Below are 54,052 nucleotides of genomic sequence, written 5' to 3' on the forward strand. Positions count from 1 at the left end.
AGATCGACGCCCTGGACCCCGAACAGTGCTCACGGCTGGCCGCGCCGCCCGGTGGCGGGGACCCCGGTCGGGGCAGCGGCAGCGAGGAGATCTCCTCGCACGACCGCACGCTGCTGAGCCTGCTGTACCACGACGGCCGGGCGTCCTTCCAGGCCCTGGCGGAGGCGCTCGGCACGACCGCCTTCACGGTCAGGCGTCGTCTGCGGCGGCTCACCGGGCTCGGCCTGGTCCGCTTCCGCTGCGACTTCGCCCGCCCGCTCGGCGGGTGGCCCGTCGCGGTCACGTTCTGGGCCACGGCCCCGGTCAAGGACCTGTCCGTCATCGGGCACGCCCTCGTCCGTCTTCCCGAAGTCCGCAACTGCGCCGCCGTCACGGGCGAGCACAATCTCGTCGTCCAGGCCGCTCTGCACTCCGTGAGCGACGTGCTGCGGCTGGAGACCCGTCTCTGCGACGTCCATCCGGGCCTCGTCGTCACGGATCGCACGATGACCCTGCGCCACGACAAGCTCCTCGGGCGGCTCCTCGACCCGCGCGGCCGGTCGCTCGGCGTCGTCCCGCCCGACGTGTGGTCCGAGCCCGGCAAGAGCAGGTCATCCGTCCGGGTCGATTGACCTACTCAGTGGGATGAGCGACCCTGAGCGAACCCGCACCGCGGTGAGGGCCCGCGAGCTCCGCGCCCCTCGTTCCCGAGCGAAGGAACGCCATGGCGCGCATCACCGACCGGACGATCCTGATCGTCGGCGCCTCGTCGGGCATCGGCGCCGAGGTGGCACGCCAACTCGCCCACAACGGGAACCGCTTCGTCCTCACGGCGCGGCGCGCCCCGGAGCTGGCCTCCGTGGCGCGGGAGGTCCGGGCCGCGGGCAGCGCCTGCCTGGACATACCCGCCGACGCCCTCGACGCGCAGGCCGCCGCAGGCGTGGTGACGGCCGCCGCGGCGCAGTACGGCGGCGTCGACATCGCACTGCTCAACGCCGGCCAGGGACCCGACATGGCCATGGACGAGGTGAGCGTGGCCGACGTCGCACGGATCATGGCGCTCAACTACGACGTCGTCGTCAACTACCTCATCCCGCTGATCGGGCAGATGGGCGGCCAGCGGGACGGTGGACTCATCGCCCACACCAACTCGCTGGCCGGGCTGATGGGCATCCCCCGCCAGGGCCCCTACTCCGCGGCGAAGGCGGCGGCGCGCACGCTCATCGACGCCGCGCGCACCGAACTGGCGCCCAGAGGAATCCGGTTCACCTCGATCCACCCGGGCTTCGTCGACACCGAGCGGATCAGCGCGGACGGGCTGCCCAAGCCCTTCCAGATCAGCCCGCGGACCGCGGGCCGCCTCGTCGTACGGGCCCTGGAAAGGGAACCGGCGCAGGCGTATTTCCCCCGGCCCACAGCCGCGTTGGTCCGTACCCTGCGCGCCCTGCCCACGCCGCTCTCCTCGTTGATCCTGCGGAAGCTGGCCCGCCGGTAGCGTCCGCCGGGCACCGGCCGCTCCGCGCGTGATTCACGCAGGCGAGTCGGCCCGCCTCTCCCGCTCAGCCGAACACGCGGCGCTGGATCTCCTGTCGGTAGTCCTCGAGCGTCCTGTCGAGGTGCAGGGCGGTGGCCTGGGCCGCGGCTTCCGGCCGGCCGTCGCGCACGGCTTCGTAGATGGCGGCGTGCTCCTCGACGGCGGCCTCGGAGTGGGGGCTGAGCGTGTTGTGGATCCCGATGGCGCTGGACTGCCGCTGCAGGCGGCGGGCGTCGCCTATGGCGTCGACCAGGAAGCTGTTGTGGGAGGCAGCCGCGATCGCGGCATGGAAGTCGTCGTCGGCCTGGTTGAACACCTCGACCTGTCCGTGGACGAACCCGTGACGGCACGTCTGCACGGCCACCTCCATCGCCCGGAGTTCGGCCGGGGTGGCGCGGGTCGCCGCGAAGCTGGCCGCGGCCATCTCCTGGACTCTGCGGAACTCGAACAGCATGAAGATGTGGTCCAGGTCGGTGGGCCGGAAGAAGCCGCCCCAGCGGCTGGCGGTGAGCATGCCCTCGTCGTCCGCGACGAACAGACCACGGCCCTTGTGCGCCCGGACCCGCCCGAGCGCGGAGAGGATCTTGACGGCTTCGCGCACGACCGCCCTGCTGGTGCCCAGCTGCCCGGCCAGATCGTTCTCCGTCGGCAGCCGGTCGCCGGGGACCAGACGTGACTCGGTGATGAACTCCAGGATGCGCTCCGCGACGAGTTCATAGCCCGGACGGTAGTCGCGCCCCGCTTCCGCCCCGCGGCCCGAAGGCGTCGCCCTGTCGGACGGCGACGCCGCCGAGGTCCCGGTCGCGGACGTGTCGTTCATCTGCCCTACCCCCATCACTGGTCTCACGGAGCGCACCCACCCTTCGAAGTCACTCTACTGAACCCCCTGCCCTGCCAAAATGAATCGTACTTATTCTGCTGGACCTTTGGCAACCATACCGTAATCGCGCCATGCAAATCAGCACATAGCGGTCATTTAGAAACAGATTCCGAGGTCAAGCGGCAAGAGAATCCAATTTTGTGACTGCACATCCTCTTGACCGACACCCATATAAGGCGGCCTAATTTTCGGTGCGACGGCGCGGACGCAACGTCCACGAAACCTTTTCGTGCGATGTCGTCGGTCGTGGCGACGCCACGTTCACCCGTCCCGTTCCCCACGGACGCCAGCCACGTAATGGAGTCACTCATGACCGCGATGAAGCAGTCCGTTGTCCGCAGAACAGCGTTGGCCACAAGGCGACCGATGCTCCTCGCCGGATGCGTGGCCACCGTGGTCGCGACCGCCGCAGCCTGCGGTTCCGGCGCCACGGGAACGACGAGCAAGGACGGCTTCAACCAGGTACCGCAGAAGAGCGGGGCCCTGACCGTGTGGGTGGACTCGACCCGGCTGGCCGCCGCGAAGCTCTACCAGCAGCAGCACCCGGACGTGAAGCTGAACATCGTCACCTACGACGGCGACGCCAACGGGTCGAACTACCTGCAGACGAAGGTGCAGCTCTTCAACCGCACCGGCAAGGGCTGGCCGGACGTCGTCTTCAGCTCGCAGAACAACGAGGTGAGCTGGGCGGCCGACGCCGACTTCGCGGCCCCCCTGAACAAGGGGCTCATCCCCGCCGAGACGCTCGGGAAGTTCACCAAGGGCGCCAACGACGTCTGCACGGTGGACGGCACGGTCTACTGCCTGCGCAACGACCTCTCCCAAGCCGTGCTCTGGTACAACGCGCCGCTGATGAAGAAGTTCGGCTACGCGGTCCCCACCACCTGGGAGGAGTACCAGAAGGTCGGCGAGAAGGTGGCCGCCGAACACCCCGGCTACCTCGTGGGCGACGCCGGCGACTCCTACACTCCGGAGATCTACCTGTGGGCCGGCAAGTGCGGCGCCAACCACATCACCGGCGCCAAGTCCGTCTCCGTGAACACCACGAGCGCCGCCTGCACGAAGATGGCCAAGCTCATGGACGGGCTCATCGAGAACAAGTCCATGTCCATCAGCGGGGTCTTCAGCACCGACTTCGGCAAGAACAAGGCCGACAAGGTGCTGATGATGCCCGGCCCGTCCTGGTACGGCGGCGCACTGTTCAAGGACACCTTCAAGACCCCGGCCGCACAGATCGCGGCGGCGCCCATACCCCAGTGGAGCGGTGAGACCTCACCGTCCACCGGCAACGTCGGCGGCGGCACCTGGCTGCTCTCCCAGCACTCCGAGCACATCAAGGCGGCCACCGACTTCCTCACCTGGGTCACGACGGACGAGGCCTACCAGGGCAAGGTCGCCCCCGGCTTCCCGGCCTACGCACCGGCGGCGGAGACCTGGCTGGCGCAGCAGAACGCCTCCGGCTACTACGCGGGCGGCATCGACGTGCTGAAGGACGCCTCGGCGCAGGTCTGGCCGGGCTGGGGCTCGGGCCAGTTCAGCCAGGAGGCGATCTGGGCCGCGACGGTCAAGCCCGGTCTGACGCAGGGCAAGACCATCGTCTCGCTGCTGCCGGCCTGGCAGGACTCCATCGTCAAGTACGCCCAGTCCAACGGATACAAGGTCTCGCAGTGACCATGACCCACTCCCGCGTCGGCTCCGTACGCCGGCGTCCCCAGGGCGCCCAGCGGCAGAGCCGGGCGGGCGCCGCCTTCGTCGCCGCCTACCTCGTCCTGCTGATCGCGTTCGGCGTCGTCCCGACCGTCTACGCCGTCTACTTCGCCTTCAGCAACGCCCAGGGCGCGTTCACCGGCCTCGACAACTTCGTCACCACGATGCAGGACTTCCGGTTCATGCCGGCCCTCGGACACGTCGCGCTCTACCTGCTCTTCTGGCTCGTGTCCCTGGTGGTGATCGTGGTCGGCCTGGCCCTGCTGCTGCACCGGCTGTCCTCCAGCGGCGCCGGAAAAGCCCTGAGGTTCCTCTACTACATCCCCGGCGCCCTCGCCGGCGCCGCGAGCGTGCTGGTGTGGCTGTTCATGCTCGATCCCACGGTGAGCCCGGTCAACTCCCTCCTCGGCGCCCTTGGATACGACACGTTCGGCGAGGTCATCGCACCCGGCCACCTGCCCCTGCTGTTCACGATCATCGCGTTCTGGACCGGCGCGGGCGGCTGGATCGTCGTCATCTACGGGGCGCTCAACAACATCCCCAAGGACGTGATGGAGGCCGCCCGCATCGACGGCGCGGGCGCCTGGCAGACCGCCTGGCGGGTGCAGATCCCCATGCTGCGCAAATGGATCGTCTACATGGTGATCCTCGCCTTCGCGGGCGGCGCCCAGCTCTTCGTCGAGCCACAGCTGCTGTCCATGGCCAGCGTCGGCGTCGCCGGACGCGACTACTCGCTCAACCAGCTCTCGTACGACTTCGCCTTCCAGATGAACAACATCAACGGCGCCGCCGCCGTCTCCGTCGAACTCCTGGTCGTCAGTCTGTCGGCCGCCGCCCTCTTCGTCGCACGGTCGGGATTCTTCGATGCCGAGTGAAGCCTCCACGCACCCCGGTGTGCGTCCACGTCCCGGAGGGATCAGCGTGAGCCCGAGCCCCACGCCGCGCCGGCCGTCCCGCACCCGCCGCACTCCTCCCCGACGCTACGCGTCCCGGGCGCTCGTCGCCGCCGTCCTGGCCGCGTTCGTGGTGTTCTTCGTGCTGCCCGTGCTCTGGCTCGTCCTGGCCGCCACCAAGACGGACCACCAGCTCGTGTACGGCAACCCGCTGTCCTTCGGCTCCTGGCACGCGCTCAAGGCGAACTGGGACGCGCTGACCGCCTTCCAGGACAACGCGATCCTGCTGTGGCTGCGCAACTCCGCGATATACGCCGGGATCTCCCTGGTCATCACCCTGTGCGTCGCCGTGCCGGCCGGCTACGCGCTGGCGATGACGGAGTTCCGCGGGCGTCGCGCCCTGCTCATCGCCACGCTGATCGTGATGCTGATGCCGAACGCGACGCTGGTGGTCCCGCTGTTCCTGGAGATCAACGCCCTGCATCTGATCGGCACGATGTGGTCGATCGTCCTGCCGTACTCGTTCTACCCGTTCGGCGTGTATCTGACCTACATCTACTTCACCACCGCCGTGCCCCGGGATCTGCTGGCGGCCGCCCGGATGGACGGGTGCACGGAGTTCGGGACGTTCCGCCACATCGCCCTTCCCCTCGCCACGCCCGTCATCGCGCTCGTCGGCTTCTTCAGCTTCGTGGCCAACTGGACCAACTATTTCCTGCCGTACGTGATGCTCCCCGAGAGCGACCAGATGCCGGTGCAGGTGGGTGTCGGCACTTTGCTCAGCAACGTGCCGTCGTTCAACCCGACCGTCGGGTCCCTCGCGATCGAGCGGCCCCAACTGGCGCTGGCCACGCTGGTGGCGATCACCCCGGTCCTGGTCGTCTTCCTCTTCTCCCAGCGCTTCCTGGTCGCGGGAATGCTCGCCGGCGCCACCAAGGAATGAAGCCGCGGCCCACCCTGCGGGCCTCTGCGTGTGCCTGCGCCGCTCCCCTCACCCGAACGGAGACCGTTCCCATGCCCTTCAGTCCTGCCGACCGCGCCAGAGGCGAGGAAGCCGCCTCCACCGGCGGTCCGGTGCCGTCTCCCGAGGTGCGGGCCAGTGTGCCGTTGCTCGAACCCCCCGGCTGGGCGGTGGCCCAGCGGGCGCTGTTCGACCTGCTCGACCATGCCTGGCGCCGTTTCGAGCGGGACTTCACCGGCCCGGACGGGCGCCTGAACTACCACGCACGGCTCACCACCCGTGACGGCGTCGACGACTTCTACGAGGTGTTCTTCAACTGGCCTCAGCTGTATCTGCTCGGCGGCGCGGACGACCTGCTGCCCGCCAGTGAGAAGCACTGGGAGGGCGTCACCCGGCAGCTCACCGAACTGGGCATGCTCAAGGACGAGTACGAGCGCGGTTACGACTGGTTCCACCAGGGCGAGAGTCTCCTGCTGCTCTACTTCCTGTGCATGGCGGCTCCCGAGCGCTGGTCGCAGCGTGCCCTGCGGTTCGCCCAGCTGTACGTGGACCCCGCGAAGGGCAACTACGACCCCGTCCACCGCATCATCACGCGCCCGCACAACGGCAGCGACCCCGAACGCGGTGGCCTGTCCGACGGGGACGCCTACCCCTGGCTGCCCAAGGAAGCCGAGCTGTACGGCTTTCCCCTCGACTGGCTCCAGCCCGCCGACGCGCCCGCGCCCCCGCTGTCCGCGGACCCGCGCCTCGGCAGCCAGATGCGCGACCGCATGGGCAGGGGCGACACCGCGGTCAACCTCGCCGCGGCCGGCCTGGTCCTCAACGCCTGGATCCTGTCCGGGGAGCAACGGTACCGCGACTGGATCGTCGAGTACGTCGGTGCGTGGCGCGAGCGCGCGAAGGCCAACGGCGAGGTGATGCCCGACAACGTCGGTCCGGACGGCGTCGTCGGCGGCCTCCTCGAAGGGCGCTGGTACGGCGGGCACTACGGCTGGTCCTGGCCGCACGGCTGGCACAGCGTGGGCCACGCGGCATGCGTGGCGGCACTGGCCGCGGCGACCGTCACCGGTGACGACGACTACCTCTCCATGGTCACGACCACCCTCGACACCCTCGTCGGCCACGGCAAGGTGATGGCCTTCACCGAAGCCGATTCCAGCCTCCCCTCCAAGTGGCTCGCCCAGCTCGGCCCGGACGTCCGCACTCCCACCCTGCACATTCCCTTCCGCCACAGCGACTCGGGCTGGTTCGACTACAACCCGGTCACTCCGGCGGTGCCGGTGGCGCTGTGGCACCACACGGCCGCCGCGGCCGACCGGGACCGGCTGGAGCGCATGCGAGAGGCCAGCGGATTCGACTGGCGTGACGTGCGGGCCTTCCGGGCCAAGGAGGAGTCCGGGCACGAGGAGGCGTGGTTCGCCTTCCTCGCCGGCGACGATCCCGACTACCCGGAGCGGATCCTCGCCGCGGCCCAGGCACAGGTCCGCCACCGTCTCGCCCGCATGGACCGCTACCGCGACCTGGACGTGCCCGAGGAGGACATCCATGTGTGGCAGCAGTCGAACCCCGTGGTCACCGAGGCGCTCGTGCAGCTGACCTGGGGCGGTCCCCAGGTCCTCTACAACGGCGGCCTGCAGCAGGCGCGGGTGCGCTACCACGACGCCGAGGCGCGCCGCGCGGGCCTGCCGCCCGAGGTGGCGGCCCTGGTGACGTCGATCGACCCGGAGGCGACCACCGTCGAACTGGTCAACCTCTCCCCCGACCGCGCCCGGACCGTCGTCGTGCAGGCCGGCGCCTTCGCCGAACACTCCATCGCCTCGGTGCGCTACACGGCGTGCGAGGACGACGCATGGGTCGGGGACATGTACGACTACGGCCACGGGGAGCCGGCCGTCGCCGAGGCCGAGGCGGCCGTCGACAGCAGCCTGCTCACCGTCGTGCTGCCCGCCTCCACCCGCATCCGGCTCACGCTGCGGCTGGGCCTGCGCACGCGGACACCGAGCTACCGGACGCCGTTCCCGGCGGACGCCCCCGCGGGCTCCGGCACCGGCCCGCGCGGCGGCGAGGCGGAGCGGTGAGGCGGATCGCCCAGACCATCAGGCTGCGTCCGGAGCGCCGCGAGGAGTACCTCACCCTCCACGCCACCGTCTGGCCCGGCGTCGAAGCCGCGCTGCACCGCGCACACGTGCGCAACTACAGCATCTTCCGCCACCACGACGTCCTCTTCGCCTACTTCGAGTACCACGGCGAGGACTTCGACGCCGACATGGCCGCGATCGCGGCCGACCCGGTGACGCAGCAGTGGTGGACGCTCACCGATCCATGCCAGGAACCGTGGCCGGACCGGGGCACCGGGGGCCAGTGGACGGACCTCCCCGAGATCTGGCATCTCGGCGAGCCGGGACCCGCCGACCCCTCCTAGGACGCAGGCGGCGTGGGGACCTTCCCGGCGACGCGCTGCGCAACAAGGTAAGGAGAACAACAGCATGAGACCCGCACGGCTCTTCGTGGGACTGCTGCAGACCCTGCTGGTGGCAACAGCCGTCATCCTGCCCGCGCAAGCGGCGCACGCGGCCGACACCAACTTCTACGTGGACCCCGCCAACGGCAGTGACAGCAACTCGGGAACCAGTACGTCAGCGGCCTTCAAGACGATCGCGAAGGCTCGCGACGCGGTCCGCGCGGTGAACTCGGCCATGTCCGGGGACATCGTCGTGAACCTGCGCGGCGGCACGTACTCCCTCACCGGCCCGGTCGACTTCACCACCGCCGACTCCGGCTCCAACGGCCACAACGTCATCTACAGGGCGTACGGTTCCGAGACCCCGGTCGTTTCCAGCGCCAAGGCCGTCACCGGCTGGACGTCGGCCGGCAACGGCCAGTACAAGGCGTCGGTCGGCAGCCTCGACTTCCGGCAGCTGTACGTCAACGGCGTGCGGGCCACGCGCGCCCGCTACCCCGACGTCGGCTCGCACTTCCAACTGCAGGCCAGCGACAAGACGGCCCGGATACTGAAGGTTCTCAGCTCCCAGGTCGCGAGCTGGGACCACTTCGACCGGGTCGAGATGGTGCTGCAACTGCAGTGGGCCGAGAACTACCTGCGGCTGAAGTCGTACACCAACAGCGGTGGCATGGCGAGTGTCTCGATCCAGGACCACGAGGCCGGCATCCTCTTCCAGAGGCCGTATCCGCTGCTGTCCAACGGCTCTCCCCTGCACTTCGAGAACGCCCATGAATTCCTGAACGAGCCGGGCGAGTTCTACCTCGACAAGGACGCGCAGACGCTCTACTACCTGCCCCGGCCGGGGGAGACCATGACGTCGGCCACCGTGCAGGTCCCGACACTGAAGACCCTCTTCAACGTCAAGGGCGACAGCCTCGCCTCTCCTGTTCACAACCTGCAGTTCTCCGGTATCAACTTCACCCAGACCAACTGGACCGAGGCCGGCGACAACGGCCTGCTGAACGGCCAGGGCGGCAACTACAACATCTCCGCCGACCCCACCAACAAGCAGTACGTCAACCGCCCGCCGGCCGGTGTCTACGCCGCGAACGCCGACAACCTGTCCTTCACCGGCAACACCTTCACCCAGATGGGCTCGACCGCCCTGGACCTGCACCACGGCGTCCACAACTCGGCCGTCACCGGCAACGTCGTCCAGGACATCGCGGGCAACGGGATCATGGTGGGCAAGTTCTCGGATCCCGACGTCGAGTACCACACCGTGTACAACCCGCCCACCTCACCCGCGGGCGAGGACGCACGCGAGGTCGTCAGCGGTGTCACCGTCACCAACAACCTGATCACCCGCACCGGTCAGGACTACTACGGCACCGCCGGCATCAACGCGGGCTTCGTGCACGGCACCACCATCGACCACAACGACATCTCCGACTCCCCGTGGGCCGCGATCTCCCTGGGCTGGGGCTGGCAGGCGGCCGCCAACGCGGAGGGCGACAACTCCGTCAGCTACAACCGCATCGGCAACGTCGAGACCATGCTCTGCGACACGTCAGGCATCTACCACCTCTCCAACGACCCCGGCACGGTGATCAACAACAACTACATCCACGATGTGGTCCGCACCCCCACCGCGTGCTCCTCGGGCGTGGGCGGCATCTATCTCGACGAGGGCTCGAGCAACATGACTGTTGCGAACAACGTCCTGTCGCGCAACACCGACTTCATCATCCGGAACGCCAACGGCCCCAATGTCACCCTCTCCAACAACACGACCACCGGAACCGCGGTGATGCAGGCCTCGGGTCTGCAGTCGGCCTACCGAGGACTGCTGGCGAAGATGAATCTCGCCTACGGCAAGACGGCCACCGCGTCCTCCGTCTTCAACTCCGGCTGGGCGCCGCCCAAGGCCAATGACAACGACCCGGCGACCGGCTGGTCCCCCACGGGAAGCGACACCTCGGCCTGGTGGCAGGTCGACCTCGGCAGTGCCTACGAACTCGGCCAGTTCTCCTTCACCACCCGCCAGGACATCGACCAGCCCGAAACGCGCAGCAACTTCGAGATTCGCGGCTCCAACGACCCCGCCTTCGCCGACTACACGGTGCTGGGACGCCAGGACGGCGCGACACTCCCGTACACCTCCACGCTGACGGCCAAGATCGACGCACGGCAGAAGTTCCGGTACGTGCGGGTCGCCAAGACCGACGGCGCCTACTTCTACATCGACGACTTCAGCGTGCAGCAGGTCGGCACCGCACTGGAGAACCCGGGCACCGCACCGTCCTTCAACCCGTCGGCCTACTACACGATCAAGAACGTCAACAGCGGCCTGCTGGCCGACGTCAACCAGGCCTCGACCGCGGACAACGCCACTGTGATCCAGTGGCAGAGCACCTCGGGCGCCAACCAGCAGTGGAACATCGTGCGGGTCAGCGGCAACCTGTACAAGATCGTCAACCGTAACAGCGGCAAGGTCCTCGTCATCCCCAACAGCTCCCGCTCCAAGGGCGCGGCGGCCGTCCAGTCGACCTACAACGGAGGCAACAACCAGCTCTGGTACTTCGAGCCGACCAGCAGCGGATACGTCATCCGCAACGTCGAGAGCCGGCAGGCCCTGGAGGTCGGCGGCAACTCGACCGCCGCCGGCGCGGCCATCGACCAGTGGACACCGCTGAACCAGACCAACCAGCTCTGGACCATCCAGTGACGCACCTCGCGTGACGACATCGGGACCGCTGCGATCGGCACACACCAGCCGCCGGTCGCAGCGGTTCCCGGCGCCACGAACGCGTCGCCCGCACGCTCCGTCCACCGGGTGCCGAAGCGGCGCCCCACGGTCCGTCACTCCCCCTCTGGAGCTCCCTTGCCCGAACTCGAACCCTCGCTCCTCGTCGATGCCCATCACCACCTCTGGGACCTCGACCGGCGCCCGCAACCGTGGCTGGAGGAGGCCGCGCTCGCCCCGATCCGCCGCAGTTTCACCCTCGACGATCTGCGCGGGCAGGCGACCCGGCCCATCGCGGGGCGCGGTCTGGGAGCCACCGTCCTGGTCCAGTGCGTCGCCTCCGTGCCGGAGACGGAGGACATGCTCGCGCTCGCCGACGGGGATCCGCTCGTCCAGGCCGTCGTCGGCTGGGCGGACCTCACCTCTGCGGCGATCGGCGACACGCTCGACGCACTGCTCGCCGGACCGGGCGGCACGTATCTGCGCTCGCTGCGGCACCTCGTACAGGCGGAGAGCGATCCGGGCTGGCTGCAGCGTTCCGACGTGGCCCGGGGCCTGCGCGCGGTGCGCGAGCGCGGCCTCGTCTACGACGTGCTGGTGCGGGCCCACCAGCTGCCGTCCGCGGTCCGTCTCGCCGAGCGGCATCCGGAACTGCGGCTGGTCCTGGACCACGCCGGCAAACCGTCCCTCGCGGACGGCGATCTCGCCGACTGGGAGAAGTGGGTGCTGCGGCTCGCGGCCCACCCTCAGGTGACCTGCAAGGTGTCCGGGCTCGTCACCGAGGCCGACCACGCCACCTGGACGATCGACGACATCCGGCCCGTGTGGGAGGTCCTGCTGACCGCCTTCGGCCCCGAGCGGCTGATGTTCGGCTCGGACTGGCCGCTGTGCGTCCTGGCAGGGGGCTGGAACCGCTGGGCCGGCGTGGTCGACGAACTCCTCTCGGGCTGCTCGCTCGCGGAGACCGAGGCGGTCCTCTCAGGAACGGCCACGGACTTCTACCAGCTGCGATCCGCCATGAAGGAGTCACTGTCGTGACCGAAGCACTAACCTCCACGATCCGGACGAGCACTGGCGCCAGGCCGCCGAGGAGGCCATGCCCACCCTCGCGAGCCTGCGCGACCAGGGCGTCGTCGGGGCCATCGGCGCCGGCATGAACCAGTCCGCCATGCTCGCCAGGTTCCTCCGCGAGACAGCCGCGGACGTGGTGATGCTGGCCGGTCGCTTCACCCTCCTCGACCAGTCGGCCCTGGCCGACGTGCTGCCCGCCGCGATGGAGACCGGCAAGAGCGTCGTGGCCGTCGGCGTGTTCAACTCCGGCCTGCTGGCCCACGAGCGGCCGGACGAGGGGATGCCGTACGACTACCGCGACGCTCCGTCGGAGCTGGTCGCCAGGGCCAGGGCCATCGCCGAGATCTGCCAGGAGCACGGAACGACTCTCCCCGCGGCGGCGATCGCCTTCCCTTTCACGCACCCGGCGGTTGTCAACGTCACCCTCGGCATGGCGGATTCCGCACAGGTCACGAGGAACGTGCGGCCCCACCGTGAGCCCGTCCCCGGCGAGCTCTGGAGCGATCTGCACACCCGCGGATTGATCGAACACGACGTCGCGGGCTCCGGACCGGCACGTCACGGGACACCCGGCCATGTGCGGTACCGGGGCGCCGCCGTACGACGGCCGCCAACTTGATCGTCTGATGCTCCTGGTGCGCTGTGTGAGGGGTGTCGCTGAGGCGCTTCGGTGTGGGCCCGGTCAGGGGGCGAGGGTTCCCTTGAGGGCGTCCGCGAGGAGGTGGCGGAGGGCTTCTTCGGTGACCGGTCGTGGATTGGCATAGGGCTCGTCCTGTGCCTGGGCGGTGATCTCGTCGAAGTCGCTCTCGGTCAGGCCCAGTTCGGCCAGTGAGCGCGGGGCGCCGAGTGCGACGGACGCTCGCGCGAGGCGCCCGGGTACGTCGTCCGTGGCCAGGGCGCGGCGCAGAGCCTCGTCGGCGGTCGGCGCCGCTGGAAGGTTGAAGGCGGCGACGTACGGGAGCACGACCGTGTGCACGGCGGCGTGGGGCAGGTCGAAGGCGCCGCCCAGGATGTGGCACAGCTTGTGGTGCAGCGACATGGTCGTGGCTCCCAGGCACGCCCCGCACAGCCAGGCCCCGCGCAGTGCGTTTGCCCGGGCCTCGACGTCCCGTGGGTCGGCGGCGACGGCGGGCAGCGCGGCGGCCAGCGAGCGCACCCCTTCCTCGGCCATCAGGGCCACGATGGGCGAGGAGTCGGGCGCGTACAGGGCCTCGACGGCGTGCGCGATGGCGTTGAAGCCGCTGGTCACCGACACCTGCACGGGGAGTCCGAGGGTGAGTTCGGGGTCGTAGACCACACTGCGGGGCAGGACGGCCCGGTTGCGGCCGGTGCGTTTGCGTCCGTTCTCGGTGAGTCCCCACACGGTGGTCATCTCCGAGCCGGCGTAGGTCGTCGGCACGCTGATCACGGGCAGGCCCGAGCTCAGGGCGACGGCCTTGCCCAGACCGATCGTCGAGCCTCCCCCGATGGCCAGGCAACCGTCCGCGCCGGCGCGGTGCGCGGCCGCTCGGGCCGCTTCGGCGACCTGGACCGGCACGTGCATCCGGGCCTCGGTGAAGAGACCGACGCAGGTGTCGCCGAGCAGGGCCGCCGCGTGCTCGGCGAGAGCGCGCTGCTCGGCGGTGGACAGCACCAGCAACCGCCGCAGGCCCAACCGTTCGGCTTCGCGGGGCAGTTCGCGCAGGGTTCCGGCGCCGAAGACCACCCGCATCGGAAGGGCTTCGTAGGTGAAGGTCATCGCGTCGGCTCCGCTTCCGGGGCCAGCACGATGTCGAACCTGGCGTGGGTGAACGGCACGGTCACTCCGAAGCGCTCGGCCTCGTGTTCTTCGTGGGACTCGGTGAAGTCGGTGATCAGGCCCCGCTTGACCGCGAAGACCGCGTCGGAGTCTATGTACGGGCTGCCCGCGACGAACGCGTGCGTGGTGACCGGCCGGTGGTGCTCGGCGCCCGCGATGAAGTGGATGTGGGCGGGCCGGTAGGGGTGCCTGCCGGTGGCTGCCAGCAGGCGGCCGACGGGGCCGTCGGTGGGGATCGGGTAGTGGGAGGGGACGACGGTACGGAACCAGAAGCGGCCCTCGGCGTCCGTGCGGAAGAGCCCGCGGCCGTTGCCCGGCGGCTGCACGTCGGGCTGCTGCACGTCGTAGAAGCCGTCCTCGGAGCACTGCCACACGTCGAGTTCGGTGTCCGGCAGCGGGGTGCCGTCGGCGGCGAGCACCCGGCCGGAGACCACGCAGGGCCGGCCTGTGCCGAGGAGGTCGATGGAGTCGCCCAGCTCCCGGCGGGGCGAGCCGGTCATGTGGAAGGGCCCGAGGACGGTGCTCTCGGTGCCCTGCTCGGTCCCGTTGAGGGTCTCGACGAGCATGGAGACGCCGAGTACGTCGGAGAGCAGGACGAACTCCTGGCGGGTGTCGTCGCACGTGCGGCCGACCGCGGTGAGGAAGCCGATCGCCGCCTCCCACTCCTCCATCGTGGGTTCGATGTCCCGGACGAAGTCGTGGAGGTGGCGGGTCAGGCTCTCCATGATCCGCCGCAGCCTCTCGTCCTTGGTCGCCCGGAAGCTGTCCAGCACCGCGTCGGTGGCGGTCTCGACCGTGAAGTCCACTGGGTGCTCCTGACGTGTCGCGGCGCCTTGGCCGACGAGGTGGTCGGTGAACCAGTCGGCGGTCAGCGCGTCGCGCTCGGCCGCGTGGTTGTAGAGGGTGTGCTCTCCGTCCGGCCAGATCCGCACGGTGGAGGTGGCCGGGTCGGCGGCGCGCAGGAACGGCTCCTGGTCCTCGTAGCGGGCCAGGGGGTCGCGGCCGCCGTGCAGCAGGAGCAGGGGGCAGACGATGCGGTGCTGGTCCGGGTCGAAGCGCAGGGCGTCCATCACCTCGGCCACCCGGTCCGGGTCGTCGGTGCCGACCACGGCGGCCATCTGCTCGCGGGCGGTGCGGAATTCCGGGACCGCCGGGACCGCGGGGGCGCCGTTGACGACCACCGCGCCGACCCGCGGGTCGGCGGCGGCCAGATGGGCGGCGAACAGCCCGCCGAAGCTGATGCCATGCACACCGATGCCGCCGCCGAGACGGGGATCGGCCTCGACCAGGTCGACGAAGCGGGCGAAGCCCTCGGTGACGTGCTCGTCGACGTAGAGGCCGTGGCGCAGCCGCGACTCGCCCTGCCCCGGCCCCTCCGCGAGCAGACAGGCCAGGCCACGTGCGGTGTAGGCGTCCGCGACCGGCAGATACGCCGCGCCCCAGCCGCTGAGCCCGCCCCACACGATCACGGTGGCGGGCGGCGGACCGGCCGGCAGGCACAGCCAGCCGCCGAGGACGCCGTCACGGTGAGGGATCTCCACCCGCTCCACACCGGGTGCGAGTGCGGCGGTCGCGGCGGTGTGGCGGGCGTACAGCTCCCGCTTCTCCGGGACGTCGCTCTGGTACGCCATCTGCGCGAACATCAGGGCCGCCGAGGCGAACCGGTGTGCCTGCCGGGCGGTGACGTGGTGCCCGGCGGCCTCCGCACGTCGTGCGCCCTTCAGGCGTGCCGCGGCGATCGCCGCGGCGGCGTCCTGCCACGGGATTCCGGCGGCCGTGTCGGCGAGCAGCCGTCGTGCGTCGGCGGGGTCCATGCCGCAGTCGGTGAGCCGGGTGAAGGGCATGGACCGATGCTGGGCGGCGACCAGCGGCGGCAGCACGGCCTCCGCTCCGGGTTCTCCGGTCGTCATACGGCGTCACGCACCGTTGCGGAGAGCGCGGCGTCGAGGTCGTCCACCAGTGCGCCCAGGTCGGCCCTGTCCGCGGCCGTGCCGAACAGCACGAAGTCCGGGCGCGCCAGGTACCCGACGGCTCCGAGCAGGTCGAGGTACTCCCGGTGCCGTCCGTCGAGATCGTCGACCGTGTCGAGGGCGACCACGGCGCAGCCCAGGCGCTCCAGCCGGGCGAGCCGCTCGGGTCCCAGCGCATCGGCGGGGTCCTCGGCGGTGACCAGGGTGAAGCCGTATCCGGTGAGGTCGTCGAGGCGGCCGGTGCGGCCGTCGGCCAGACGGAGGCGGCCCTGGGGGGTGAGGGTGCCGACCGGCGTGCCTGCCTCCTCGCGCAGCACCCCGCCGCACAGCGGCGGGAAGGGCGGCGGCGGGGGCACCTGGCCGGCGAAGAAGGCCGCGTCCCGGGCGGCGGCGGCCTCGGTGTCGTGCGTGTTGGCGACCTTGCCGAGGCCGATGGCCGCGTGGGTGATCGCGGTGACGTGCGGACGGCGCTCGCCCTCGTAGGTGTCCAGCAGTGCGTCGGGCGCCAGGCCGCGGAGCACGAGGTGCAGCTTCCAGGCGAGGTTGGTGGCGTCGCGCAGGCCGCTGCACGCGCCCTGGCCGAGGTACGGCGGCATGGTGTGGGCGGCGTCTCCGGCCAGGAAGACCCTGCCGGTACGCCAGCGCGTGGCGACGCGGGCCTCGAAGCCGTAGACCAGCCGGCGGATGATGCGGACGTCCTCCGGGCCGAGGTCGTGGTACTCGCGCAGGAGTCGCCAGACGGTCTCGGGAGTGGTCATCTCCTCGCGGGTCTCGCCCGGCAGAAGGGCGAACTCGAAGCGCTGGCGGGTCGCGCCGATGTTGATGGTCATGTGTCCGCGCGCGGGATCGCAGTGCTGCGTGCCGGAGGCGAACTCCGGGGGCTGGGGGCGCAGCCACTCGACGTCCACGTTGACCCACTGCTCGTTGAAGCCGAAGTCCTGGCGCTCCACGCCGAGCAGTTCCCGCACTCCGCTGCGGCTGCCGTCCGCGGCGATCACATAGCGGGCCCGGACGCTGTCGTGCGGTCCGTCCGCGTGCCTGGCTTCGGCGTTCCAGCCGCGCAGGCGCAGCATGACGCCGTCGTCGTCCTGGTCGAGGCCGGTGACGGCCCAGCCCTGACGGACGACGACCGTGCCGTACCCGCGCAACCGCCTGTCCATGGCGCTCTCGACATCCGGTTGGTAGATGGAGATGTGGTCCGGATATCCCATCGGGCCGGCGGGGTTCGCCGGTATGTCGACCAGGCGCTCGCCCTTGCCGTTGACCCACACGTACCGGCACTCCGACGAGTCCCGCAGCGCCTCGTCGACGTCACAGGCCGCCTGGACGGTGCGGGCGGTCTCGTCGTCGATGTGCGTGAATCTGGGCAGCCCGTACAGGCCGGGCCAGCGCTCGCAGACCACCACCCGGTGACCGAGCCGGCCGAGCAGGGACGCGACGGTGAGGCCGGTCGGTCCGTAGCCGACGACGGCGATGTCGTGCTGGGGGGCCATGAAACACCTCCGGTAACGACCCCGCGCCGTTGCGAGGGGCGAGGTGGGAAGGAGAAGGGCGCGGCTCGGCCGTGGACGCCGGAGCCACATGTGAAGGTGGATTCACATTTGATGTGAAGCGAGATTCACATGTTGGCAACATGGACGTCAAGAGGCCGGTCGATAAACTGCGCGAATGACCGACTCCCCCCACGGCAGGCCTGCCGCCCTCCAGGAACGCAGCCGCCGTTCGCAGCAGGACATCCTGCGGGCCGGGTGCACGCTGATCGAGGAGGGCGGAGTGGACGCGCTCACCGTGGCCGCCGTCGCCGAGCGGGCCGGCATGGCGGTGGGCAGCATCTACCGACGGTTCGGCGACAAGGAAGGCCTCCTGCTGGCGATCCAGCACGCCTTCACCGAGAACCTCCAGGCCGAGATCACCGAGCGGATGTCCGCGGAGCGACTGCGCATCCTGCGCGACCCGGCCGTGGCCGTCGCCGAAGCGGTGGGCGCGATCACCGACAGTTTTCAGGCGCACGAGGCCCTGCTGCGCGTCTTCCTGCCGCTCGGCACCCGGCACGAAGCGGTCCGGGCCGAGGGCTCCCGGGTCAGCGTCGAGGGCAATCGCCACTTCGCCGAGGCCCTGCGCCACACGCCCGTCGCACACCCGGACCCCGAGGCCGCACTCGACTTCGCGTACCGCCTGGTCTACGCCACGGTCGCGCACCGCATCACCCAGGGCGAGTTCCTGGAGTCGGACCGCGCACTGCCCTGGAGCGAACTGCGCAGCCACCTCCAGACCGCGGTCGTCTCCTACCTGCTCGGCGCCCCGCAAGGCCGCTGAGCCCCTACCCGCTCTCACCCACAGGCGCGCGCACGGCTCTCGCACGACCCCTGACGGGCGACGCGAATGCATGTGAGCTTTGCTTCCGTCTAGATGCGAGTATCACTTCACATACAGGGGGCGAGGAGCGGCCGAGGCGCGGCAAGGCGGGAGACGTGCCTCGCCGGGCGACCCATGACCCGCATGCCTGGCGGGGCGGCGCGACAGACAGGGCCCGCCCCCTCCCGGTCGACGTGCGGGCGGACGCCCGCCGGGCCATCGTGAGAGGACGGGGGCGAAACCCCCCTCGCCGGACACCCTCGCCGGACACCCCCTCGCCGTCACCTCCGCCTCGGGAGGCAACATGGAGCAGTACGACCTGACCGACGCGCAGAAGCTGGCCTTCGAAGAAAACGAGGCCGACTTCCGCAAACTCAACGAGGAGATACGCCGCGTCCGGGAGACCGCCCGAGCCCGGCTGTCGGACAGCGGCTGGGATCCCGACCCCGAGGACCACATCGCCTGTCTGTCCTGCCCGTGCCCCGACTTCCAGCACGGCGGGCACCTCGGGGACTGCAAGCGAGTCAGCTGCCGTCACCCCTTCGGGGACCACAACCTGCCCACGTGATCGGCGATCCTGCGGTCAGGGCGCGTACGGAGTCGTGATCAGACGGTTCGCGTGAGGTCCTCGCTCCGGATCGGGTGGTCCGGCGACGGCGGTGAGCCGGAGCCTGGTCTCGTCCTCACTGCCGGGCACGGCGGTCATGATGACGATCTTGAGGTCGGAGTCGCCGTCGGTCAGGACGTCGCAGTCCACCGTGACCGGGCCCGCCGACGGATGGTGGATCGTCTTGTGGTCCTCGCGGTGCGCGGCCACCTCTCCGGTCGCCCACAGCTCGGCGAACCTCCTGTTGCCCTCGTTCAGATCGCGGATCAGCGCGACCAGGCGACCGTCCCGGGGGAAGCGTCCGGTGGCGCGGCGCAGGTCGGACACGACGGCGGCATCGGTGGCGTCGCGGTCCGCCTCGGTCACCGGCCAGCGCGCGAGGCGGGCGGGGCCGGCGTCCACCGGGAACCTGTCGCGGGCGAAGTTGCGCAGCCGCGGGGGCGAGGCGGAGGGATCGCCCAGCAGGGCCGCCCACCCGCCGTTCCACCACACCAGCTGCCAGTCCGCCGCGAACACGGCCACCGCCACGTCCCCGAGGCGGGCGAGCACCCGCTGGACGCCGGGCGGGAGACGGTCGGAGATCGCACCGTCCACCGGCGGCACCAGCCGGGCCAGCCGGTACAGGTGGTCCCGCTCGGCGGCGGACAGTCGCAGGGCCCGCGCCAGGGACGCCACCACCGACGCCGAGGGTGTCGTGGCCCGCCCTTGTTCCAGGCGCACGATGTAGTCGACCGACACCCCGGCCAGGTCGGCCAGTTCCTCTCGCCGCAGCCCGGCCGCCCGGCGCCCGCGGGCCACCGGCAGCCCGGCCGCCGACGGGGGCAGCCGGTCCCGCCACGTGCGGATCATCACGCCCAGCCCGGTTCCGGGGTTCACCGACATGAACGCCATCCTCCTGCATCCCCGTTCGTCCACGGGGCCCGAGGGTGGTACTGGTCTTCCTACCGTCGCAGCGTCCCTGGCCCGCCGCCCCCGTCGGGAGCACAGTCGAACGCATGACGATCACCTTCATCACCGGCGCCAACAAGGGTCTCGGCCGCGAGACCGCCCGCCGCCTGGTCGAGTGCGGCCACACCGTGCTCCTCGGAGCGCGCAACCGCGAACAGGGCGAGGAGGCCGCCGCCGCGCTCGGCGCACGCTATGTCCCCATCGACGTGACCGACGACGCGTCCGTGGCCGCCGCGGCCGCGGACGTCGCCGAACACGAGGGCAGGATCGACGTCCTGATCAACAACGCCGGTGTGCACGGCCCCCTCGGCGATCCCGGCGACCTCACCGCCGCCGACGCCCGCGACGTCCTCGATGTCAACGTCATCGGCGTCGTCCGCACCACCACGGCGTTCCTGCCACTGCTGCGCCGCTCGGACGACCCCGTGATCGTCAACGTCAGCAGCGGCATGGGCTCCCTCGCCCTCACCCACGACCCCGGCCGACCCGAGTCGCACGTCGTCGCGCCCCTGTACACCTCCTCGAAGGCGGCGCTGACGATGTTGACCACCCAGTACGCCAAAGGGCTGAAGGACATCCGCGTCAACGCTGCCGACCCCGGCTACACCGCGACCGACCTCAACGGTCACAGCGGCCCCCAAACGGTCACCGAGGGCACGGACGCGATCGTCCGCCTCGCCACCGAGAAGCCCGGCGCCGGCAGCGGACGCCTCGTCTCCCGCCATGGCGAGATCGCCTGGTCCTGACCTCGACCGCGCCGGATCGGACCACGACTCGACGCGCGCCCTGGCCCGCTCGGCGCTCGCGCCGAGTTTGAGACACCTTTTACGTGGCACCTGCAACTGCGATCCGCCCCGCCGCCGTCTGACAGTGAGTCGGGCCCGTCGGGGCCGAAGGGCGAGAGAGCGGGGCAGTTCGTGGGACGGCGCAAAGGCGGCATAGGGATCGCACTCGTCACGGGTGTGATGCTGGTGGGCGCGAGTGCCTGCGGCGGGGGTGGCAGCGACAAGGCGAGCGGCGACGACGCGAAGGCGTCGGGAGGCCCGGGTGCGAGCTCCTCGCCGTCACCGAGCAAGCCCGCGGGCCCGCCGATGCTGCTGGAGACGATCACTCCGCAGACGGGAACCGAGGTCGGCGTGGCCATGCCCATCTCGGTGGTCTTCACGAACCCGGTGGCGGCCAAGGCGCGGGCCTCGGTCGAGAAGCACATGAAGGTGAGCGCCTCTCGACCGGTGGCGGGCGCCTGGCACTGGTTCGGGGACAAGCGCGCCGACTGGCGCCCGAAGACGTACTGGCCCTCAGGCACGACGGTGAAGATCGACGCCGACATGAAGGGCGTCAGCAACGGCAACGGCCGCTTCGGCGTGCGCAGCTACACGCACACCTTCAAGATCGGTGACGATGTGCGCGCGGATGTCTCGGTGACCGGCCACACCATGAAGGTGACCCGGAACGGCCAGGTGGTGCGCACCCTGTCGATCAACGCGGGCAGCGCCGAGTATCCGACGTGGAACGGCACCATGGCCGTCATCGACAAGCAGGAGAAGGTCCACATGACCTCCTGCAGCGTCGGCATCAGCTGCGACAAGGGCAGCCCCGACTACTACGACCTGACGCTGCCCTGGGACATTCACCTGACCCAGTCCGGCACCTACGTGCACTACTCGACGGGCGATCCCAATCCGGGCAGCGGCAGCGCCCGCGGCTCGCACGGCTGCGTCCACCTGTCCATGTCGGACGCCAAGTGGTTCTACGGCCAGGTCAAGCAGGGCGATCCCGTCACCATCACCGGCTCGCCCCGCGCCAAGGCCTCGCCCGACAACGGCTACGCCGACTTCAACCTGGAATGGGACCAGTGGCTCGCCGGCAGCGCCTCCGGAGAGGGGACGACCGCGACGCTCTGACGCGCCGCGACGGCCGCGCCGGTGAGCCTGCCGCGCCGACCGCGGCCTCCACCGGGTTGGCCCCGCTCAGCGTCGCAGCTGCGCGTTGAGCCGGGCGGCCTGTCGCGTGAGGTGGTCGCGTTCGGGGAGGTTGGGCGCCGAGCGGGCGGCCTGGGCGTAGAGCCGTGCGGCGGTCACCGGATCGCCATCGCGCTCGTGCAGGTATGCCGCGACCGCGGCGTACCGCGGCAGGGAGGGGTCGAGCCGCGTCAGGGCGGCCAGGCCGGCCCGGGGGCCGTCGGCCTCGCCCACCGCGACGGCCCGGTTGAGACGGGCCACCGGGCTGTCGGTGAGGCGCACCAGTTCGTCGTACCACTCGACGATCTGCACCCAGTCGGTCTCCCCGGCGGTCGGGGCGTCGGCGTGGAGCGCGGCGATGGCCGCCTGGGCCTGGAATTCGCCCAGGCGGTCGCGGGCGAGGGCGGTCTGGAGCACCTCGACGCCCTCGGTGATCAGCTGGGTGTTCCACAGGCTGCGGTCCTGTTCGGCGAGCGGCACGAGCCTGCCGTCGGGGCCGGTCCGGGCCGGGCGCCGCGCGTGGTGGAGCAGCATGAGCGCCAGCAGGCCCGCGACCTCCTCGTGGTCGGTCCTGGCCGCCAGTTGGCGCGTGAGCCGGATCGCCTCGGCGACGAGGTCGACGTCGCCGGAGTAGCCCTCGTTGAAGACGAGGTAGAGCACGCGGAGCACCGTGGCGACATCACCGGGCTGGTCGAACCGGACGCCGGAGACGGTCCGCTTGGCCCTGCTGATCCGCTGGGCCATGGTCGCCTCCGGCACGAGGTAGGCCTGGGCGATCTGCCGCGTGGTCAGACCGCCGACCGCGCGCAGCGTGAGCGCGACGGCGGAGGCCGGCGTCAGGGAGGGGTGCGCGCACAGAAAGTACAGCTGGAGCGTGTCGTCCACCGCCTCGCCCGGGCCGGGCACGGGCTCGGCCTCGACCAGCTCCTCGCGCCGCCGCCGGGAGGTGTCGGCGCGGACGGCGTCGAGGAACTTGCGCCAGGCGACCGTCACCAGCCAGCCCTTCGGGTCCCGCGGCGCTTCGTCCGGCCACCTGCGCACGGCCTCGACCAGGGCGTCCTGCACGGCGTCCTCGGCCGCCGCGAAGTCGGCTCCGCGACGGACGAGGACACCGATCACCGCGGGCACCAGCTCCCGCAGCACCGACTCGTTCACTCGGTGGCCGTGGGGCGCTCGGCGTAGAACGGGCGCACCTCGAGCCACTCGTGGATCGGCTTCCCACCCGCACCCGGAGCCGCGGACAGCTCGCCGGCCAGCTCGAGCGCGCGCTCGTAGGTCTCGACGTCGATCACCATCCAGCCGGCGATCAGGTCCTTGGTCTCCGCGAACGGGCCGTCGGTGACCGGCGGCCGTCCCTCGCCGTCGTAGCGGACGAACGTGCCCTCCGGGGAGAGCGCCTGACTGTCGACGAACTCTCCGGTGCCCACCAGCCGAGCGGCGAAGTCACGCATGTACTGCATGTGGGCCGAGACCTCCTCCGGCTCCCACTGGTCCATCGGCACGTCGTTGACCGCTGCCGGCGCGCCCCGGTAGTGCTTGAGCAGCAGGTACTTGGCCATCGTCTTCTCCTTGGTGAGGTACGGCCCATTCTGGCCGTGTTCACCGCTGGGACGGAGCAGCGCGCGGGTTCTCGACATCCCAGCGCGAAATTCTCCGGCGAAGGTCAGGGACTCCGCGTTCCGGCACACCGCCGCCCGTCATCCCGGCACCGGGCGCGTCTCGTCATGTGGCTGCCAGGAGGATGGCGGTGTAGTGCGCGGTGAAGGCGGCGATGGTCAGGGCGTGGAAGACCTCGTGGAAGCCGAACCAGGCCGGTGAGGGGTCGGGGCGCTTGAGCCCGTAGACGACGGCGCCCGCGGTGTAGAGAAGGCCTCCGGCGATGACGAGCACGACGACCGCGGCGCCGCCGGTGTGCGCGAACTCGGGCAGGTAGAAGACGGCGACCCAGCCCAGGGCGATGTAGCACGGGGTGTACAGCCACCGGGGCGCCCCGATCCACAGCAGGCGGAAGGCGATGCCGGCCAGGGCGCCCGCCCACACCACGGCCAACAGCACCCGCTGCCGGCCCTGGGGCAGCAGCAGTACCGCCAAGGGGGTGTACGTGCCGGCGATGATCAGGAAGATGTTCGCGTGGTCCAGTCGCCGCAGGACCGCTTCCCCGCGCGGACCCCACGTGCCACGGTGGTAGATCGCGCTGGTCGCGAACAGCAGGCAGGCCGACACCGCGTACACCGAGCAGGCGGCCACTGCCGCAGCCGAGCGCGAAAGGGCGATCAGGACGATGCCGCCGATCAGCGCGAGAGGGAACACGCCGACGTGCAGCCAGCCGCGCATCCGCGGCTTCAGCTCAGCCGCCACACGCTCCACCCCGCCTTCCAGCGCGGCTGCTGTCTGCCTGACCGTCAGGCGGCTCGTGGTGTCCGCCGGTGCGACAGCCATGGGGGTGCTGAGGGCGTCGGGCGTGGTGCCGGGGCGGGGCGGGGACTGTCGTCCGTGTGCCGACGGCTGAGGATCTTCGGCAATCATGCGCTCATATTCTGGATTCGGCGGTGGAGTTTCGGCCCGGCGCGCCGCCCGGGCTGCGGGCTGCGGGCTGCGGGCTGCGGGCTGCGGGCTGCGGGCTGCGGGCTGCGGGCTGCGGGCTGGGAGCCAGATACCCGTCGTGTGCCGGGACGCGGTGCTGCGGGGACGCGGCGCTGCGGCGGTGATGGCGCGTCTGCTGTCGTCTCACCTCTTTGTGCAACGCGTGGAGGGGCCCTGGCGCCGTTGCGACGCCAGGGCCCGAAGGAACTGCTACACCATCTGCCGGCCCTTGTACTGCGCCGGCCCTCTGTTTCCGCAGACCCGACCGAAATGCCGTCGGGTACGCGGGGATCGCGGTTGCTTGACCGGAGACCACCTCACTATCGATGTCCTGCGGCACCCGGATTCGAAATTCCGTCCGGGCGATCCTGATGGCGTCCAATTCCTCCGTTCTTCCCTGGGCGATCGACTACTGGGTACTGCGCACCGCACTTGCGGGTACTGCCACTGCGTTGACCGCAGCACTGCTCATGGCGGCCCCTGATCACTGCGGGCCACCCGGTCCGGTCGTCAGTCCCGTCGCCGTCCTGCAACAACCCTGGCTTCGGTACTCCACCACCGCACCGTCCTGCTTACTGCGACTACGTGTCCTGCTGCCGGCAGTTCGTGTCTGCCAGGCCCTGCTGTCTCTCTGGGCTACGAGAGAAACCATAACCACACCGCAGGCCAATGTCTACTCTCGCCAAGACAGATTTTCGCGCCCTCGGTGGGGAGGTACGTTCGATCGGCGGGGGAAGGCTGCGCCAGAGCCGGACGGGGCCTCAGGAAGCACCGACGCGGTTCGGCCATGCCCTTGCAGCCCTGCCTTCTCACTCGGCTGAGGGGTTTCCCGGCCGTTTCCCGTTGCCCGTTCGGACCGGGCAACAGCGGCACCTCGACGTGCCGGGCGCTCCCCCAGCAGGCTGGTTCGTGAGCTCCCTTCAGGGCACCGCCCAGGCACCGAGAAGACTCCCTGCACGCGACAGGAAACGGCCGGCCGTGCGACGACCGACCACGGCCGGAGAAAACGGGGAACGACATGAGAAGACAGAACCAACGCGACCGAGACCGCGACGGAAGACCGCACGGCCGCTTCCGACCGCTGCGGCTGCTGCTCGCCGCCGCCGTGACCGTCGCCTGCCTGGCCCTGCCGACAGCGGCGCCGGCGACCGCCGCACCGACCGCACCGACCGCAGCGACCGCCGACACCTGTGCGCCGCTGAAGGCGGGAGCGAGCATCGCCGCCCAGGACGCCGTCAACGTCGCCTGCCGCTACGTCGGTTGGATGTACGCCTGGGGCGGCGGCCACGCCGGGGGGCTGCCCGGCCCCAGCCAGGGCATGCTGGACAAGCACGACCCGAGGTCCATCAACGATCCGACGTACTGGAGCTTCGACTGCATCGGCCTCGTGCGCTGGGCCTGGTACAAGGCCACCCGCCAGGACATCATCAGCGAGCGCACCACGCAGTCCACCTGGCAGGACCCCGGCTACGCGCACACCCGGTTCACCAAGGCGCAGGGCGAGGCTCCGCTGCTGCCCGGTGACATCATGTACTTCGGCGAGGGACTCAGCCACGTCGCCCTCTACCTCGGCAACGGCAAGCGACTCGAATCACCCGAATCGACCCAGGTCGTCAGAGTCTCGGACATCCCCTGGTCCGCCTACCAGGGTTCGCTGCGGCCCGACGTCTCGGGCGTCTTCCCCGTGTGGGAGTACGACGGTCTCGGCAAGCAGGTGAAGACCTGGGGCCAGCCGAACCTGCGCAACGACTCCACCACCGGCAGCGACATCAACTGGACCATCGACAACGGCATTTCCGTCGCCGTGCGGGCGCTGTGCCAGCGTGTGGGGGAACGAGCCACCGTCGACGGCATGGTCAACAACGTCTGGACCTATCTGCCGGACTACCGCAGCTGGATCAGCAACCTCTTCATCCAGGGCCCGGCGATCACACCTGGAGTGCCGTCATGCGGGGACTACTCGAGAATCGGCGGCACGCTGGAGGGCGCCGACTCCAACACCTCCTGCGGTGACGGCACCCCACCGGACTCCGCCGGCGCGTGGACGGCCAAGTCCGCCACCGTGTTCGGCCGCACCGTCGAGCTGCGTTACAACAGCACGACCGCCTGCGCCTGGGGCCGGATCATCGGCGGCACGGTCGGTGACGAGATCTGGGTCGACCGCAGCAGCGACGGCGGTGACCACTGGGAGCCGATGCTCGGCTACACGACCGTCACGTCGGGCGGCGACGCGTACACCACGCAGTGGAACGACAACGGCCTGGTGATGCGGGCCTGCGGCACCAACGGCAAGGGCGGCTCCATCGTCTGCACGGGCTGGTTCTGAAGCCCGTCGCCACTGGACCGACGACGTCCCCCGACCGCTGACCCCACGCCCCGGTGCCGCCGTTCGCACCGGGGCGCCGGGGGCTCTGTACCGAGGGACCACGTCTGGGTGAAACGCCGCCCCACGCGCCGAGGGGCTCGCCCCGGGAGGCCGGTCATCCGGCGCCCCTCCTCGCGTCGTCCGCGAGCAGGGGATTCGGCTCTGCGGAGGCCGGAGCCTTGAACGAGTACAGGTCGGCCACGGCGAGGGTTTGTTCCGCGTCATGCGCCTCGAACGTGCCGGTGCGCTGGAATCCCAGGCGGGCGGCGAGCCTCGTGGAACGCTCGTTGGCCGTCTGGGTCACCACCAGGACCGGCTGATCGGGCAGCTCACCGGCCGCGGCACACAAGATGGCCGGGGCGGCCGATTCTCGGGCCTCGACGAGGAAGCGGTCCCGCCGGAGTTGGGTGGTGTCGATGCCGATCCGGTCGCGTGAACTCCAGTTCGTCCGGCTCCCCCTCGCGGAGGCGGTGACGGCGGCGCGTCCTACGGAGCAGGTAGCGTCCGGCCCAGGCGGGCGAGTGGGGAGAGGGTCATCAGGACCGGGGAGAGCATCATGCCTGCGGCCGTCGCCAGGAGGCTGGTGCGGGCCCCCCACTCCTCCGCGAGGAATCCGCCGAGCAGTGAGCCGAGTGGGGTCAGTCCCATGCCCACGAAGGTGATCGTCGCCGCCGCGCGGCCTTGCATTCCGTCCGGAGTGACGGTCTGCCGGACTGCCATGACGGTGACGTTCACCAGCTGACCGCCGGCGCCGAACACGAAGTTGATCCCGAGCAGGGCGGACACGGTCACCGTGGAGGAGCCGTGCAGCGCGGGCGCGCAGAGGAACACGCCGTCGCCCAGTGCCGCCGCGGACACGAGCACCGCGCCATGGCCGAACCGGCACGGCAGCCGGGCGGCGAGCACCGAGCCCGAGAGCGCTCCCGGCCCCGTCGCCGCGAGCGCCAGCCCGACGGCGGTGCCCGACAGGTGCAGTTCCCTCGGCAGGAAGAGCAGATAGACGGTCATCACGGCCGCGAAGGAGAACTGGAAGGCGGCCGAGGCGAGGCACACGGTCCGCAGCAAGGCATCGCCGGCGACGAAACGGAGCCCCTCGTGGATGCGCCGCAAGACCCGCGGGGGACGTTCCGCGTTCTTCGGGCGCGATTCGGTCCGGCGGATCCGTCGGATCGACAGGAACGAAAGCGCGAAGAACAGGGTGCTGCAGCCGGCGGCGATCGGCGCGGACAGCGCTGAGACCAACGCACCCCCGAGGGCAGGTCCCCCGATCTGCGCCGCGGACCGGCTGCCTTCGAGCGCGCTGTTGCCCCGTACCAACTGGTCGCGTCCTACCAGCCGTACGAGAGACGTCTGGTAGGCCACGTCGAAGAACACGGACAGGGCCCCGACGGCAAGGGCGACCGCGAACAGCGCCGGCAGACCGAGCCAGCCGAGGAGACCGGCCACGGCGGCGGCGCCCAGGGCGAGGGTCCGGCCGGCGTCCGTCAGCACCATCACCGTGCGGGCCCGCCAGCGGTCCACCCACGCGCCGACGAAGAGCGAGAGCAACAGGATCGGGGCCTGCCCCACCGCGCGCAGGACGCCCAGCTGTGCGGCACCTGCGTCGAGCGTCAGGACGGCGAAGAGCGGCAGAACGACCAGAGTTGAGTGTTCGCCGAGTTGGGAGGCGGTCTGACCCACCCAGAGTCTGCGAAAGTCGGCGTCCCGCCACAGACTTGGCGGGACAGGCCGACGGGAATCGGATACGGCGGAGGAAGCGGACGGCACGAGGATCCCCTGGACTGCCGGCAACGAGGCCCGCGCCCGCTGCACGACAGTGCACCGGTGATTCGGGCAGGAAGAGGCTCGCTGTGCCGCGCCATCAGGGGCAGCACGCGATGACAGGCCGACAAGGCCTACGACGTCAGCGCGCGCTCGGACGACCGATCATGTCTTCGCTCCTCGTGGATCACTGACTGCTCCCGAACACTAGCGCTCGACGGCCGGGGTCGAAAGGGAGCCGCATCCACGAAGCAGCGCTGCCCGTGCCGGAGTTGGCACGGGCAGCGCTGCTGTGCGGCCGGGGCCGCGGTCGGTCACTTCACGTCGAACCGGTCGATCACCATGAAGGTGCCGCTGTTCTTGGTGAGGGTGAGTGTGTGCCGTCCGGCCGGCAGACCGCTGACGGTGTAGACCGTCTGCTGGGCATGGCGGCTGGTGGCGTTGGCGTTGACGGTGCCCTTGGAGGCTCCGTCGAGGGAGACCGCGATCGTGCCCTCGTCGGCGTTGGTCTCGGTGATCACGTCGATCCCGGTTCCGAGGAAGGTGACGGTGACCGAGTCGCCGTTGACCCCGGTGGCGTGGACGTCGTCCTGGTAGTCGCCGAGGCCGCGGTTGGCGTACCGGTTCCAGCCTCCGGTGTACGTGAGGGAGGGGTCGGTGTCGTCGTAGGTGCCGGTCACCTCGAAGCCGTCCACGGTGGCGAAGGAACCGCTGCGCTTGACGACCTGGATGGTGTGGCTGCCGGCGCTCAGGCCGCTGGTGCTGTAGACGACCTGCTGCGCCTTGCGGGTGGTGGAGCTCGTGTCGAACAGGCCCTTGGAGGTGCCGTCGACGAAGACCTCGATCTGGCCCTGGTCGCTGTACTTCTCCCCGATCACCGAGACGCCGGTGCCGGTGAAGGTCAGCGTGGCGGCGGAGCCGTTGGCCCCGGCTGCGTGCACGTTGTCGTGCAGGTCGCCCAGGTCGCGGTAGCCGCTGGCGCTCCAGGAGCCGGTGTAGGCGATCGCCGTGTCGTCGTCGTCGATCAGGCCGGTCATCGGCCGGTACGCGGCCGTGGGGCCGGACGCCGCGATGATCGCCTGGGCCGCGGCGGGCCAGGCGCCGCCGGAGACGATCGTCGACTGGACCACGGTGGTGTTGGTCGCGTTGCTCCCCCAGTTGGAGCGGTCCGCGAAGTTGTCGTGGATGTTGTTGTCATGGATGGTCGGCGTCCACATGCCGACCCAGTTGCCCGGGCCGAAGCGAATGACGTTGTCGTGGGTGTTCCAGTAGGAGCTGCCCTCGTCGTGGTAGATCACCTGGTTGGTGTGGTTGGTCACCTCGAGCAGGTTGCCGGAGAGCACGGAGGTGACGGAGCCGTCGCCGTTGCCCTGGCCGCCGTTGGTGTAGATCGGGCCGCCGTCGTGCAGGACGTTCATCACGTCGTGGACGTGGTTGTTGAGGACCTGGTTGTGGCCGGCGTAGATGGTGCCGTGGCGGCAGACGGTCAGGCCCTGCTTCGCCTGCAGGTTGCAGGCGGAGGCGTAGCCCCAGCCCCAGCCGACCGATATGCCGGAGTAGGCGGTGTGGCCGATGTCGTTGTTCGCGATGGTCAGGTCACGGGTGTAGCCACCCCAGACACCGACCGCGTCGCGCCAGTCCAGGGCGACGTGCTCGATCCAGTTCTGCGAGATGGTGTCGCCGGTGGTCATCCGGGCGGTGTCGGTGAGGTAGTAGTCGTCGACCTCGCCGGCGTACACGCCGCCACCGGAGATGTCGTGGACGAAGTTGCCGGTGACCGAGCTGTTCTGCGTACCGTCGGCCAGGTCGACGCCGCTGCCGCCGGCGTGGGCGATCTCATTGCGGACGAGGCTGATGCCGGAGCCGCGGTGGATCTGGACGGCCGCCGGGACGCGGAGCGGGGCCTGGGTGGCGGCGTCCCACAGCACGCCCGCCTGGTTGTCGATGTAGCCGACGGTGGAGGGGAGATTCCAGGTGGTGTAGGCGAAGGTGAGACCCTGCAAGGTGATGTCGTGGACGGGGGCCATGGTGTCTGGGATGACGGTGAAGCCGTCGATCACCATGAAGTTGCCGCCGGTCTTGACCAGCTTGACGGTGTGCTGCGCCTTGGGCAGCCCGCTCACCGACGCGATGACCTGCTGGGCGAGCCGGGTGGAACCGGCCGCGCTCACGCTCTGGGTCTTGGTGCCGTCGACGTAGACGTCGATGCCGCCCTCATCGCTGTTGACCTCCGACAGCACGTCGAGGCCGGTGCCGGTGAAGGTGTAGCTCACCGAGTCGCCGTTGGCGGTGGTGGAGTGCACATCGGTGTACAGGTCGCCGAAGTTGCGCCCGGTGGAGGTGGACCACGCGCCGGTGTACGTGGCGTTCGCGTCGTCGTCGTTGACCGGGGTCAGATGGCCCGGGGCGCCGGCGGCGTCCACCAGCTTCTCCAGGACGGGCAGTTCCACGTCCGCGGTGCTGAGGTCCTCACCGGTGCGCGGCTTGTAGTAGAGGAGGTTCGCCGCAGTGTCCAGGTAGAACTCGCCTTGCTCGTCCAGCAGTTGGTAGGCGTTCTCCACCCAGGTGAGGCCGTCCAGCCTGGGCAGGCCGGCGCCGTTGAAGGGGAAGCCCCGGTTGACGACCGAGGTGTTGTTGTCCACGAAGCAGTCGGGGTCGACATTGAGGCTGGAACCGCCGCCGCTGGGTGCGGTGATGCTCGCCAGGGGGCACCGCATGTGCTTCCAGTCCTTGTCGTACGCGACCTCGACCGAGGAGGTGTTGGTGAACGACGTGTAGGAGGCGTCGGCGGTGGTGAAGCTGGACCCGCTGAGAGTGAAGCCGCCCGGGTTGAGCGGGCCGCGGGCCCGCTGCGCGCGCACCCCGTCGACGAACAGCTGTCGGCTCTTCGTGCCGGCGGGCACCGCGGCCCGGTAGATGTTCTTCGCGCTGTCGTACAGGGAGAAGCCGGTGATCTTCTGTGCGCCGTTGAGTTCCGGTCTCTCGCCCGGATAGGCGGCGTAGACGACCTTGTGGCCGTTTCTCCCGGAGTCCGAGGGCCCGAGGGTGAACGCCTGCGTCAGCCGGTAGGTCCCGCCGCGCAGATACACGTCGATGTCCGCGGCCATACCGGAGACCAGACCCTGCACCTTGGTCTTGACGCCGTCCAGGCTGCAGGGGGCGCTGACCGTGCAGGTGCTGCCCGAGCCGGTGGGCGAGGCGTACAGCAGGGTGGGAGTGGCGGCGGACGCGGGGACGGGTGCGGCGATCGCGGCGGCCAGCAAGGCGGCGAGCACACCGAGGCATCCGGTGGCTCTTTGGCGGAACAGCTGCATTGATGCTCCTTCAGATACGGACCCGAACAAGGGAGATAGATCCGATGAATGATGATCCACCTATGGTGCGGCGGGTGGTGTGGAGCTGTCTGACTTACGGGACGAACCGGGGGTGGGTGGGCCCGCTGATGCGGACGATCGCAAGCTGAAGGAGGTGGGAGGAGTCGGGGTGAGGATGCGGCGCGGCCGGGTCGGCCGGTAGCGAGATCAGGCTGCGGATACCTGGCCCGCAATTCATCGGATCTATGGTGGCTGCCAGGGAGGCTACGTCGACATCACCGGCGCGAGCAAGAGGGGAGCGGGAGGAGAATCGCCACCGTGCGGTCCGGGCACCGTGGAGTGTCCTCCCGGCGGTCACGGGAGGGCGACGGGGCGACGGAGGGGCCTCCAAGCGGGCATCGATGTCACCGGGCATGGGCGAGCCGAGCCGTTCCGTCCCTGATTCCACCCCGCGCCGCGATGCGCCCCGCCGGACGAGGTCCCGCGGGCGCATTCAGCGACGGCGTCCGGCGACAGGGGCGGGGCCTCGGGGTGCGGAGCGGTCTCAGGGAAAGCTCAGCGTGCGGTACACCGTGACGTTTCCGACCAGCTCCCGGCAGGCCTGGGCGGCCCCGGCCAGCCGGCCGGCAAAGTGGGGAGCCGCCGTGTTCAGCAGGATTCCGAGCGTGGTGCCGCTGTGCCCGACCACCACGCCGAGGCCGCCCACCTCCCGGCAGATGTCGATCAGCGGGTCCAGGGACCACTTGTGGCGCAGCACCTGGTTCATCCGCGCGCTCGCGGTCGCCACCCGGCCGACCTCGGCCAGGTCCTGCCGGGCCACCGCGCGTGTGACGCGCTCCAGCAGCCGGGCGTACTGCCGTTTGTCCGCCGCGGTGAACGGCTTGGGGATGCTGTTGAAGTCGACCGTGTCCACCGCTCCGCCCTCATCGACGCCGACGACGGCCATCGACGGCAGCGAGCCGAGCCGGGCCCGCAGCCGGACGCTGCGGTGGTGGAAGGCCACGACCCCGGGGTAGAGCACGCCGTCGGTGGGTTCGATCCTCGAGAGGTACGACTCGATGCGCCGGGGCGGCATAGGCTCGTCCAGGGCGTTGGCCACCGCCCGCGCGGTGGCCACCAGGTCGGCCGACGAACTGGCCAGTCCCTTGCCCTCGGGAAGGGTGCTGTCGATCTTCAGCACGCCTCCCCCGGACCGCCGGGCATCCTCCATGATCATCGACGTGAGCCGCAGTGCCTTGCGCTTGTGCACCGGCCACACCTGCAACGTCCCGTCGTCCGGGACGAGTTCGAACCTGGCCATGGACCAGCGGGCGACCGGCAGCGTGACCAGGAAGTCCCCGTCCCTTTCGGGCAGCACACCCTGCAGCAGCTCCCCGAAGGTGCCGAAGGCGGCACTGACCCCGGTGGCGGCCACGCGGCGGTAGCCCGCAGGGGACGCCGGTGCCGGCCGGATCGTCGTCACCTGACGGATTCCTCCTGTTCCCGTCGCTCCGGGGCCGCGCAGCCGCCCGCACCAGCAGCGCGGCCTGCGCCGGCCGGGTACGCACGAAGTGGTGGCCACCCTGATCGAATTCGTGCAGGGTGACACGGTCGGACACGACTTTTCCACTCCTCGTCTCCCCGCACGGACCGCGCGGTGGACGGATCGTCGCGGGCGACGACGACGTCGAGGGGGGCGTAGAGGCGGTGGGCCTCCACGTCCCACCGATCGCGATCAGACGGCCGTCGGCGCTCAGGACGTCATGACGGCAGGCCCGCTCGACGACGTCGGCCCGCTGCGGCCTGAGGTCGTCCAGCTGTCGGGCTCCGGGGCCCGGCGGCGGCGCCCGGGAGGTCCACGAGCGGGCCTGCCGTCACGAACGGCCTCCCGGCGGCAGGGGCTCGCACACCTGGGACCCGGCTGTCCGCAGTCCGCGGGAGCGGCGCAGGTCGCAGACCGCGAAGCACCGCCGCAGCCACCGGTCCCGCCCGTCGTAGCGGGGCCGGAAGTCGGTGCGGCCGTGCACGGCGGTCCGGTTGTCCACGACGATCAGGTCGCCGACGTCGAGCACCGCGCCCACCATCACCGCGATCATGGCGTCACGCAGTTCGCCCAGCGCCCGCGCCGCGTCCTCGCCGTCCGCTTCCATGGCGTGGAAGTCGGCGATCAGTTCGGGCTCGGTGTCCGGCCCGGACAGGACGGGCAGCGGCATCGACACGGCGTCGGAGTCGGTGCCGGCACCGCTGAACGAGCTGCTGTGACGGATCCGGAACAGCGGCCGGCGCAGCACCGAGACGCACTCGGCGGACAGCCGGGGCAGCGCCCGCGTGATCGCCCCGGACGTGGTGAACGCGCGGCGCTCGTGGTCGGCGCGCAGGCACAGCAGGGTGACGAAGTCCGGCTTGCAGGGGTGGAAGCCGTCCTCGGTGTGCAGTTCGAGCATCACGCTGCCGCTGTTCTCCTGCCGCCGCTCGGCGCCCTTGACCGGCACGATGTCCTGCACGAGGCGGCCGGACTTCTCGTCCGCGTAGGCGATGACGTCGCCGAGCCAGGACACCGTGGCCAGCTGGGCGACGGTGGCCAGCGGCAGCCGTGACCAGTCGGGGGCGACGCCGTCGGCGGGCGTCGCGGGCAGGTCGTCGTCGATCGGCACGTTCCGCACGATCAGCGTGCCGTACGCGTTGCCTGTTCTCCGGAAGGAGCTGAGCGCCCGGGCCAGTCGCGGCGGGAGCCAGCGCGCCGCCACCTCGACGTCCGCGAGCAGGTCGGGGTCGTCGAGCAGCGCCGGGGTCGCCAGGCCCGGGGGCGGCAGACCGTCGGCCACCTCGGCGGCGACCTTGCGGAACTGCTCCCTCTCCTGCGCCGTCAGCTCCAGCGTCACCTCCTCGACGCCGCCGATGGCGCACTCCTGGTAAGTCAGCAAACCGTCCTCCTCGGGGTGTGATGCGCCGACGCGTCAGGAACCGGCGCCGTCCATGGCCTCGGCCAGGCTCCTGGGGCGCATGTCCGTCCAGTGCTCCTCGACGAAGGCCAGGCAGGCCTCCCGCGTGTCCTCCGCGTGGGCGACCTCCCACCCGGCCGGGACGTCCACGAAGGAGGGCCACAGCGAGTGCTGGCCCTCGTCGTTGACCAGCACCAGGTAGGTGCCCTCTGCGTTCTCGAAGGGGTTGGTCACGGTGCTTCTCTCTTCCTTTTTCCGTCTCTCCGGCCGGAACACCCGGCCGGTGCCGGCGCCGGACGAACGTCCGGCGCCGACGACTGCGATCTGGTTCAGTGGCCTCTGGTCCGGGCCGCCCGCGGTCCGTGGCCTTCGGGTTCTGTCGCCTCTGGTCCCGGTGGCCTTCGCCCGTTCTGCGGCTACCGGGCGTGTCCGCCCGGCGGTGCTCCGTCGTTCAGCCGTTCGGCCAGCACGCGGCCGATCCGGGCCAGCGGCTCGGGCCGGCACATCTCGCGGTGCGTGCAGTCCACGGCGTGCCGCTCCACGCGTCCGGTGACGGCCTGCTCCCAGACGTCCGCCGTCGGCATCCCGGGCGGGCGTCCGGCCGTGGCCGCGAAGTGCAGGACGTCGCCGTCGAACCGGCCGGGAACGTGCGCCGCCGAGAGCTTCGTGTTGTTGGTGAAGACCTCGGTCAGGGCCACGACACGGCGCTCCTCGATGTCCGCCAGGTGCCCGCCGCCGCTCCGCAGGACGTCCATCACGTCGGCGATCCGCAGCGGTTCGTCCTCCCCGCCGTCCGTGCCGGCCTGGGGGTGGCCCGCGAAGTCGAGCAGGGTGGCGAGGACTTCCCGCTCGTCCACGGGCGGGGCCGGGGCGTCGGGGTCGCGGGGGTAGGAGTCGAGCAGGGCGAGCAGGGCCACCTCCTCGCCCTCGGACTGCAGGCGGACCGCGACCGCGTGGGCGGCGATGCCGCCGAACGACCAGCCCAGCAGGTGGTAGGGGCCGGTGGGCCGCACCGACCGGATCTGCGCCACGTAGTCGGTGACCAGGTCGTCCATCGTCTCGGGGTACACGTCGGGCTGCGCGACGCCGCGCGACTGCAGCCCGTACACCGGGAGGTCCGGCCCCAGCAGCCGCAGCAGGCCGGTGTAGCACCAGCTCAGACCGCCCGCGGGGTGTACGCAGAACAACGGCGGCCGGCCGCCGGACGTCCGCAGCGGCAGAAGCACGTCGAAGGCGTCGGCCGAGACGCCGAGGTGCAGCCGGTCCGTCAGGCGGCTCACCGTGGGCGCGGCGAACAGGTCACGGACCGACAGGTCGAGGCCCGTCGCGTCCCGGATCCGGCTCACCAGCCGGATCGCCGCCAGCGAGTCCCCGCCGAGGTCGAAGAAGTCGTCGTCGATGCCGGCTCCGGCCACGCCGAGGAACTCGGCGAACAGACCGCAGAGGATCTCCTCCTCGGGCGTGCGCGCCGGACGCCTGGACGTCATCAGGCGCGCGCCGGGCTCCGGCAGGGCACGCCGGTCCAGTTTGCCGCTGGCGGTCAGCGGCAGGGCGGCCACCACGACGACGTGTGCGGGCACCATGAACTCCGGCAGCACCGCCGCGGCGTGGGCGCGCAGATCGGTCTCCCGCGGCTCGGCGCCCGGCGCCGCGACCACGTACGCCACCAGCCGACGCTGTCCCGGCTGGTCCTCGCGCACCTGTGCCGCGGCCCGCGCGACCGACTCGTGGCGGGTCAGCACGGCCTCGACCTCGCCGAGCTCGATGCGGAACCCGCGCAGCTTCACCTGGTCGTCCGCGCGCCCGGCGAACTCCAGCAGCCCGGCGGTCGTCCAGCGGGCCAAGTCACCGGTGCGGTACATCCGCTCCCCCGGGGCTCCGAACGGGCAGGCGACGAACCGCTCCGCCGTGAGGTCGCGCCGGTTGAGATAGCCGCGGGCGAGCTGGACGCCGGCCAGGTAGACCTCCCCCACGGTGCCGGGCGGCACCGGGCCGAGTCCGGCGTCCAGCACGTAGACGCGCACGTTGGTGACGGGCCGGCCGATCGGCACCGGGCGGCCGGCCGCGTCCGAGCCGGTGGCCGGCTCACTCCCGCAGGTCCAGGAGGTCGCGTGGACGGCGGTCTCCGTCGGCCCGTACAGATGGTGCAGGGCGGCGAAGTCCAGCACGTTCAGGGCCCGGTCCCGCAGGTCCGCCGGGAGCGACTCGCCGCCGGTCATGACCCGGCGCAGGCTCGTGCAGCCGGCCGCGGCGGGTTCGTCGAGGAAGACCCGCAGCATCGACGGCACGAAGTGCACCGTCGTCACCGCGTGCTCGCGGATCGTCGAGGCGAGGTAGACCGGGTCGCGATGTCCCTCGGGGTCGGCGACCACGATCCGGGCGCCGGTGGTCAGGGGCCAGAAGAACTCCCACACGGACGCGTCGAACGCCGCCGGCGCCTTGTACAGCACGATGTCGGAGGTCTCCAGTCCGTACTCGTCCTGCAGGCCGAGCAGCCGGTTGACGACGGCTGCGTGCGGGACGACCACTCCCTTGGGCGTGCCGGTGGAGCCGGAGGTGTAGAGCACGTACGCGGGGTGCGACGGCGTCAGCCGCGTGGCGCGGGACGCGTCGCCCGGATCCGTGTCCGGCCGGTCGCCGGGGTCGCGCACCTGTTCCGGGTCGTCGAGGACGCAGACCGGCCGGGCCTCGTCGAGCAGGGCGCGGATCCGCTGGGCCGGATGGTCGGCGTCGATGGGCAGATAGGCCGCGCCGGACTTGAGCACGGCCAGCAGTGCAACGGCCAGTTCGGCCGAGCGCCGCAGGGCGACGGCCACGACCCGCTCCGGTCCGGCGCCGCGCTCGATCAGGGCGTGAGCGAGCCGGTTCGCCCGCGCGTTCAGCTCGGCGTAGGAGAGGGTGACTCCGGCTGCGACCAGGGCCGGCGCGTCCGGGGTGCGGGCCGCCTGCGCCTCGAACAACTCCGGCAACGTCAGCGGGGAGAGCGGGCGTGCGGTGTCGTTCCAGCCCCGCAGGACCCGCTCACGTTCCTCGGGCGTGAGGGTGTCGAGCCGCCAGATCCGCTCGGCGGGGTCGGCGCTCACGGCGTCGAGCAGCCGCTCGAACCTGGCCGCCAGGTCCTCCACCGTCCGCCGGTCGAACAGGTCCGTGCTGTACTCGACGCCGCCCTCCAGCCCTCCGGGCAGGCCGTCGGCCGTGTGCCGCTCGGCGAGCCGGAACAGCAGGTCGAACTTGGCCGACTGCGACTCCACCTCCTCGGCCCGGCAGCGCAGCCCGCCCAGGTCCACGGCGAGGTCGTCGGCGTGCTGGAGGGTCAGCATCACCTGGAAGAGCGGGTGCCGGGACGCCGAACGGGCCGGCTTGAGCACCTCGACCAGATGCTCGAACGGCACGTCCTGGTGCGCGTGTGCGGCCAGGCCGGCCTCGCGGACGCGTCCGAGCAGGTCGGCGAAGCTCGGGTTGCCCCCGGTGTCGGTGCGCAGCACCAGCGTGTTGACGAAGCATCCGACGAGGTCGTCGAGCGCGTCCTCGGTGCGCCCCGCGATCGGGGTGCCGACGGGGATGTCGGTACCGGCGCCCTCCCGGGTGAGCAGCGCCGCCAGCGCGGCCTGGACGACCATGAACAGACTCGCGTTGCCCGCCCGGGCCAGACCGGCGAGCCGTGCGTGGACGTCCGCGCCGAGGCGCAGCGGCACCGTGGCGCCCCGGTGGGCTGCCACGTCCGGGCGGGGCCGGTCCCGGCGCAGCTCCAGCTCGGTCGGCAGCCCCTGAAGGGTCTGCCGCCAGTACTCCACCTGTCGGGAGAGCACGCTGTCCGGGTCGTCCGGCTCGCCGAGGAACCGCCGCTGCCACAGGGTGTAGTCGGCGTACTGGACGGCCGGCGGCGCCCAGGACGGGGCCCGGCCCGCGCGCCGGGCGGCGTAGGCGTCGGACAGGTCGCGGGCGAACGGGCGGTTGGACCAGCCGTCCCCGGCGATGTGGTGGAGCACGAGCAGCAGGACGTGCTCGTCCGGACCGAGAGAGAACAGGACCGCGCGCAGCGGCGGTTCGGCCGTGAGGTCGAACGGATGGGCCGCGGCGGCCGCGATCGCCGCGGCGAGCCCGGCTTCGTCGACCGGATGAACGGGCAGTTCGACGGTCGCGTCGGCGGGGGCGAGGACGCGCTGGCGCGGGGTGCCCCCGGTGTCCGGGTAGACCGTGCGCAGCACCTCGTGCCGGACGACCACGTCGCCCAGGGCCGCGCGCAGGGCCGGGACGTCGAGGTCCCCGGTCACGCGCAGGGCGAACGGCATGTTGTAGGTGGCGGACGGGCCTTCGAGCCGGTGCAGGAACCACAGGCGCTGCTGGGCGAACGACAGCGGCAGTTCGTGCGGGCGCTCCCCCGCGGACCGCAGCGGCGGCCGCCTTCGGGCGCCCTCGCTCGGCGCGTGGAGCCGGGCCGCGAGCCCGGCGACGGTCGGGGCCTCGAACACGTCCCGCACGGCGAGCTCGGCGCCGAGCACCGCGCGGATGCGTGACACCAGCCGGGTCGCGAGCAGCGAGTGCCCGCCCAGGACGAAGAAGTCATCGTCGATCCCGGCTCGCGCGACCCCGAGCGCCTCGGCGAACAGACCGCACAGGATCTCCTCCGCCTGGCTGCGCGGCTCCCGGCCCATGGCCCCGGGCAAGCCGGGCCCGGGGGCCGGGAGTTCGCGGCGGGCCAGTTTCCCGCTGGGGGTGAGCGGGAGTGCGTCGAGGACGACGATCGCGGCCGGAACCATGAACTCGGGCAGCGTCCGGGCGACGAACTCCCGCAGTTCGCCCGGGTCCACCGCGGCGCCCCGCGCGGGCACCGCGTAGGCGGTCAGGCGCTGGTCGCCGGGGCGGTCCTCGCGCACCGTCGCGACCGCGTGCGCGACCGTGACGTGCCGGGCCAGCGCCGCCTCGACCTCGCCGAGCTCGATGCGGAACCCGCGCAGCTTCACCTGCTCGTCCGCGCGCCCGGCGAACTCCAGCAGCCCGGCGGTCGTCCAGCGGGCCAGGTCACCGGTGCGGTACATCCTGTCTCCCGGCCCGCCGAAGGGGTCCGCGACGAAGCGCTCCGCGGTCAGACCGGGCCGGTCGAGGTAGCCGCGGGCGAGCTGGACGCCGGCCAGGTAGACCTCTCCCACCACGCCGGGGGGCACCGGGCGCAGCCGTGCGTCGAGCACGTAGACCCGCATGTTCTGGATCGGCCGGCCGATCACCGGCCGGTCGCTGTCGCGCACCCGGGCCCCGACGGCGTCCACCGTGCACTCGCTCGGCGCGTAGTAGTTGTGCACCTCGGTGCCGGGGTACGCGCGCAGGGTCTCCCACAGCGCCGCTCCCGTGGCCTCCGCGCCGAGCAGGATCACACCCGGCCGGTGACCGGGGCCGTCCAGCATTCCCAGCCCGGTCAGTTCGCGCAGCAGCGACGGGGTGATCCCGAGGTAGTCGACGCGCCGGGCCCGTACGTACGCCAGGAGTGCGACGGCGTCGCGGCGGGTGTCGTCGTCCACGATGTGCAGTTCGTGTCCGGCGACCAGACCCAGGATCTGCCCCATGCTCGCGTCGAAGGACAGCGAGGCGGTGTGCGCCACCCGCAGCCGGCGTCCCTCCGCGGCGGCCACCGTGGCCGCGGCGGGCGCGAACACCCGGTCGCGGTGGCTGGCGAACAGGTTGGCCAGCCCCTGGTGCGTCACGACCACCCCCTTCGGCACACCCGTGGACCCGGAGGTGTACACGACGTACGCGGCGTGGTCCGCGCGCACCGCCGGCGGTCCGGCGGGCGCGATCGACCGTCCGGTGGGCGCGGTCGGCGGTCCGATGCGCGTGGTCGACCGTCCGGCGCGCGCGGTCGGCGACGCGACGGCGGACGCCTCAACGTCCGCGTGTGCGTCCGCGGTTGCGGCTGCGGCTGCGGCTGCGGCTGCGGCTGCGGCTGCGGGCAGACCGTTCGCGACGGGGAGACCGTCCGCGTCGGGCAGGTCGTCGGCGTCCAGCAGGACCAGGGCGGCCCGACTCTCGGACAGCAGTCCGGCCAGGGTCCGCTCGGTCACCACCACGGCCACGGCCGCGTCGGCGAGCATCAGCGAGAGCCGCTCCGCGGGGTAGCCGGGGTCGAGCGGCACGCACACCCCGCCGGCCTTCCACACGCCCAGTACGGCCGCGATCATCTCGGCCGACCTGCCCACGCACAGTCCGACCAACGTGTCGGGCCCGACACCGCGGTCGGCCAGTCGCCGCGCGAGCGTGTCCGCCCGGGCGTTCAGTTCGGCGAACGTCCACTCCGTCCGGCCGTCGGCCACGGCCAGCGCCTGCGGGGTCCGTCCGGCCTGTGCCTCGAAGGCCGTGGGCACCAGCACCGACGGCGACTCGCCCGGCGTGCCGTTCCACTCCACCAGCACCCGGGCCCGTTCGTCGGGCGTGAGGATCTCCAGGGCGCCGATCCGTCGGGCCGGGTCCGCGACGGCGGCCTGGAGGACCCGGACCACCCGGCCCATGATCGCCTCCGCGGCCTCGCGGTCGAACAGGGCCGTCTGGTGGTCCAGGCGCAGCCGCAGCGGTCGTCCCGGCATCACCATGAAGTTGAGCGGGTAGTGGGTGACGCCGTGGCTGCGGCTCGCGGTCACCCGCAGTCCGCTGCCGTGCGCCGCGGCGGCCAGTTCGCTCTCGCCGGCCGGGAGGTTCTCGAACACGGTCGCCGTGTCGAAGAGTTCACCCGAGTCCAGGCTGCGCTGGATGCCGGCCAGCCCCACATGCTGACAAGCCATCAGACGAGTCTGGTCCCGCTGCAGGCGCGCCAGCATCCCGGTCAGCGGCATCGCGGGGTCGAGGCGGACGCGGACCGGCAGCGTGTTGGCGAACAGACCGATCATCTTCTCGGCGCCGGGCACCTGCGGTGGGCGCCCGGACACCGTGGTGCCGAACACCACGTCGTCCCGGCCGGTCAGCCCTCCGAGGACGATCGCCCAGGCGCCCAGGAACACGGTGTTCAGGGTCAGGCCCTCGCGGCGGGCGAGGCCGTCCAGCGCGGCGGCGAGGTCGCCCGGCAGGTCGCGAAGAACCTGGCCGGGCAGTTCCGGCGCCCGGGACGGGTCCGACGCGGCGACCCGGGTGGGCTCGTCGACGCCCTTCAGCACCTCGCGCCAGGCGTCCTCGGCGGCCGCCCGGTCCTGGCCCGCCAGCCAGGCCAGGTAGTCGCGGTACCGGGCCGCCGGGGGCATCCCGTCCTCCCGGCCGCCCCGCGTGTAGAGCTGGAACAGCTCCCCCAGCAGCAACTGCACGGACCAGCCGTCGAGCACCAGGTGGTGAGCGGTGAGGAGGAACCGGTACCGCGTCCGCCCGAGCCGGATGAGCGTGAACCGCAGCAGCGGCGGGCGGGCCGGGTCGAAGCGGCGGAGCCGGGCCGCCACCGCGATGCGCTCGGCCTCGGCCTCCCGCTCGGCGGAGTCCACCGCGCTGAGGTCCGCGTCCTCCCAGGGCAGCTCCACCTCGCGCGGGATGATCTGCACCGGCTCGTCCAGGTCCTCGTGCCAGAAACCGGCCCGCAGGCTCGCATGACGCCGCAGCAGGGCACGCGCGGCGGCGCGCAGCGCCTCGGCGTCGAGGGCGCCCTCCAGGTCGAACGCCAGTTGCAGGGTGTAGACGTCAAGTGCCGTCTCGTCGTAGAGCGCGTGGAACAGCAGCCCTTCCTGCAGTGGCGCCAGCGGCAGGATGTCCTCCAGCTCCGTCTGCACATCCGCCTGCGTCATCGTGTTCTCCTCCATGCGGCCTCGAGCTGCTCGAGCTTGGCCTGGCTCAGCCGGACCAGGGGTACGTCGGACGGGGTACGGCCCCCGGCGTCGGGCCGGGTGGCGTGGGCGGTCAGCGCATCCAGTGCGCGCACCCAGGTGTCGGCCAGTTCCTGCAGGTCGGCCTCGGTGAAGCGGACCGGCGACCCGCACCAGGTGGCGGTCAGGCGCGGGCCGTCCGGGTGCTCCACCGCGGCCGCCCTCACCTCGATCCGGTACTCCGGCGGCCCGCCCGGCCCTCCCGGCTCGTCCGGCCACGAGCCGGTGGGCGCCTGGGGCAGCCGTCCGAGGTAGTGGAAGGCCGCCTGCGGGGTGGACCGGCCCGCGAGGACCGGGGCGGTTTCGGGGTTGAGGTGGCGCAGCAGACCGAATCCCAGACCGCCGTCCGGCAGGGACCTCAGTTCCTCCTTCACCCGCTTGAGCGCCGTGCCGACGGCGTGCCCGCTGTCCCACAGCTCGTTCCAGTCCAGGCCCCCGAGATCCAGGCGGACCGGATGCGTGGCGGCGAAGCAGCCCACGGTGCGGGAGAGGTCGACGCCTTCGGCGATGCCGGTCCGGCCGGGCCGCCGTACGTCGGTGAGCACGGAGTCGCCGCTGATGGCGGGGATGTCCGGGCCGGCCGCCGGGGTGGCCGTGGTGCTCGGGCGGCCCGGTTCCCGGCGGCGCCGCCGGTCGGCCAGCGCCAGCGCGAACGCGGTCAGCAGCACGTCCTCGGTGTCGGCATGGAACGCCGCCGGCACGGTGGCGAGCAGCGCCTCGGTGCGTTCGGCGGACAGAGTGATCGTCAGTGCGCGGGCCCCCGCCGCCGTGTTCCGGGAACTCTGCACCGGCCGACCGTCGATGTGACGCCCCGGGTGACGCCCCGGCTCGTCCGGCTCGAAACTGAGGTCATGGGACCCGTGGCGCTCGGCGCCGGGCCCGGCGGACCCGTCCGACTCGGCGTTCGGTGCGGCGGACCCGTCCGACTCGGCGTCCAGGGTTGCGGACCCGTCCGGCTCGGCAGAGCCGTTCGGACCGGCCTCGGGCTCTGTGGAGCCGTCCGGCAGGGTGAGGATCTCGGTCCACCGGGACAGCTCCTCGACCCGCCGTGCGTCCTGGGCCTGGGCACGCAGGTGCTGGGCCCCTCGGCGCAACGACGTGCCGACCGGGGCGAGTTCCGGGCGCAGTCCCCGGGCGGACGCCGCGCAGGCGGCGGCGACGTCCTGCAGAAGGATCCGCCAGGACTCCGGGTCCGTGACGAGGCGGTGCAGCACCAGCAGCAGCCGCCCGGGCCGGCCGGCGCCGGCGTCGAACCAGACCGCCTGGACCATGACACCGGACTCCGGCGCGAGGCGGGCCGACGCCGCCCGCTCCTCCGCGGCGATCGCCTCCTCGATCTCCGCGACGGCGACGTGGTGGAGACGGTCCGCTGCCCGGACCGTGCCGGGCGGCGTCACCTCCAGCAGCCAGTCGTCCGGTCCCGACCGCGGGGTCTCGCCGGGGACACGGGTCAATCGGGTGCGCAGCGCGTCGTGATGGTCCAGGACCGCCTGGAGCGCCGCTTCGAGCCGCTCCGCGTCCAGTGCGGCCGGGACCTCCACGGTCATCGCCTCGTAGCGGGTGCCGGGATCCGGGTCCCGCTCCCGCAGCGCGTGGAGGGCCGGTGTCAGCGGCACCGCGCCGATGCCCGCCTGCGGCGCCTCGGCCCCGGCCGGCTCCCCGCCGAGCGTTCCGGCGGCCGCGGCCAGTTCCGCGACGGTGCGGTGCTGGAACACGTCCTGGGGGGCGATGGCGAGTCCCGCGGCGCGGGCCTTGGTCACCACCTGGATGGAGACGATGCTGTCGCCGCCGATGTCGAAGAAGTTGTCGTCGACGCCGACGGCCGCCAGGCCGAGTACGTCGGCGAAGACGTCGCACAGCAGGCGCTCCCGTGCGGTGGCGGGCGGGCGGCCCGCCGGTGCGCCGGAGGTCTCCGGCGCGGGCAGCGCCTTGCGGTCGACCTTCCCGTTCGGCGTCAACGGCAGGGCGTCGAGCGTGACGACGGCCGACGGGACCAGGTACTCCGGCAGCTTCGCCCGCAGCCAACCACGCACCGCGGGGCCCAGGGCCGCCGCCGGAGCCGTCGCCGTCGCCGTCGCCGTCGCAGGCTCGTTGGTGAAGGCCCCCAGCGATGCGCGGCTCGTGACCGCGGGGGTCACCGGCCGGTACACCCCGGTGACGGCGGCGCCGGCGTCGTCTCCGGCCGCGACACCGTCAAGGGTGTCGGCATGATCCCGGACGTCGGCGCGGTTCCGAGCGTCGGCGCGGTCCCCGGCGTCGGCGAACAGAGCGTCGAAGCAGTCGTCCCCCTCCGTGCCCGACCAGGTGACGGCCACCCACAGCCCCAGCCGTTCGGCCAGCTCGCACAGGGCCTCGGGGTCCACGGCCGCATCCGGTGGGGCGGCGGCCTCGTCCGCCAGCCGGGCGTTGGGAATCCCGGTGACCCGCAGCCGGTCCGGCCGGCCCTCGTCCAGCAGCGCGGCGAGTGCCTCCGCCCCACCGGCCAGCTCCTGCCACCGCACCACAGGTGCGTCGCCGAACGGCCGGGGCGGTGAGGCGAGCGGCGCGCGACGCAGGACGACGTCGTAGCGGTAGCGGGACAGCTCGTTGTGGTACCGCCCGCGCTTGAGGCGGACGTCCACGGCGCCGACCTCCGGCACCACGCCGGCCAGGGCCGGGAAGAAGTCCGGGTCGACCAGCAGCTCCCGTTCCGGCCCGGCGCTGCCCGTGGCCGCCTGGAGCATGGGCAGCAGCCGCAGGTTGCGCAGGTCGCCGAGGAACAGGGCTCCGCCCGGGACCAGCAGCCGCATCGCGTGGCCGATCACCTCGGTCAGGTAGGCCGCGCCGGGGAAGTACTGGGCCACCGAATTGAGCACGACGGTGTCGAAGAAGCCCTCGGGCAGCCCGGTGAGATCGTCCGCCGGCTGGGCCCGCAGCACCACCTTGCCGGCGATCGCCGGCTCGTCGGCGACCTGTGCCGCCAGGGACTCGATCACCGCCGCCGACAGGTCGGTGCCCCAGTACTCGTCGCAGTCCGCGGCGAGTTGGGACAGGATCAGGCCGCGGCCGACCCCGATCTCCAGGATGCGTCCGGGCCGCAGCTGGCGGATCCGCGTGACGGTCGCGTCCCGCCACTGCCGCATCTCGGCTTCCGGGATCGGCTGCCCGTCGTAACTGCTGTTCCAGCCGGTGAAGTCCTCGCCGAACGGGGCGGGCTCCGACACGCTGTAGAGCGTGTCGTACAGCTGCCGCCACTCGCCCAGCACCCGGCCCGTCCCGTCCGCGCCGTCCCTCCCTTCCGCCCCTTCCGGCGCGCCACCGGCGTCCGCAGCGGCCTCACCCTCCGCGGTCACGGCGGACTCCGCGGACTCGGCGGTCCCCAACGTCTCGCCGGTCCCCAACATCCCGCCGGTCCCGAACGTCCCGCCGGTCTCGGCGGTCTCGGCGGTCTCGGCGGTCTCGGCGGTCTCGGCGGTCTCCGTGATGTCCTTCGCCGGTACGACGTAGCCGACGAGGCGGGTTCCGCCGGGGCCGTCCTGGCGGGCGACCGCCACCGCCTGTCCCACGCCGGGATGGGCGGCCATCGCGGACTCCACCTCGCCGAGTTCGATCCGGTGGCCCCGGACCTTGACCTGTTGGTCGGCACGGCCGGCGAACTCCAGATCGCCGTCGGAGTTCCACCGCGCGAGGTCCCCGGTGCGGTACATCCGCGTCCCCGGCCCCCCGAACGGGCAGGCCAGGAAGCGTTCGGCGGTCAGACCGGGCCGTCCGAGGTAGCCGCGGGCCAGGCCCGCGCCGGCCAGGTACAGCTCGCCCACCACGCCCGGCGGCACGGGGCGCAGCCCGGCGTCGAGCACGTAGGCCCGGGTGCCGAGGACCGGCGTGCCGATGGGCGGGACACCGCCCCCGCCGGACAGCGGCCGGCTCATCGTCCCGCAGACCGTCGACTCGGTGGGCCCGTAGGCGTTGACCATCCGCCGGCCGCGGCTCCAGGCCGCCACCGTCTCCGGCGGGCAGGCTTCACCGGCCACCACCAGCGTGGTCACCGTCGGGAGCTGGTCGGGCGTCATCACCCCGAGCGCCACCGGCGGCACCGTCAGATGGGTCACGCCGTGCTCGGCCGCCAGCGCGGCGAGGTCCGGACCCGGCAGGAGCCGCTCGGCCGGCGCCACCACCAGCGCCGCCCCGGTCAGCAACGCCATGCACAGTTCCCAGAACGCAGCGTCGAAGCTCGGCGAGGCGAACTGCAGGACCCGGCTGCCCGGCCCGGCGCCGAAGGCCCCGGTCTGGGTCGCCACCAGGCCGGCCGCACCGGCGTGGGTGACCACCACGCCCTTGGGCCTGCCGGTCGAGCCGGACGTGTAGAGGACGTAGGCCGGGTGGGCGGGCGCCAGGGGCCGTACCCGGTCGGCGTCGGCGGGATCGGTGTCCGCCCGGCCGGCCAGGTCGGCGGCGAGCTGTCCGCCGGCGTCCAGGTCCAGCCTGGGCAGCCCGGCGGATCCGGGTATCCCGGCGGCGCCGATGCCGCCCGTCAGCAGCAGCGACGGGCGGGCGTCACCGAGCATGAACGCGAGGCGCTCCGCCGGGTAGCCGACGTCCAGGGGGAGGTAGGCAGCCCCCGCCTTGAGCGTTGCGAGGACCGCCACGATCAGGTCGGCGGAGCGGGGGAAGGCCAGTGCGACGGTCTGCTCGGGTCCGACACCGCGTGAGATCAGCAGGTGGGCCAGGCGGTTGGAGCGCGCGTTCAGCTCCGCGTACGACAGGGTGAGGTCGTCGGTGACGACGGCTGCCGCGTTCGGAGTCCGGGCCGCCTGCGCCTCGAACAGCGCCGGCAGACCGGCCGGGGCGATCCGGTCGTCGGGGGCGCCGAGCATCCGCGTCCGCTCGGCGGGCGTGAGGAGGTCGGCCCGGCCGATCGGCTGTGCCGGGTCGGCGGTCACCGCCTCGAGCAGCCGGATCCACCGTGCGGCCATCGCCTCGACGGTCTGCCGGTCGAACAGGTCGATGCTGTACTCCACGGTCGCGCGCACCCCGCCGAAGGAACCGGCCGGCGCTCCCGGCGGCGCGGGCCGCTCGGTGACGCTGAAGAACAGGTCGAACCGCGAGGTCCCCGAATCGGCCGGCTCGGGTGTCACGTCGACGCCCGCCAGGGTCAGGCCGGCGGCCGGGGTGTTCTGCAGCACCAGTGCCACCTGGAAGAGCGGGTGGCGGTTCGGGGAGCGGACCGGGTTCAGCACCTCCACCAAGTGCTCGAAGGGCACGTCCTGGTGGGAGTACGCGGTCAGCGCGGTCTCCCGCACACGCCGCAGCAGTTCGCCGAACGACGGGTCGCCCGAGGTGTCCGTCCGCATCACCAGCGTGTTGACGAAAAGTCCGATCGCGTCGTCGAGCGCCTCGTCGCGCCGTCCGGCGGTGCCGCTGCCGATCGGCAGGTCGGTGCCGGCGCCGAGCCTGGTCAGCAGGGCGGCCAGGCCGGCGTGCAGCACCATGTGGAGGCTGGCCTCCCCGGCCCGGGCCAGGCCCGCCAGCCCGCGGTGCAGTTCGGGGCTCAGGTCGAAGCCGACCATCCCGCCGCGGTAGGTGGACACGGCGGGGCGCGGGCGGTCCGCCGGCAGCGCGAGCTGTTCCGGCAGGTCCGCCAGGGCCTCGGCCCAGTACGCCACCTGCCGGGCGAACCGGCTGTCCGGGTCGCTCTCGTCTCCGAGCAGGTCGCGCTGCCACAGCGTGTAGTCGACGTACTGGACGGGCAGCGGCGCCCAGGACGGCGCCTCGCCCCGGTTCCGCGCGGCGTAGGCGGTCGCGAGGTCCCGTGAGAGGGGGGCCATCGACCATCCGTCGCCGGCGATGTGGTGCACCAGCACGACCAGCAGGTGTTCACGCTCGTCCAGGACGAACAGTTCGGCCCGCAGCGGCAGGTCGACCCCCAGGTCGAAGGGATAGCGCGCCGCCTCGCGCACGGCTGCGCGCAGCCGGGTCTCGTCGAGGTGCCGGACGATCAGTTCGGGGCGGGCGTCGGCCGCGCCGAGGACGAGCTGGCGGGGCACGCCGCCCGCCGCCGGGTACACGGTGCGCAGGCTTTCGTGCCGCGCCGCGACGTCGGCCAGCGCGGCCCGCAGCGCCTTGTGGTCGACCGCGCCGCGCAGGCGCAGGGCGATGGGCATGTTGTACGTCGCGCCCGGCCCCTCCAGGCGGTGCAGGAACCACAGGCGCTGCTGCGCGAAGGACAGCGGCACCACGTCGGGCCTGGGCATCGGCCGCAGGGCCGGCCGCACCTCGTCCCGGTGCGCCTCCGCCTCACTCAGGCGTTCGGCGATCCCGGCGACCGTGGGCGCCTCGAACACCGTCCGTACGGCGAGTTCGACACCGAGGGCGGCACGGATGCGGCTGATCAGACGGGTGGCCAGCAGCGAGTGCCCGCCGAGGGCGAAGAAGTCGTCGTCGACGCCGACCGCGGCCACGCCGAGTACCTGCGCGAACAGCTCGCACAGCTGCTGTTCCCGGGGCGTGGCCGGCCGCCGCGAGCCCGCCGGGGAGCCCAGGTAGGGCGCGGGGAGCGCCGCCCGGTCGAGCTTGCCGTGGGCGGTCAGGGGGAGCTCGTCGAGGACCACCACGGCGGCCGGGACCATGTACTCGGGCAGCTCGTCCCGCAGCGACCCGGTGAGCGCGGCGACCAGTTCGCCGCGCCGGCGCGCCGCCGCCGGGTCGTTGGCGAGCGGCGCCCGCGGCGCGGCCGACGGCGCCGGGCGGTGGACCCCGCCGAGCGCGGTCGCGGCCGGGTCCACGAAGAGCACGGCGAGGTTCTCGACGTCGCCGTCCGACCGGGTCACCGCCACCCGGTAGCCGGCCCGCTCGCCCAGTGCGCGGAACGCGTCCGGGCCGAGGCCCGGGGCCGACGAGCGCTCGGCGGCGCCGAGCAGGGCGAGCAGTTCGGGCAGTGGCCTTCCCTCGTCCAGGGCGCGCAGGGCGGCGGCCTCGTCGGCGACCCGCTCGTCCGGCACCCCGGTGATCCGCAGGGCGGGCACGCGGTTCGCGGCGAGGTGCCGTTCGACGGCGTCCAGTGCGGCGACGTCGTGGCCCCACCGCAGCTCCGGAGCCGCCTGCAGCCGCCGGAGCCCGGCGTTCGGCTGCTTGTGCAGCACGACGTCGTACCGGTAGCGGCTCAGCTCGTTGACGTAGCCGCCGCGCTTGACCTGGAGGTCGACGCCCGCGATGTCGTCCCGTCGGTCCGCGAACTCGGTGAAGAACGCGGGGTCGAGCAGAAGTTCCTTCTCCAGCAGCACCGCCTGTTCCACGGCGCGGCGTACCACGGCGGTGTCGGCGGACGGTGTGGCGCGGCGCAGCAGCGCCGCCGCGTGCAGACACCGCAGGGCCCGCAGGTCACGTATGTCGCCGAGGAACAGGGCCCCGCCGGGGGCCAGCCGCTCCAGCGCCGTGCCGATCACTTCGGTGAGGTGGGCGGCGTCCGGGAAGTACTGGACGACCGAGTTGATCACCACCGTGTCGAAGTGCCCTGCCGGCAGCCCTTCGGCGTCCGTGGCGGGCTGGACCCGCAGTTCCACGCGGTCGGCCCACCCCCGCTCGGCCACCTGGGCCCGCAGCCGTTCGACGGCGTCCGCCGAGATGTCGATGCCCCAGTAGGCCTCGCAGTCGGGGGCGAGCCGGGAGAGCAGCAGGCCGCTGCCCACGCCGATCTCCAGCACCCGGCGCGGCCGCAGCTCCCGGATGCGCGCGACGGTGGCGTCCCGCCACTGGCGCATCTGCGCGACCGGGATCGGCTGCCCGTCGTAGCTGCTGGTCCAGCCGGCGAAGTCCTCGCCGAACGGCGGCGGCTCCGCGGCGGCGCGCCCGGCGCCGTAGAGGGAGTCGTACACCTCCTGCCAGTCGCCGAGCTGGGCCCGGGCGGCCTCGCCGTCCCGGCGCCCGTCGGCGGCGGGGACGACGTAGGCGACCAGGTGCGTACCGGACGGCTCGTCGTCCCGGGCCACGACCGCGGCCTGGGACACCGCTTCGTGCCGGGACAGAGTCGCCTCGATCTCCGCCGGTTCGATCCGGTACCCGCGGACCTTGACCTGTTCGTCGGCACGGCCGACGAAGACGAGATCCCCGCCGGGGGTCCATCGGGCCAGGTCCCCGGTCCGGTACATCCGGGCCCCCGGTCCGCCGAACGGGTCGGCCACGAACCGCTCCGCGGTCGGGCCGGGCCGGTTCAGGTAGCCGCGGGCGAGCTGCGCCCCGGCAAGGTACAGCTCCCCGGTCACGCCGGGCGGGACCAGCCGCATCCCCGCGTCGAGCACATGGGCCCGCATGTTCGGGACGGGACGTCCGACCGGCACCGGGCCGTCCGCGACTCCGGCCCCGGGCGGCACCCGGTACGTGACGCAGCCGACCGTCGCCTCCGTCGGCCCGTACTCGTTGACCACCGTGGCCTGCGGATGCGACCGCCGCCACGGCGCGAGGAGTTCACCGGTGAGCTGCTCGCCGCCCACGACCAGGTCCGCGACCGCCGCCTCTGACCCGGGTGAGGCGCCGAGCAGCGCCAGGTGACTCGGCGTCGCCTTCAGGAACGTGTACGGATCGGGGGCGGTCGAGCCGCCGGCCAGGTCGCCGACCAGCACCCGGCCACCCGCGGTCAGCGACGCGAACAGGGCTGTCACGGTCAGGTCGAAGGAGACCGGCGAATGCAGCAGGGCGGTGTCTGCCGTGCCGGGGTAGGCCCGGCGGGCGAAGTCAAGGTAGGCGGCCAGGGCGCGGTGCTCGACGAGCACGCCCTTGGGCCGGCCCGTGGTGCCCGAGGTGTAGATGACGTACGCGGGGTGGGCCGGCAGCAGGGCGGTGACCCGGTCGGCGTCGGACGGGTCGTGCGCCGGCCGTTCCTCGGCGGCTCCCGCGACCTCCGGGTCGTCGACCGGGAGCCAGGGCACGTCCCTCTGCGGCAGGTCTGCGGCGAGCGTGCTCAGGGTGAGCCCGCAGGCCGCGCGGGCGTCGTCCAGCACATGGCGGAGCCGCGCGGCCGGGTGGGCCGGATCGACGGGCAGGTACGCGGCGCCCGCCTTGGACACCGCCAGCAGCGCGACGACGAGCTCGACGGAGCGCGGCAGGGCGACCGCCACGACCTGCTCCGGGCCCGTTCCGCGGGCGATGAGCAGATGGGCCAGCCGGTTGGCCCGCGCGTTCAGCTCGCCGTAGCTGACGTCCACGCCGCGGTCGGTCACGGCGATCGCGTGCGGCGTGCGCGCGGCCTGCGCCTCGAACGCCTCGGGCAGCAGCGTCAGCGGGAAATCCGACTCGACGCCGTTCCAGGTCACGAGCAGGCGCTCACGCTCGGCGGCGTCGGTGAGGTCGAAGGAGCCGATCGGCCGGTCCGGCCCGGCCGCCGCGGCTTCGAGCAGCCGCACGAAGCGGGCCGCCAGCGCCTCGGCGGTGCCGTGGTCGAACAGGTCCGCGCTGTACTCGAGCACCCCGTCGACGCGGTCCGGGCCGCCGTCCTCGGTGTACCTGTCGGTGAGGCTGAACAGCAGGTCGAACTTCGCCGCGCCCACGTCGGCGACGCCGGGGGTGACCCGCAGTCCGGGCATGGCGAATGCCGGGTCGGCGTTGTTCTGCAGCGTCAGCATCACCTGGAACAGCGGGTGCCGGGCCGCCGACCTGACCGGGTTCAGCAGCTCGACCAGCTGCTCGAAGGGAACGTCCTGGTTGGCGTAGGCGGCGAGGTCGGTCTCGCGCACCCGCTCCAGCAGCGCGGCGAAGGACGGGTCCCCGGAGGTGTCCAGGCGGAGCGCGAGCGTGTTGACGAAGAACCCGACGAGTTGGTCGAGGGCCTCGTCGGTACGCCCGGCGATGGCGCTGCCGATCGGGATGTCCGTACTCCCGCTGAGCCTGCTGAGCAGGGTGGCGAGCCCGGCCTGCAACACCATGAAGAGGGTCGCTCCGCGCTCACGCGCCAGCTCGGCCAGCCGCCGGTGCAGGCCCGCGTCCAGTGTGAACAGCACCCTCCCACCACGATGGGCGGCCACCGCAGGGCGGGGCCGGTCGGTGGGCAGGTCCAGCTGCTCGGGCAGCCCGTCCAGCGTGCGCACCCAGTGGGCGACCTGCGCGGAGATCAGGCTGTCCGGGTCTTCGTCGCTGCCGAGGAGGTCGCGCTGCCACAGCGCGTAGTCGGCGTACTGGACGGGCAGCGGAGCCCACGCCGGGGCGTGACCTGAGCAGCGGGCGGTGTAGGCCTCGGAGAGGTCCCGGGCGAACGGAACGTTCGACCAGCCGTCACCCGCGATGTGGTGGATGACCAGCAACAGCACGTGCTCGTCCGAGCCGAGCGCGAACAAGAAGGCCCGCAGCGGCGATTCGGCCGTCAGGTCGAACCGGTGCCCGGCCGCCGTGGCCAGCGCCCCGGCGAGCGCGTCCTCGCCGACCTGGTGGACCGGAAGCTCCACCACCGCCTCGTCCGGGCCGAGCACCACCTGTCGCGGCTCCCCGTCGACCTCGGGGAACACCGTGCGCAGGGTCTCGTGCCGGACGACGACGTCGTTCAGGGCGGCGTGCAGGGCAGCGGTGTCCAACTCCCCCGACAGTCGCAGCGCGAAGGGCATGTTGTAGGTCGGGCTGGGCCCTTCCAGTTGGTGCAGGAACCACAGCCGACGTTGCGCGAACGACAGGGGAAGCACGTCCGGGCGGTGGGCCGCCGCGCGCAGGGCCGGCCGTCGGCCCTCTTCCGCGTCGATTCGGGCTGCCAGACCCGCCACCGTGGGCGCCTCGAACAGGTCCCGAACCGAGAGCTCCGCCCCGAGCACGGACCGGATGCGGGAGACCAGCCGGGTCGCCAGCAGCGAGTGCCCGCCGAGTTCGAAGAACCGGTCGTCGACGCCGATCCCAGGCACACCGAGTACCTCGGCGAACAGGCCGGCCAGGATCTCCTCGGCGGCCGTGCGCGCAGCTCGGCCGGTCACCGCAGCGGCGGCGTCCGGGGCGGGCAGGTCCCGGCGGGCGAGTTTTCCGCTCGGCGTCAGCGGCAGCGCGTCGAGCGGCACCACCGCGGACGGGACCATGAGCTCCGGCAGCATCCGAGCGGCATACGCCCGCAGACCGGCCGGATCCAGCACCGCTCCCGGCACGGCCACCGCATAGGCCACCAACCGCTGATCGCCGGGACGGTCCTCACGCACCACGGCCACCGCATGAGCGACGTCGTCATGCCCGGCCAACACCGCCTCGACCTCACCCAACTCCACCCGCAACCCACGCAGCTTGACCTGATCGTCCACCCGCCCGACGAACTCCAACGCCCCGTCCGCCCGCCACCGAGCCAGATCACCCGTGCGGTACATCCGCGACCCCGACCCGCCGAAGGGATTGGCAACGAACCGCTCCGCGGTCAGCCCCGGCCGCTCCAAATAGCCGCGGGCCAGCTGGGCACCGGCCAGATAGAGCTCCCCAGTGACACCTGGCGGCAC

30 protein-coding genes and 1 pseudogene (1 of these 31 cut by a window edge) are annotated in these 54,052 nt (G+C 72.0%); 15 read left to right on the plus strand and 16 right to left on the minus strand.

The window, feature by feature from the left end:
* Together ACZ7DE_RS33875 and ACZ7DE_RS33880 are read left to right on the plus strand one after the other, a co-directional pair.
* Positions 1-611, plus strand: the 3' portion of a protein-coding gene (locus tag ACZ7DE_RS33875) for an Lrp/AsnC family transcriptional regulator (protein WP_470767945.1). The gene continues 436 nt to the left of window position 1, outside the view; 611 of the gene's 1,047 nt are visible here — the last part of the coding sequence; its start codon lies off the left edge, out of view; its stop codon occupies positions 609-611.
* Positions 612-703: 92 nt separating this feature from the next.
* Positions 704-1,474 (plus strand): SDR family NAD(P)-dependent oxidoreductase, encoded by a 771-nt coding sequence (locus tag ACZ7DE_RS33880; RefSeq protein WP_470767947.1) that lies wholly within the window; start codon positions 704-706, stop codon positions 1,472-1,474.
* Between the two features lie 64 nt (positions 1,475-1,538).
* Here the strand turns inward: ACZ7DE_RS33880 and ACZ7DE_RS33885 are convergent, their stop codons facing one another.
* Complete coding sequence (locus tag ACZ7DE_RS33885; RefSeq protein WP_470767949.1) at positions 1,539-2,333, minus strand: FadR/GntR family transcriptional regulator; 795 nt, start codon at positions 2,331-2,333, stop codon at positions 1,539-1,541.
* Between the two features lie 369 nt (positions 2,334-2,702).
* Between ACZ7DE_RS33885 and ACZ7DE_RS33890 the strand changes: the two genes are divergently transcribed.
* From ACZ7DE_RS33890 to ACZ7DE_RS33925, 8 genes and pseudogenes are all read left to right on the plus strand, one after another.
* Entirely contained in the window at positions 2,703-4,064 is a 1,362-nt protein-coding gene (locus tag ACZ7DE_RS33890; RefSeq protein WP_470767951.1) for an ABC transporter substrate-binding protein, read from the plus strand.
* The gene (locus ACZ7DE_RS33895) at positions 4,061-4,975 is read left to right on the plus strand and encodes a carbohydrate ABC transporter permease (RefSeq protein WP_470767953.1); all 915 of its coding nucleotides are present in this window, start codon (positions 4,061-4,063) and stop codon (positions 4,973-4,975) included. Before ACZ7DE_RS33890 ends, ACZ7DE_RS33895 begins: the two co-directional genes overlap by 4 nt.
* A gap of 136 nt (positions 4,976-5,111) precedes the next feature.
* The gene (locus ACZ7DE_RS33900; protein WP_470768016.1) at positions 5,112-5,936 is read left to right on the plus strand and encodes a carbohydrate ABC transporter permease; all 825 of its coding nucleotides are present in this window, start codon (positions 5,112-5,114) and stop codon (positions 5,934-5,936) included.
* Between the two features lie 71 nt (positions 5,937-6,007).
* Entirely contained in the window at positions 6,008-8,032 is a 2,025-nt protein-coding gene (locus ACZ7DE_RS33905; RefSeq protein ID WP_470767955.1) for a DUF8034 domain-containing protein, read from the plus strand.
* Entirely contained in the window at positions 8,029-8,376 is a 348-nt protein-coding gene (locus tag ACZ7DE_RS33910) for an L-rhamnose mutarotase (protein ID WP_470767957.1), read from the plus strand. Before ACZ7DE_RS33905 ends, ACZ7DE_RS33910 begins: the two co-directional genes overlap by 4 nt.
* A 64-nt stretch (positions 8,377-8,440) precedes the next feature.
* Complete coding sequence (locus ACZ7DE_RS33915; RefSeq protein WP_470767959.1) at positions 8,441-11,125, plus strand: RICIN domain-containing protein; 2,685 nt, start codon at positions 8,441-8,443, stop codon at positions 11,123-11,125.
* 156 nt (positions 11,126-11,281) lie between these two features.
* Complete coding sequence (locus tag ACZ7DE_RS33920) at positions 11,282-12,181, plus strand: amidohydrolase family protein (protein ID WP_470767961.1); 900 nt, start codon at positions 11,282-11,284, stop codon at positions 12,179-12,181.
* Between the two features lie 13 nt (positions 12,182-12,194).
* Positions 12,195-12,833: pseudogene (locus ACZ7DE_RS33925) on the plus strand (aldo/keto reductase); the annotation flags it as partial.
* Positions 12,834-12,896: 63 nt separating this feature from the next.
* Here the strand turns inward: ACZ7DE_RS33925 and ACZ7DE_RS33930 are convergent.
* The 3 genes from ACZ7DE_RS33930 to mhpA form a co-directional block, all read right to left on the minus strand.
* Entirely contained in the window at positions 12,897-13,952 is a 1,056-nt protein-coding gene (locus ACZ7DE_RS33930) for a maleylacetate reductase (protein ID WP_470767963.1), read from the minus strand.
* Positions 13,949-14,818, minus strand: a complete 870-nt coding sequence (locus ACZ7DE_RS33935; protein WP_470768018.1) for a dioxygenase family protein — start codon at positions 14,816-14,818, stop codon at positions 13,949-13,951. Before ACZ7DE_RS33935 ends, ACZ7DE_RS33930 begins: the two co-directional genes overlap by 4 nt.
* A gap of 1,100 nt (positions 14,819-15,918) precedes the next feature.
* Complete coding sequence (gene mhpA, locus ACZ7DE_RS33940; RefSeq protein WP_470767965.1) at positions 15,919-17,475, minus strand: bifunctional 3-(3-hydroxy-phenyl)propionate/3-hydroxycinnamic acid hydroxylase MhpA; 1,557 nt, start codon at positions 17,473-17,475, stop codon at positions 15,919-15,921.
* Positions 17,476-17,650: 175 nt separating this feature from the next.
* Here mhpA and ACZ7DE_RS33945 point away from each other — a divergent pair, with 175 nt between their 5' ends.
* Both ACZ7DE_RS33945 and ACZ7DE_RS33950 read left to right on the plus strand, forming a co-directional pair.
* Entirely contained in the window at positions 17,651-18,298 is a 648-nt protein-coding gene (locus ACZ7DE_RS33945) for a TetR/AcrR family transcriptional regulator (protein ID WP_470767967.1), read from the plus strand.
* A gap of 343 nt (positions 18,299-18,641) precedes the next feature.
* A complete protein-coding gene (locus ACZ7DE_RS33950) occupies positions 18,642-18,905 on the plus strand; it encodes a hypothetical protein (RefSeq protein WP_470767969.1) in 264 nt (87 codons plus the stop codon).
* Between the two features lie 15 nt (positions 18,906-18,920).
* On the opposite strand, the gene ACZ7DE_RS33955 is transcribed toward ACZ7DE_RS33950, so the two are convergent.
* Positions 18,921-19,826 (minus strand): helix-turn-helix domain-containing protein, encoded by a 906-nt coding sequence (locus ACZ7DE_RS33955; RefSeq protein WP_470767971.1) that lies wholly within the window; start codon positions 19,824-19,826, stop codon positions 18,921-18,923.
* A 113-nt stretch (positions 19,827-19,939) separates the two neighbouring features.
* On the opposite strand from ACZ7DE_RS33955, the gene ACZ7DE_RS33960 reads away from it, so the two are divergent.
* Complete coding sequence (locus ACZ7DE_RS33960; protein ID WP_470767973.1) at positions 19,940-20,638, plus strand: SDR family NAD(P)-dependent oxidoreductase; 699 nt, start codon at positions 19,940-19,942, stop codon at positions 20,636-20,638.
* A gap of 219 nt (positions 20,639-20,857) precedes the next feature.
* Complete coding sequence (locus ACZ7DE_RS33965; protein ID WP_470768020.1) at positions 20,858-21,796, plus strand: L,D-transpeptidase; 939 nt, start codon at positions 20,858-20,860, stop codon at positions 21,794-21,796.
* A 66-nt stretch (positions 21,797-21,862) separates the two neighbouring features.
* Here the strand turns inward: ACZ7DE_RS33965 and ACZ7DE_RS33970 are convergent, their stop codons facing one another.
* The 3 genes from ACZ7DE_RS33970 to trhA all read right to left on the minus strand — a co-directional run bounded on the left by ACZ7DE_RS33970 (position 21,863) and on the right by trhA (position 24,379).
* On the minus strand, positions 21,863-23,008 hold the full coding sequence (locus ACZ7DE_RS33970) for an RNA polymerase sigma factor (RefSeq protein WP_470767975.1): 1,146 nt from the start codon (positions 23,006-23,008) through the stop codon (positions 21,863-21,865).
* Positions 23,005-23,412: a YciI family protein gene (locus tag ACZ7DE_RS33975; RefSeq protein WP_470768022.1), complete on the minus strand. Its 408-nt coding sequence runs from the start codon at positions 23,410-23,412 to the stop codon at positions 23,005-23,007. Before ACZ7DE_RS33975 ends, ACZ7DE_RS33970 begins: the two co-directional genes overlap by 4 nt.
* Before the next feature lie 163 nt (positions 23,413-23,575).
* Complete coding sequence (gene trhA, locus ACZ7DE_RS33980; RefSeq protein WP_470767977.1) at positions 23,576-24,379, minus strand: PAQR family membrane homeostasis protein TrhA; 804 nt, start codon at positions 24,377-24,379, stop codon at positions 23,576-23,578.
* Between the two features lie 1,075 nt (positions 24,380-25,454).
* Between trhA and ACZ7DE_RS33985 the strand changes: the two genes are divergently transcribed.
* Positions 25,455-26,762 (plus strand): NlpC/P60 family protein, encoded by a 1,308-nt coding sequence (locus tag ACZ7DE_RS33985; RefSeq protein ID WP_470767979.1) that lies wholly within the window; start codon positions 25,455-25,457, stop codon positions 26,760-26,762.
* Positions 26,763-26,916: 154 nt separating this feature from the next.
* Here ACZ7DE_RS33985 and ACZ7DE_RS33990 read toward each other — a convergent pair whose 3' ends face one another.
* From ACZ7DE_RS33990 to ACZ7DE_RS34025, 8 genes are all read right to left on the minus strand, one after another.
* Positions 26,917-27,108, minus strand: coding sequence for a hypothetical protein (locus ACZ7DE_RS33990; RefSeq protein ID WP_470767981.1), 192 nt, complete (start codon positions 27,106-27,108; stop codon positions 26,917-26,919).
* Positions 27,109-27,287: 179 nt separating this feature from the next.
* Entirely contained in the window at positions 27,288-28,568 is a 1,281-nt protein-coding gene (locus ACZ7DE_RS33995; protein WP_470767983.1) for an MFS transporter, read from the minus strand.
* A gap of 308 nt (positions 28,569-28,876) precedes the next feature.
* Positions 28,877-31,876 (minus strand): hypothetical protein, encoded by a 3,000-nt coding sequence (locus ACZ7DE_RS34000; protein WP_470767985.1) that lies wholly within the window; start codon positions 31,874-31,876, stop codon positions 28,877-28,879.
* Between the two features lie 544 nt (positions 31,877-32,420).
* Positions 32,421-33,338, minus strand: a complete 918-nt coding sequence (locus tag ACZ7DE_RS34005; protein ID WP_470767987.1) for a GHMP family kinase ATP-binding protein — start codon at positions 33,336-33,338, stop codon at positions 32,421-32,423.
* 391 nt (positions 33,339-33,729) lie between these two features.
* Complete coding sequence (locus ACZ7DE_RS34010; protein WP_470767989.1) at positions 33,730-34,779, minus strand: TauD/TfdA family dioxygenase; 1,050 nt, start codon at positions 34,777-34,779, stop codon at positions 33,730-33,732.
* Positions 34,780-34,812: 33 nt separating this feature from the next.
* Entirely contained in the window at positions 34,813-35,031 is a 219-nt protein-coding gene (locus ACZ7DE_RS34015) for an MbtH family protein (RefSeq protein ID WP_470767991.1), read from the minus strand.
* 182 nt (positions 35,032-35,213) lie between these two features.
* The gene (locus tag ACZ7DE_RS34020) at positions 35,214-42,548 is read right to left on the minus strand and encodes an amino acid adenylation domain-containing protein (RefSeq protein WP_470767993.1); all 7,335 of its coding nucleotides are present in this window, start codon (positions 42,546-42,548) and stop codon (positions 35,214-35,216) included.
* A partial coding sequence (locus tag ACZ7DE_RS34025; protein ID WP_470767995.1) for an amino acid adenylation domain-containing protein occupies positions 42,545-54,052 on the minus strand: 11,508 nt, incomplete at its 5' end. The genes ACZ7DE_RS34020 and ACZ7DE_RS34025, both read right to left, overlap by 4 nt.

Source organism: Streptomyces sp. NPDC037083, assembly GCF_055606485.1.

Excerpts from the sequence above, each read along its gene's own strand:
- ACZ7DE_RS33880 (WP_470767947.1), top strand. The coding sequence starts at position 704 with ATGGCGCGCATCACCGACCGGACGATCCTGATCGTCGGCGCCTCGTCG.
- ACZ7DE_RS33885 (WP_470767949.1), bottom strand. The coding sequence starts at position 2,333 with ATGAACGACACGTCCGCGACCGGGACCTCGGCGGCGTCGCCGTCCGAC.
- ACZ7DE_RS33890 (WP_470767951.1), top strand. The coding sequence starts at position 2,703 with ATGACCGCGATGAAGCAGTCCGTTGTCCGCAGAACAGCGTTGGCCACA.
- ACZ7DE_RS33905 (WP_470767955.1), top strand. The coding sequence starts at position 6,008 with ATGCCCTTCAGTCCTGCCGACCGCGCCAGAGGCGAGGAAGCCGCCTCC.
- ACZ7DE_RS33915 (WP_470767959.1), top strand. The coding sequence starts at position 8,441 with ATGAGACCCGCACGGCTCTTCGTGGGACTGCTGCAGACCCTGCTGGTG.
- ACZ7DE_RS33930 (WP_470767963.1), bottom strand. The coding sequence starts at position 13,952 with ATGACCTTCACCTACGAAGCCCTTCCGATGCGGGTGGTCTTCGGCGCC.
- mhpA (WP_470767965.1), bottom strand. The coding sequence starts at position 17,475 with ATGGCCCCCCAGCACGACATCGCCGTCGTCGGCTACGGACCGACCGGC.
- ACZ7DE_RS33945 (WP_470767967.1), top strand. The coding sequence starts at position 17,651 with ATGACCGACTCCCCCCACGGCAGGCCTGCCGCCCTCCAGGAACGCAGC.
- ACZ7DE_RS33950 (WP_470767969.1), top strand. The coding sequence starts at position 18,642 with ATGGAGCAGTACGACCTGACCGACGCGCAGAAGCTGGCCTTCGAAGAA.
- ACZ7DE_RS33955 (WP_470767971.1), bottom strand. The coding sequence starts at position 19,826 with ATGTCGGTGAACCCCGGAACCGGGCTGGGCGTGATGATCCGCACGTGG.
- ACZ7DE_RS33960 (WP_470767973.1), top strand. The coding sequence starts at position 19,940 with ATGACGATCACCTTCATCACCGGCGCCAACAAGGGTCTCGGCCGCGAG.
- ACZ7DE_RS33965 (WP_470768020.1), top strand. The coding sequence starts at position 20,858 with ATGCTGGTGGGCGCGAGTGCCTGCGGCGGGGGTGGCAGCGACAAGGCG.
- ACZ7DE_RS33975 (WP_470768022.1), bottom strand. The coding sequence starts at position 23,412 with ATGGCCAAGTACCTGCTGCTCAAGCACTACCGGGGCGCGCCGGCAGCG.
- trhA (WP_470767977.1), bottom strand. The coding sequence starts at position 24,379 with ATGATTGCCGAAGATCCTCAGCCGTCGGCACACGGACGACAGTCCCCG.
- ACZ7DE_RS33985 (WP_470767979.1), top strand. The coding sequence starts at position 25,455 with ATGAGAAGACAGAACCAACGCGACCGAGACCGCGACGGAAGACCGCAC.
- ACZ7DE_RS34000 (WP_470767985.1), bottom strand. The coding sequence starts at position 31,876 with ATGCAGCTGTTCCGCCAAAGAGCCACCGGATGCCTCGGTGTGCTCGCC.
- ACZ7DE_RS34020 (WP_470767993.1), bottom strand. The coding sequence starts at position 42,548 with ATGACGCAGGCGGATGTGCAGACGGAGCTGGAGGACATCCTGCCGCTG.